Genomic DNA, 57,671 nt, shown 5'->3' with positions numbered 1-57,671 from the left:
GGATGCATCGGGCGCGGTGTCCCGGTGGTGGTGAACGCAACCTGGGTGTCACGGATGGACGACCAGCGCTCGGTGAGGTCCTGCAGGGCTTCCGGCAACGGGGCCTTGTCCAGTGCTTGCGGTGTCAACGCCTGCACCGACCGGCGGGCCTCCGCCAAGTTCTCCCGAGCCAGGGCCGCTGCCGTGTCGAGATGCCGCCGCCAGCGGACGGGGTCGTCGGCGGCCTGCTCGGCCGCCTGCAGCTGCGTGATGATCCCGGTGAAACCCTGCGCGAGGGTGTCGTGGATCTCGCTGGCCAGCCGCTGCCGCTCGTCCAGCATGCCGGCTTCGCGTGCTTGCACCAGCAACTGGGCGTGCAGTCCTGCGTTCTCCTCCAGTGCGCGTTCCAGCTTCGCATTGGCCTCTTCGAGTTCGACCAAGGCCTCTTTGCGCTTCCGGTTGTGGACTTGCGTGATGTACGCGATGTAGGTGAACGCCCCGGCCACGGTGGCGTTCACGGCGACGAGCATCAGCCACGTCGCCGCCGCGCGCGGTGTGGTGGGCAGCTGGCCACCGCTCTGCGTGATCGCCATCAGCACCGCCGTGGCGATCTGACCGGCAAATCGCCACGGCCCGCGCAGGCACTCGAACGAGTGGACGAAGCCGACCCATGCGTAGATGCCGAACCACGGTGCCTCCAGCACCAGCGTGGCGGTCATCGCGAGGAAGCCGACGAAATAGACGGCCATCAGGCCGGGCCGTTCGTCCCGCCAGCGCGGGTGCGCGGTGAGGAACCACCACGTCCACCCCGCCGCCACCGCGCTGACCGACAACACCAGCCACAGCCGCTGTGGGTAGCCGGACTGAATCAGCGAGATGGTCACCGACGCAGCCAGCATCACGTAGGGCAGCGCCGCGAACAGTCGTGATTCGCGGCGCTCCCACGCGTCGAAGCCCGCTTCCCGGTCGACGGCGGCGACCGGGAAGCGGGGCGAGCTGGTACGCACGCTTGCCTACTCCCAGGAGAACAGCCGAGCCGCAGCGATTCCCGTCACCACGATCCAAGCGAGCATGACACCGATGTGCAACAACTGCGGCGAGCCGCCCGCCGCGGTGTCGGTCAGCGCCTGCACGCCGGCACCGAGCGGAGTGTAGTCACTGATCTGCCGCAGCGTGTCCGGCATCGCCGCCCGCGGCAGCCACAACCCCGCGAAGAACAGGATCGGGAAGAACAGCACCTGCCCGGCCGCCGCAGCCGCCTTGGCGGTACGCACCACGGCGGCGATGAACAGCCCGAGCGAGAGCATGGCGACCAGGCTGAGCAGATAGACCAGCGCGTAGCCAGGCAGCTGCTGCGGCAGGTCGACGTCGAAGGCCAGCTTGCCGATCGCCAGCAGGACCGCGGTGACGCCGAGCGCCGTCACGACGAACACGATCAGGTTCGCCACCAGCATCATGGCGGGGGAGACCGGCGTGGTCGATATGCGACGCAGGATGCCGCGTTCCCGGTAGCTCGCCAGCTGGTTCGGCAGCCCGGACAGCGCGAACATCGCGATGGCCATCGCGACCAGGATCGGCACGTACAGATCGATGGTCCGCACCCCGGTGTCCGGGTTCGGCTCGCGGAACGGCGGGATCGCGCCGAGCACGATCAGCAGCAGCGGCGGGAACAGAATGATGAAGAACACCGCGGCCGGATCGCGCAGCAGCAGCTTCGCCTCGGTCTTGGTGAGTTTCGCCAACGCCGTCGTCACGTCAGTTTCCTCCCTGTTCTGCGGCTTCCAGGCCGCGGCCGGTCAGCGCGAGGAACGCGTCGTCCAGCGTCGACTGCTCCAACCGAAGTTCGGATGCCACGATGTGCTTGCGAGCCAGCAGTGACGTCACCGCATGCAGCGCGTTGCCGTCGCCGGTGACCACCAGGTGCGAGCCCGACTTGGTGACCGAGTGCACCTCGGGCAGCGCGAGCAGCTCGTCCTCGGCGATCGGCTCGGAGGGCCGGAACCGGATGCGCTGCTCGTCGTCGACCTTGGCCACCAGGCCGGAGGGCGAGTCCAGCGCTACCACGCGGCCGCGGTCGATCAGCGCGAGCCGGTCACACAGCCGTTCCGCTTCCTCCATGAAGTGGGTGACCAGCAGGATGGTCACGCCACGGTCGCGGACGTCCTCGATCAGATCCCACGTGTCCCGCCTTGCCTGCGGGTCCAGGCCCGTGGTCAGCTCGTCGAGCACCGCGATCTCCGGATTGCCGACCAGCGCCAGCGCGATCGACAACCGCTGTTTCTGGCCCCCGGACAGCTTGCGGAACGGGGTGTCCCGCTTGTCGGCGATGCCCAGCGTCTCCAACAGCTGCTCCGGATCGGCCGGGTCGGGGTAGAACGAGGCGAACAACTCCATCGCCTCACCCACCCGCAACTTGTCCGGCAGCTGGCTCTCCTGCAGCTGAGCGCCGAGCTTGCGTGTCACACCCGCGCGATCGGTACGCGGGTCCATTCCGAGCACCGACACCTTCCCCCGGTCAGGCACCCGCAAGCCTTCGATGCACTCGACGGTGGTCGTCTTGCCCGCGCCGTTGGGGCCGAGGATGCCGAAGATCTCGCCCTTCTCGACGGAGAACGACACGTCGTCGACCGCTACTTTGTCGCCGTAGCGTTTGTGCAACCCCTGTACTTCGACTACCGGCATATCCCGCCTTCCCCTCGTCCTACACCTTCAGCGTCGAACATGACGGGGGTCGGGCGAATCCGCAGCCCGGTCAGATCGGTATCGACCGATCGGTTGATGTCAAGATCAACCGATCTTGTGGAACGGGGTCAGCTGTGCCTGCGCCAGCTCAGTGTGATCTGTCGAGTGGCGAGCCATCTGTGCAGGTCGTGCCCGTGCGCGGCGAGGGCCGATGCGGCTGACGTCGCCGTGTGGATGGCGTGGACCGCGTCCTGTTCAGGGATCAGCCCTTGAGTGGTCGCGGCGATCAACTCGTCGGCGTCGACCAACTCGACGTCCTTGCCGGAACGCAACACCAGGTCCAAATAGAGATCACGGGTCGTCCACGTGTCACCGTCGACGTCGATCTGCACGACGTCGAGATAGAAGTCCTGGTCGCGCTCGTGGCCCGGGGTGAAGTGGAAGTCGCTGATGCGCAGTCCGACGTCGGGCAGCAGCCAGGATTCCAGGTAGGCGAAGTTCTTCCGGCCCGGTGTCGGCCGTGCCATGTACAGCCCGAACGGCTCGACGCGGTACTCGTCGACCGCCCGCACGATGCCCTTGTTGTCGGTGTTGGTCATGGCGGCCACGTCGAACCGCTCGACTTTCGGCGGGTGCACGGAATTCATCCTGCCCCAGGCGGCCCGACATTGTCGGTGGCTGCACCTACTCTGGATACGTGGCATTCGCAACCGAACGACCCGTTCTCGCACACTCGGAATACCGCCCGGTCTCGGACATCCCGCGCAAGGGCGGCAAGTTCCAGGTGGTCAGCGAGTATCAGCCGTCCGGCGACCAGCCCGAGGCGATCGACGAGCTGGAGCGCAGGCTGAAGCGCGGCGAGAAGGACGTCGTGCTGCTGGGCGCGACCGGTACCGGTAAGTCGGCGACCACCGCGTGGCTGATCGAACGGATGCAGCGGCCGACGCTGGTGATGGCGCCGAACAAGACGCTGGCCGCCCAGTTGGCCAACGAGCTGCGCGAGCTGTTCCCGCACAACGCGGTCGAGTACTTCGTCAGCTACTACGACTACTACCAGCCCGAGGCGTACGTCCCGCAGACCGACACCTACATCGAGAAGGACTCGTCGATCAACGACGACGTCGAGCGGCTGCGCCACTCGGCGACCATGAGCCTGCTGTCCCGGCGCGACGTGATCGTGGTCGCGTCCGTGTCCTGCATCTACGGCCTGGGCACGCCGCAGTCGTACCTGGACCGGTCCATGCTGTTGCGGGTCGGCGACGAGATCGACCGGGACGATCTGCTCCGCGCGCTGGTGGATGTGCAGTACACCCGCAACGACCTGGCGTTCCAGCGCGGCACGTTCCGCGTCCGGGGTGACACGCTCGAGGTCATCCCGGCCTACGAGGAGCTGGCCGTGCGGGTGGAGATGTTCGGCGACGAGATCGACAAGCTGTATTACCTGCACCCGTTGACCGGCGAGATCGTCAGCGAGGTCGACGAGCTGCGCATCTTCCCGGCCACGCACTACGTCACCGGCGCCGATCGGATGGAGCGCGCGGTGCGCGACATCGAGCGCGAGCTGGAGGAACGTGTCGCGGAGCTGGAGTCGCAGAACAAGCTGCTGGAGGCGCAGCGGCTGCGCATGCGCACGCAGTACGACATCGAGATGATGCGCCAGGTCGGGTTCTGCTCCGGCATCGAGAACTACTCGCGGCATCTCGACGGGCGGCCGCCGGGGTCGGCGCCCGCCACGCTGCTGGACTACTTCCCGGAGGACTTCCTGCTGGTCATCGACGAGTCGCACGTGACGGTGCCGCAGATCGGCGGCATGTACGAGGGCGACGCGTCGCGTAAGCGCATGCTGGTCGAGCACGGTTTCCGGCTGCCGAGCGCGCTGGACAACCGGCCGCTGACCTGGGAGGAGTTCACCGACCGGATCGGGCAGACGGTGTACCTGTCGGCGACGCCGGGCCCGTACGAGCTCGGCCAGACCGGTGGCGAGTTCGTCGAGCAGGTCATCCGGCCGACCGGTCTGGTCGACCCCGAGGTGATCGTCAAACCCACCAAGGGCCAGATCGACGACCTGGTGCACGAGATCCGGGTGCGCGCCGAGCGGGACGAGCGCGTGCTGGTCACCACGCTGACCAAGAAGATGGCCGAGGACCTCACCGACTACCTGCTGGAACTCGGCATCCGGGTGCGCTACCTGCACTCCGAGGTGGACACGTTGCGCCGGGTCGAGCTGCTGCGGCAGTTGCGGTCGGGCGACTACGACGTGCTGGTCGGCATCAACTTGCTGCGTGAGGGGCTCGACCTGCCGGAAGTGTCGCTGGTGTCGATCCTGGACGCGGACAAGGAAGGCTTCCTGCGCAGCGGCACGTCGCTGATCCAGACCATCGGCCGGGCGGCGCGGAACGTGTCGGGACAGGTGCACATGTACGCCGACACCATCACCGACTCGATGCAGTACGCCATCGACGAGACGAACCGGCGGCGCGAGAAGCAGATCGCCTACAACAAGGAGCACGGCATCGATCCGCAGCCGCTGCGCAAGAAGATCGCCGACATCCTGGACCGGGTCTACACCGAGGCGGAGGATTCCGAGCAGGTGCAGGTCGGTGGGTCGGGCCGCAACGCGTCGCGCGGCAAGAAGCCGGAGCAGGGCGACCGGGTGCGGAGCTCCGGTGTGCTGGTCGACCGCGACGTGAAGGGCATGGCACGCGCCGAGCTGGCCGATCTGATCGCGCAGATGACCGAGCAGATGATGCAGGCGGCGCGGGACCTGCAGTTCGAGCTGGCCGCCCGGCTGCGGGACGAGATCGCGGAGCTGAAGAAGGAGCTCCGCGGAATGGATGCTGCCGGGGTGCAGTGACGCGCCGAGGGCACGGCGTGGTGGGGGGGGCGGCGTGGTCGGGGGCACGACGTGGCCGGGGGCACGGCGTGCCCAGGGGGTGCCGCGCGGTCGGGGGCACGGCGTGGTCGGGGGTGCGGGCAGTTCGGGTGGCGAGCGTCGGCCGCGGCTGGGCGCCCGCGTTGCCGGAGCTGGGTGCCGTCCTAGGCGCAGCGAGACCCTGGGTTCGCTGCTGTCACAGCAGGGCGCCAGTGCCCGGTCTCAAGCGTGGGTGGCACGCTCGCTCCGGCCCCGGTCGTGCGCTCGTTCCGGTGCCAGGCGAGGTGGCGCGCCCACTCCGGAGTCGGCGAGGGTGCCGTCGTTTCGGGCCTTCACACGGCTGCGCGCGCGTCCCGGCTTCAGCTCGTGATGTCCTTGCGCGCGAAGTGCCGCCCGGCCAGCAGGCAGAACACCGTCCCGTAGCACACTGCGCTGAGCGCACCGTTGGCGATGTTCGTCCAGTTGATCTCCGCGGCCATCAGGTCGGTCCACGCGTACGCGTAGTGCGTCGGCAGGAAGTTGCGCAGGTCCTCCAGCGCGGTGATCTGGTCCAGCATCAGCGACACGATGGAGGCCACCAGCGCACCTCCGACGGCCCCGAGCGGAGCGTCCGTACTCACGCTCAGCAGCAGCGCAAGCCCGCCGATCCACACCAGGTGCACGACGATGTAGCCGATGCTCATGACCAGCGAGACGACGGCTGCCCAAAACGGCGCGGCCTCACCGGTCGGCGCTATCGCGTCGCCGGCGCCGTAGAAGATCACCCCGACGATCAGCGCCATCAGCGGGAGCACCGTGATGGTCATGACCGACAGCGCGGCGGCGACCAGCGCCTTCTGCCGCAGTAGACGCTGCCGAGGCACCGGGATGGCCAGCAGGTACTTCAACGACGACCACGACGCCTCGGACGCGATCATGTCGCCGAAGTAGAGCGCCACGATCAGCGGCAGCAGGAATCCGCCCGCCACGATCAGGTTCACCACGACGAAGTTCGGCGCGCTGACCGTGGCCAGGTCGATGAACCCGCCCTGCCGGGCGTTCGCGTTCGCCGTGCCGATCTCGAACGCGACGACGAGCACGATCGGCAGCAGCGCGACCAGCCCCAGCAGCAGCTGGGTGCGGCGACGGCTCAATTGCCGCCGCATTTCCACCCCGAACCGCAGTGTCCGGCGCGGGTCGTAGCCCTCCACGCCACCGGCGGCGGTGATGCCGGTCGACTCCTTCTCGGCGGCCGACGTCAGGTCGTCCAGCGCCGCCGGGTCGGTGTGCACACCGGACACCTCGTTCCGCTCGTGCTCGCTCATTCGTGCGGCTCCTCTCCGACGAGCTGCAGGAAGGCGTCCTCGAGCCGCCGCCGCGGGCCGGCCTGCTCGACCGCCACGCCCGCACCGACCAGTGCCGCGACCGCGTCGCTGCGCGCCATCCCGTCCAGGTTGGCGTGCACGACCCGGCCGTTGGTCTCCACGGCCGTCACGCCGTCGACCGCACGCAGCGCCTGCGCCGCGTCTTCCGGCTTGTCCACGACGAAGGTGGCTTCACCACCTGCCGCGACGATCTCGCCGACCTCGCCCTCGGCGACCAACGCGCCGCGGTGCATGACCACCACGTGGGTCGAGGTCTGCTCGACCTCGGCGAGCAGGTGGCTGGACACCAGCACCGTTCGCCCGGTGGCGGCGTAGCGCTTGAGCACCTCGCGCATCTGATGGATCTGCGGCGGGTCCAGCCCGTTCATCGGCTCGTCGAGCACGAGCAGCTCCGGCAGCCCCAGCATGGCCTGGGCGATGGCCAGCCGCTGGCGCATGCCCTGGCTGTACGTGCGCACTTTGCGGTCCACCGCGGACCCGAGCCCGGCGATCTCCAGCGCTTCCTCGAAGTGCGCCTTCTCCCGCGGCCTGCCGGTGGAGTCCCAGTACAGCTGAAGGTTCTCCCGCCCGGACAGATGCGGCAGGAAACCCGAGCCCTCGACGAACGAGCCGATCCGGGACAACACCGGCGCGCCGGGATACACCCGATGCCCGAACACCCTGATCTGGCCGGACGTCGGGGTGATCAGGCCCATCAGCATGCGCAGCGTGGTCGTCTTCCCGGCGCCGTTCGGCCCGAGCAGACCCAGCACCTGGCCCTTCTGCACCGTGAAGGACAGGTTGTCGACGGCGGTCAGCCCGCCGGGGTAGGTCTTCGTCAGCCCCTCGATCACCAGCGGTGTGTCGGACAGTTCGTCGTCCACGCTGCGTGCTCGCCTGCGTCGAACCGCACCGACGGCCGCGACGCCGACACCGAACAGCAGCACCGCGGCGATCCCGAGCAGCTGGGTGACCGGCCATTCGCCGCCCGTCGCCGTCCCCCCGACCGTGGGCACGCTGATCGGGCCCACCAGCGAAACCCGGTAGGAGGCCGGTTCGGTCGCGTTGTGGTACGCCTGGTCGGTCGTCGTCACCACGACCTGGATGCGATGACCGGGGTCGACCGGCTTGACGATCCCCGGCAGGCTCACCGTGACCTCCACCGGCTCGCCGGTGCGCACGTTCGGGATCCGCACCGGCGCGACCGCGTTGCCGGGCAACGTACGGCGGTTCTCCGGGTCGACGGTGTAGAACTTCACGAACAGCACGGCGTCGGTCGTCTCGCCGCGCGCCCCGCCCGTGCCCGGCATCGGTGTGATGCGCAGCCGCACGGTGGCCGATCCGGTGGTGGTCAGCTGGGAGTCCAACGGAGCGGACGTGAACGCGGCCGCCTGCCCGGGCAGGTCGACGCCGAACAGGCTCGCGGCAACCGAGGTACGCCCGGCGATGGCGTTGATTCCCGGCACGCCGCTGACGGAGGCCGGGGTACCACCTGGCGGGTTCACGATGGTCTGCTGCCCGCCGCGCAGGGGCACGTCATGCCGCGTCACGTGCGCGTTGCCCAGCCCGGGGTAGCTCGTCGCCTCGACCGTGCGTACCGACGGCGTTCGTGACGCCTGGAACGACCCCTGGATGTCGTAGCGGAACGGCGGCAGCGGGTTCTTTTCCGGCGCGTTCGGCCCGCCGAGCTGGAAGGCCAGCCAGTCGCCGATCTTCGCGCGCAGCTGCGGCCCCGGACCGCCTCCGTCGTGCCCGCCCGCGTACCAGACGACCTGCACGTCGGCTCCGGCCGCGGCGATCTGCTTGGCGTTGGCGTCCGCCTGCTCCAGCCCGAACAGCGTGTCCCGCTCGCCTTGCACCAGCAGTGTCGGTGCGGTGATGTTCTTGGTCACCGACTTCGGCGAGACACGCGCCAGCAGCTCGCGGGTCTGTTTGCTGGGTCGGCCGTCCTGTGCCATGTCGGCGTACGCCTGGCAGACCTTCTCGGTGAAGCGACCGCACGGGCCGACGGATGCGCCGTCGCCCTGCTGACCGGGCAGGCCGGCGCGCGGTGAGGCGATGCCGCCGCCGAGCGAGCCATTGGACAGGGCACTCGCCGCTCCGGCACCCTGTCCGCCCGGCGCATCGTCGGGATCGGCACCGGCTTCCGGTGCGTCGACCGGTGGGCCGGCGCCCTCGCCCCGGTCGGGACTGCCGATGCCACCGAGGAACAGGTTGCCTGCCCACGCTTCCTTGAAGACGCCGTCGGCCGCACCGATGGACTCGGCGGGCGAGGTCGGCGCGAACGTCCCGGTCGTACCGGTGTTGGGGATGAGGGCCTGTTCGAGGTCGTTGTAGGTCATCACCGGGACGATCGCGTCGACGCGGTCATCGGTCCCGGCAAGCAGCAATGCCAGCGAGCCCGCATACGAGGCGCCGACCACCGCCACGTTCGGATCGCCGTCGGCGTCCTTGGCCACCGTCGACTGTGCGGCGAGGTAGTCGAGCAGCTTGCCAGCGTCGGCGACCTCGGCGTCCGGGTCGTTCAGCCCGATCTTCCCGGTGCTGCGCCCATGGCCGCGCGCGGAGTAGGCCAGCACGACGAAGCCGCGCTCGGCGAGCTCCTGGGCATCCCGCGTGGCACTCTGCTTGCTGCCACCGAAACCGTGCGGCAGCAGCACCGCGGGAGCCGGCGTCTCGCGCGCGGTCTCCGGGATGTACAGCGTCGTGTCGATCCGCTCCCGCTGCGGCGAGCCGGGAGCGCGCGGCACCTGGATGAATCGTTCGGCGGTGGCGACGTCCGGCGGCTGCGGGCGCACGGCATACGCGATCCCGCCCGCTGCCGCCACGACCGCGGCAACGAGGGCGATGACGACGACGAGCCTGGGCAGGCGGCGCTGGGGGAGGCGCAGGATGCGCATGTGCCCGACCGTAGCGGGCGGTAGCTGAGAAGCCTTAAGGGTCCGGCGAACCGCAGCCGAACCGTTGCGATGCGTCCGGTGCCGTGCCCGGCGGGCACGAAGGAACCGTTTGCGAGCTGGGCAAACAGCGCTCAGATGATCACCAAGGTGTCAAACAGCGTGACGACGGGTACTTTCACTGGCGTGAACGCCCGACATCGGCCAAGATGGTCCGGAACGTGGAGGGGAGTATTCCCTCGCGGCGGAGTCGTCAGCACGGCGGTCGCGGCACTTGATGCCGACGGCACCCGGCTCCGTCGGCCGGCCAGACCGGTGGAAGAGACCTCCGGGAACTCATCTGCCCCGGAGGTATACGTTTGATGTCCGTACCCGTCTGGCTGTGGCTGGCCACCCTCGGCGGTCTGCTCGTCCTCATCCTGATCGACCTGGTCATCGTCGACCGCAAACCGCATGAGGTGACGACCGGAGAAGCGGCCCGATGGGTCACGTTCTACATCAGCTGCGCGGTGCTGTTCGGCATCGGTGTCTGGGTGTGGGGCGGCCACGACCCCGGGGTCGAGTTCTTCTCCGGCTACATCACCGAGTACTCGCTCAGCGTCGACAACCTGTTCATCTTCATGCTGATCATGGGCTCCTTCAAGGTGCCCGCGATCCACCAGCACCGAGTGCTGCTGATCGGAATCCTGCTTGCGCTGGTCATGCGGGGTGTCTTCATCGCCATCGGCGCGGCGCTCATCGAGCGATTCGTCTGGGTGTTCTTCCTGTTCGGCGCCGTGCTGGTGTGGACGGCGATCTCCATGCTGCGCGGTCAGGAGCAGGAGGAGTACCACGAGAACGCGCTGCTGCGCCGCACCCGCAAGATCTTCCCGGTGACCGACGACTACGTCGGGCACAAGATGTTCGTCAAGCGCGACGGCAAGCGCTGGATCACCCCGATGTTGATGGTGATCATCGCCATCGGCAGCGCGGACCTGCTGTTCGCGGTGGACTCCATCCCGGCGATCTTCGGCATCACGCAGGAGGCCTACCTGGTCTTCACCGCCAACGCGTTCGCGTTGATGGGCCTGCGGCAGCTGTACTTCCTGATCGGCGGGCTGGTCGAGCGGCTGGCCTACCTGAACTACGGCCTTGCGGCCATCCTGTTGTTCATCGGGGCCAAGCTGTTCCTGCACGCCGCGCACGAGTACGGCTGGGTGCCGGACGCGTTCGAGATCAACAACTGGATCTCGCTCGGCGTGATCGTCACGGTGCTGGTGCTCACCACGGTGTTCAGCCTGCTGAAGAGCCGGAAGGACCAGCGGGCTGCGGAAGCAGGCGAGCTGCCGGCGACGGATTCTCAGCCGACCAACACGTAGTTCAGCTCGGCGCACACCCGGGCCAGCGGCAAGTCCAGGCCCGGGTGGTTCAGCGGGAGCAGCACGTCCGGGCTCGGCGGCAACGCGTCGCCACCCGGTGGCTCCCACAGCGCGATGGCCGGGTCACCGGAGTCCATCGACGAGCGATACCAGACGCCGTCCAGCTCAGGGTGCGCCTGGCGGATCACCCGGGTCCACCGCTGGGTCATCCGCTTCGGCCCGGAGGAGATCTCTTGCGACGCACCTGCGCGGGTCGGCCACAACCCGGTGAGATCCAGCAGCCGCAGCGTCCGGGCAGGACGTAACACCACCAGATGCGGTGAGCGTGTCGTCCGGTCGACGGTCGACGTCGTCTGGAAGACCTCGGCGAGGCTGGTCCGCACCGACAGCGCGAAGTAGAGCACGCCGGGCTGTGTCTGGTCGACAGGCGCGTCGTCGTCCTGCGGGTCGAAGCGACCGTGGGGGAGCGGTCCGGCATAGCGGAACTGGTTCCACTTCTGCGGGTGGTTGCCCAGGGCGGTGAAGATCCGGACCAGACGGGTCGCCGGGTGCACCGCGACGATGTCCTCCGACGGTCGCAGCGCGCGTGCCAGCTCGTCGGCCGACGGCGGCGAGGGAAGCCGTGCCATCAAGCGGTTCCTCAGCCGGCTTACGCCGCCGTGCCCAGCGCCGCGATCAGCTCTGCGACGCGGAGCGGGTCGCCGTGTGCCAGCAGCCAATCGCGCGGCGTGACCGGTTTGCCGTGCAACTCCAGGTCGGACTGCGGTGTGGTCATGAACGCCGCGACGACGAGCTGTGGCTGATCGTCCGGGACATTGCGCAGGACGATCTCCAGGCCGGGCAGCGTGCCCCGCTCGGTGAACTGCCACGCGGGCAGCCGCCAGCCGCGTTCCTTCCAGCCGAGCAGCTTGCCTTCCTTCAACCGGTGCCGGATGCGGCTGGTGTCGACCCCGAGCCGCTGCGCCGCCTCGGCGACCGAGTACGACGTCTCGGCGAAAGCCGTGGCGGTGGCGACCGAGCGTGCACGCGGGTCCGACTCGCCCTCCTGCGCGTCACGCAGGTCCAGACCGACGTCGGTGAGAACGCGTTGTTGTTCCTCGCTGAAGTAGTCGCTCGGCGTACTGTGCGGCGGCGCGATCCGCCGGGCCGCATCGGCGACCAACCGGAGGAATTCCCGGGCGTCGACCCGCAGGCCCGCCTCGGCAAGAACGCTGTCCAAGCCCGTCGCCGTGGTCATACACCCAAGATAGCACGAACGTGCGCTTTCGTGCGCCTTCTTGTCAGGGAGGCACGATTGGTGGCTGGTCACGACCCCGGAATCCGTTAGCGTTGGCGCACGACACGGCGCTGTGTTCACCCAAGTGGAGTACGACGGCTGGGCCTGGTGCGGTGGTGTGTCCCGCCGGTACTCCTTGACAAGAAGGCCGGGCAACCGGTTATCAGGGCACGAACGGCCGTCGCGGTTCGCTCCGCGGGGGGGTCAGGAGGAAACGACATGGCAAAAGGCAAGCGCAGGGCGGTCAGGGCGGCAGCCATCGCCGCGATCGCCTGTGCGGCAGGGCTCGGTGCCAGCGCGACGGCTGGGGCTACCGGCGAGCAGGCAGGCAACGGGCCGGTCCAGCCGTACATCGTGGGCGGCGAAGAGGCCGACATCGAGGACTACCCGTTCACGGTGCGGCTGACCACGCCGGACGGCTTCGGGTTCTGCGGTGGCACGCTGGCGGCTCCGGACAAGGTCGTCACCGCGGCGCACTGCGTCGACGGCGCCGGGCCGGACGACCAGAAGGTGGTGTCCGGTCGCACGATCATGAGCTCGGACGAAGGCGCCGTCTCCGACGTGACCGACGTCTGGGTGCACCCGTCGTACGGCACGGACGGCAGCAACTACGACGTCGCCGTCCTGACGCTGGCGGAACCGGTGGATCAGACGCCTGCGGAGCTGGCCACCGCTGACGACGCGGCGTACGAGGCGGGCACCACGGTGACGACGCTGGGTTGGGGCAACACCACCGAGGGCGGCCAGCAGTCCGACCACCTGATGAAGGTGGACGTGCCGATCACCTCGGACGAGGAGTGCGACGCGGCGTACGGTTCGTCGTACACCCCGGACGGCATGGTCTGCGCCGGCTTCCCGGACGGCGGCAAGGACGCCTGCCAGGGCGACTCCGGCGGGCCGCTGGTCGCGGGCAACAAGCTGGTCGGTGTGGTCTCGTGGGGCGAAGGATGCGCTCGGCCCGGCAAGCCGGGTGTCTACTCCCGCGTGGGCACCTTCTACGACGAGCTGCAGGAGCAGATCGGCGGAACCTCTTAAAGAAAGCTGAATCGACGAGCGAAGGGGCGGGCCTGAGCGGCCCGCCCCTTCGTCGTGCTCCCGGTCAGTCGTCGTCCCGGTCGTTGTCGTCGTCATCCTGGTCGTCATCGTGGTCGTTGTCGTGGTCATCGTGGCGATCGTCGTCGCCGTGCCGGTCGTCGCGGTCGTCGTACTCGTCCTGGAATCGGTCGTCACGGTCGTCGAACCTGTCATCACGGTCGTCCCGTTCGACGCGGGTCACCGTGCCGGTGGAGGCGTCGACGCGCACTTCGATCTCCCGTCCGCTCTTGACCACCTCGACCTCCCACTCGCTGCGCCCGTGTTCGAACTCTCGCTCGATGTCGACCGCTCGACCGCCGCCGACGTGCCGGACGGCGACCGCGGCCGCCTCGTCGGCGGACAATGCCTGGTCGCTCCAGCCGGCCGAGGATTGCTGCGTGGGGGAGTGGTTCGGAGTGGCCGGGTCGGTCTCCTGAGCCGTCCGGCCGGTCCGCTCGGATGTCCGGCTGGTTTGCTGTGCCGCGGGCTGAGCGGAGGTCGTGCCACCTTCGTTCATCTCGGCGATCAGAACACCGCCGGTCACCAGTGCGGCCGCCGCGGCCAGTCCTGCCAGGGTCGTGGTCGCTTTCATGGCCGTCCTTTCGTCGCTTCGTGCTGTCCCGATCGACGATCCCGCTCGGCGAGCTAGCGGTGCGCTGCGTGACGGTTAAGGCGGGGCAAAAACACCATTCGTGGCCATGTGCCGCAAATCGTCTGCGTGCCCGGGCAAAAGTCACGGTCCGTGCGGGCCAACCGTTGATCTTCACGTGCTGTCCCCGGATCGCGAGTTGGCAGCGTGGTGTCGAACCCCTGCTGTTACGTCCGAACGCACCAGAGGAGTCGGCTCCGGTGGGTGACGGTCCGTGGCCGTGCCGCCGAGCCACGGAGGAGAGTGCATGACAAGGTCACGCATCGCGGTCAAGGCAGTGACGGTCGCGGCCATCGCGTGCGCGGCGGCCCTCGGTACCGGCTCGACGGCGACTGCCGCCGAAGGCCCAGTTCATCCGTTCATCGTCGGCGGGGAAGAGACCGACATCGAGGACTATCCGTTCACGGTGCGGCTGATCACGCCGGAGGGGCGCGGGTTCTGCGGTGGCACGCTGGCGGCTCCGGACAAGGTCGTCACCGCCGCGCACTGCGTCGAGGGAAACGCGCCGGGGGAGCAGAAAGTGGTGTCCGGTCGCACGGTGATGAGCTCCGACGACGGCACCGTTTCGGACGTGACGAACGTGTGGGTGCATCCGTCGTACGGGTCGGACGCGTTCAACTACGACGTCGCCGTGTTGACGCTGGCGGCACCGGTGGATCAGGCGCCCGCGGAACTGGCGACCCCCGATGACACTGCGTACGAGCCTGGCACCGTCGCAACGACGCTGGGCTGGGGTGCCACCTCCGAGGGTGGCCAGCAGTCCGACCAGCTGATGAAGGTGGACGTCCCGGTGAACTCCGACGAGGACTGCCGGGCTGCCTACGGCCAGTTCTTCGTGCCCGACGGCATGGTGTGCGCCGGTTATCCCGAGGGCGGGAAGGATGCCTGCCAGGGTGACTCCGGCGGACCGCTGGTGGTCGGTACCACGCTGATCGGCGTGGTGTCGTTCGGAGCCGGTTGTGCGCAGCCGGGGTATCCGGGCGTCTACGCCGAAGTGGGCGGCTTCTACCCCGAGCTGCAGGAGCAGATCGGCGGCAACACGCCCTGAAGCCTGTTCGCGCCAAGGGGCGGGTCGCACAGCGGCCCGCCCCTTGGCGGTTTTGTCGGTCAGTCGTCGCGTTCGACGCGCAACACCGTGCCGTTCGCGGCGTCGACATCCACGTCGTATTCGTAGCCCTTGTGGTACACCTCCACGCCCCGAACGGCCCGGCCGTGCTCGAACTCCCGCTCGAGATCGACGATCTCCCGGCGCGACCTGGTGATTCGCTACGTCACGGTTAACGCAACCCCAAGATCATGAACGGCATCGGCGGAGCGCGCGTGAGGGTTCTGCAGGGCTCTGGCCACGGCTTTCAGGGCACTCCGGCGAGCTCCATGCGCACGCTGAGACCGCCGCTCGGCGAGCGGCCGAGGGTCAGGCTGCCGCCGCCGCGTCGGGCGGTGCGTCTGGCGATGTCCAGGCCGAGACCGCTCGAGCCACTGGCGGATGCCCCGCGATGGGCCAGACTGCTCTCCGGCAGACCGGGGCCGTCGTCCTCCACCCACAGGACCGCGCCGCCTCCCGGCCGGGCTTCGAGCCGCACGCTGAAGTCCGTTCCGTCCGGAGTGTGGGCGAAGACGTTGCCGAGCAGTGCGTCGAGGCTGGCCGCCAGATCGCCGCGACTGGGCTGCACCTGCAACGGTCCGGGCGCGATCTCGCAGCGCGGGGTACGTCCGGTGTCCTCGGCCAGTGCGGCCCAGAATTCCACCCGCTCGCGGACCACCTCGGCGGCGTCGCACCCGGCGGTCGGCTCGGTGCTGCGGCGCCGCGCCTGAGCGATCACCTGCGTCACCGCGCGCTGCACCGCGTCGACACCGTCGCTGATGCGTTCGGCTTCTTCCGGGTTCGTGAGCGCTTCCGCCTCCAGGCGCAATGCGGTGAGGGGCGTGCGGACACGGTGCGACAGGTCGGCGACGGTTTCCCGTTCCTCGGAGAGCAGTTCGTCGATACGGCTGCCGAGGTGATTGAGTGAACGCGCGACGACGCCGATCTCCGCAGGCGACTCGGGATCGGCCCGCGCGGACAGATCGCCGCTGGACAGCCGGTGGGAGACATCGGCGAGTGCAATGGTCGAGCGGACCAGCCGCCGCGCCATCCGGTCGGCCACCAGCAAGCTGACCACCAGCAGCGTGACGCCCAGCCCGGTGAGCAGCAGCCACGCGCGGTCGACACCTGCCCGGAGCTGATCGTCCGGCACGAACGCGCGGATCACCGCGTTGCGGCCGGAACCTTCACGGACGGCGAAGACGATTTCGCGCCCGCCCGAGACGTCGGCCGACGCGCTGGTGCCCCGGCTTGCCAGTCGAACCAGCGGACTGCGCGGAGCGGCATGACCGAGGCGGGTGCCGTCGCCGAGGAACACGGTCAGGTCGTGCTCGGAGGCTTGGTCGGCCTGCGTCACGGTGACCTCGAGCGAGTCGCGGTCGGTCGTCGCGATCAGCGAACTGAGCGCCTGGGCCTGTGTGGTGGCCGCCTGCACGGCGCGGTCGGCGGCCACATCGCGGACCAGAATGGCCAACGGCACCAGGAAGGCCACCAGCACCAACGATGTGGTGGCGCCGACCAGCAGCAGTACGCGGCGACGCATCAGCTCTCCGGCGCCGCGATCCGCACGCCGACGCCGCGGACCGAGTGCACGTAGCGGGGTTCGTGCGCCGTTTCACCGAGCTTGCGACGTAACCACGACAGGTGGACATCGACGGTTTTGTCCGCTCCGCCGTAGGGAAGCTGCCACACCTCGGCCAGTAGTTCTCGTTTGCTGACGACCTCGCCCGCTCGCGCGGCCAGGTAGTGCAGGAGGGCGAATTCGCGCGGAGTCAGCTCCAAGTTGCGCCCCTCCAGCGTGGCCTGGCGGGCGCGCGGGTCGACGCGAAGGTCGCCGACTTCGATGACCTCGTCGGCCTTGCGCTCACCACCACGCCGCAGCACCGCGCGGATCCGAGCGTCCAATTGCGCTGCGCTGAACGGCTTGACGACGTAGTCGTCCGCGCCGGCGTCGAGCAGAGCGACGATCTCCGACTCGTCGTCGCGCGCGGTGGCCACGACGACGGGGACCTTGCTGGCGCCCCGGAGCATCCGCAGGACCGTTCGGCCGTCGACGTCCGGCAAACCCAGGTCCAGGACCACCAGATCGGGTTGCGAGCTCACCGCCTGCTCCAGACCGGCCATGCCGGTACCCGCCGACGCGACGGCGTGCCCGCGATCGGACAAGCCGCGGATCAGCGCAGCGCGAATCGCGGCGTCGTCTTCGATGAGCAGCACGTGGGGCACATGGTCAAACTTAGGCCACCCGCGGCCTGATCAGGGCGTCGACAACCGTTCGATGGGGTTGCCATAGCGCAGCCTTAACCCGGGCGGCGTGCCGGAGCGGCGACGGACCTTGGCGCGGCGCCGTGCCCGAGGTGGCGGGAGACGCCCCTTGGTTCGGCGCCTCAGGTGGCGGGAGACTCCCTTGACCCACCCCGCGGTGGGGGAGAGGTGCGGGAGGAGGGCGGCACCACCCTCGTGCTCAGTCACAGCTTCGACGACCGTCCGGGTGCCGCGAGCTTCACCACCGGCTGGGAGCAGTGCCTCGCCGGGCTTGCCGAGTCGCTCGACGGGCGCGCGCCGACCCCGCCGGAGGACCGCGGCGAGGCTCGGCACGAGGAGCTCGTCGAGTTGTTCGGTCTCGACCGGCCGACGATCAGCACGACCGGTACCGGCTGGCGGCTTCGCTTCGAGCGTCAGCTGATCTGCACCGCCGAGGCCGCGTGGGACCTTGCCGTCGGCCCGTCCGCACTGGCCGTCGGCGAAAAGTTCCGCTCGCCGGTTGCTCCCGAGGTCATGTTCGGCACCGTCGCCGAGGTCGAACCGCCTCGGGCCCTCGCGCTGACGACGGCGCCTGGCCGGCCGGGCGATGCCGTGCGCTTGACGCTCGGCGAGGGCACTGGTCACGGTGCCCGGTTGATGCTCGAGGTCAGCGGCACCGATCCGGATGAGCGGGACGACGCCGTCCCGGCGTGGGGTGCGGACGTCCTGGCCCGCATCGTGCGTGAGGTGGCGCGACTGGCCGGAGTGCGCTGACCACCGCCGTCCGGGGCCGCAGTCCTCCTGCGTCGCTGCGCGAGGGCGGGAGGCGGCCTGCGGATCGACCGTCAGGCGGTGAGATGCGCGCCGCCGTCCACCTCGACGATCGTCCCGGTCATGCTGGGGTTGGTGGCCAGCAGCACGATCGCCTGTGCGACGTCGTCCGCGGTGGCGATCCTGCGGGTCGGCAGGCCGGCGGCGACCGAATCGAACAGGGCGCGCCGGTCGGCGTCAGGCAGCATGTTCCACCACGGGGTGTCCACGTAGCCGGGTGAGACGGCGTTGACCCGGATTAGCGCCAGCTCCGCGGCCAGCGGTGCGACAAGTCCTTCCACGGCGGCGTTGAGCGAACCGATGCCCGCGGTCCCCGGCATCCCGGTTCGAGCGGTGACGGCGCCGACCAGGGTGATCGAGCCGTGCCCGCTGAGGTGCTTCACGGCGCTTTTGACGGCGGTGACGGTAGGCCAGAACTTCTCCTCGAACGCGGTGCGCAGCACGTCGATGTCGAGGTCGACAAACGTGCCGGCTCCGGTGTTCCCGCTGAGCGTGACGACCAGCCGGTCCACCGTTTCCAGCTCATTCAAGAGCGACACGAGCGCAGGCGCGTCGGCGGCGTCGAGCCGATGGGGCACCAGGCCCGGCTGCTCGTCGACGGCGGCCTGAAGCCGGGCGGCGTCGCGACCGGCGATGTGGACCGTGTCGCCCGCCGCGTGCAGCCGGGCGGCGGTGGCCAGGCCGATACCGGAGCTGCCACCGATCACGAGGGCAGTGATCACGATCAGACTCTCCATTCACGAGACGCTACGGTTCGAAATTACGGTAGCATTTTTACGAACCGCTGCGTCTCGTATTTGCTACAGTGGCGCCATGACAGAGCCGCACGCGCCACGCCGGGGTCGCAAGCGCAGCGAGCAGTCACGCCTGGCGATCCTCACCGCCACCTTCGAGCTCACCCGTGACGAGGGCTACCGCGCGCTCACCGTCGAAGGCATCGCTGCGCGTGCTGGGGTCGGCAAGCAGACGGTGTACCGGTGGTGGCCCACGAAGGCCGACGTGCTGCTCGAGGCGCTCGCGACGAAAGCGGAGCTGCACGTGTCCGTCGCCGACCGCGGGTCCTTCCGGGCGGACCTGGAGCAGTTCCTCCGCGACTCGTTCGCCTTGCTCGGCGTGCCGGGGGTGGCTCAGGCGCTGCGCAGCCTGATGGCCGAGGCGCAGGTCGACTCCCAGTTCGCGAGCCGGTTCCGGGAGGGCTTCCTGGACCGGCGACGTGCCGCCCTCGCCGAGCTGCTGCAGCGTGCCCGGCGCAGGGGAGACGCGCCGCCTGTCGCCGACGAGCTGGTGGCCGACGTGGTCTTCGGGGTGATCTGGTACCGGGTGCTCGCCACCAACCGGCCCTGGGGTGAGGCGGACCTCGTCGCGCTCCGGGACCTGCTCACCTCCACGTTCACCAACCCCGACCCGTCCAGCCGCATCGGGAGCACTCATGTCTGAGCCGACCAGCGACCGCGTTGTCGTCCTCACCGGGGCCACCGACGGGCTGGGCCGAGCGCTCGCGCTCCGCCTCGCCGCAGACCCGGGTACCCGTCTCGTCCTGCACGGCCGCAGCGAACGCCGTCTCGACGTCCTGCGCGCGGAGCTGGCCGCCCAGCCCGCTGCGATCGACACCGTCCGCGCCGACCTCGGCGAGCTGGCGCAGGTGCGCCGCCTGGCCGACGATGTCGCCGCCCTCACCGATCACGTCACCGTGCTCGTCAACAACGCCGGCGTCGGCGCGGGCGAGCCGGACGGCACCGGGCGTCACCTCACCGTGGACGGCAACGAGCTGCGGTTCGCGGTCAACTATCTCGCCCCGTTCGTGCTCACGCAGCGACTGTTGCCGCTGCTGGACGCCGGGGCTCCGGCACGGGTCGTCCACGTGGCATCCATCGGTCAGAGCCCCATCGACCTCGCCGACCCGACCCTCGCACACGGGTACGACGGGTGGCGCGCCTATGGGCAGTCGAAGCTCGCGCTCATCACCTACGGCCTGGCGCTCGCGAAGCGGCTCGACCCGGCACGGATCACCGTCAACAGCCTCCACCCGGCCACCTACATGCCGACCAAGATGGTGCTGCAGTCGGTCGGCCACAGCATCGACTCCCTCGACGTCGGCGTGGACGCCACGCTTCGTCTCATCCTGGACCCCGCCCTCGCCGGTGTGACGGGACGCTTCTACAACCGGGCCGTCGAGGCGCAGGCGCACCCCGACGCTTATCGGGAGGACGTCCAGCAGGCGCTGTGGGAGCTCAGCGTGCGTCTCACGGGCGAAGGGTGACGACGGCGCCCGCTCAGTCTGCCGGGGTCGTTGTAGTGGCGGCGAGCCGACGGTCGAGCAGGACGAAGACGACGGCGGTCAGCACGGTGAGCACCGCCAAGCCGACCCGGTCTGCGAGCGTGCGCTCGACGAACGCCGTGATGGCCAGCCCGGCGACGCCGTGCCCGACGAGCGCTCCACCGGCGACGGCCAGCGTGTGCCGAGGTGTCCACCCGGTGGAGCTCCCGGCGCTGCGCAGCATCAGTACGGCGCCCACGGTCAGCAGGACAACTGCTGCCATGGGGATGGCGACGGTGTCGCCCCGGGTGAACGCCGGCTGCTCGGCGCCGAACATCGGATGGCTCAGCGCCAGGAAGGCGAGCACTGCCACGAACGAGCCGAGATACCACCACGCGGGACGCGCCACCGGGCGAGTGGTGGGTCTCCCACCGGTCCGCGGCAGCAGCCGCAACGCCACCACACCCAGCACCAGCACAGCGACGACCACGGCCAGGACGAACGGCAGCGGGGCCTGATAGCCGGGGTCCTGCGCGACCGGGACGGTGAACCGCAGCACCGCAACGCCGAGGGCGGTCACCGTCGCGGTCAGGACCAGGCCGCCGGTGCGCAGGTACGGCCGTCGTCCGTGGGAAGAGAACGACAGCTCGGTCAGCGCGATCGGGATCGCCACCGAGAACACCGTGTGATAGATCGCGGTGGCCTCCCAGTACGCGAGGTTCACACCGCCCACACGCATTCCCCACTCGGCCGCATCGTAGAGCCGTGGACTGGTGAGCGCCTGCAGCCCGATCCCGTCCTCGAGCATCCCGTACGCGATCCCGAGCAGCAGAATGCTCGGCCATCCGCGCCCGCGCGGCGCACCAGCTCGCGGATCAGCAGCACACCGGCGCCGTAGATCGGTACCCACAGCAGGACCAGGTATGCCATCCGCAACGGGGTGGATCCGAACGTCAGCTCGGCGGCCAGCGGCGTGATCACGACGAGGGACCACGCCGCTTTGCGGTTGCCGGTGGTCGTGCGCTCGGCTCGGTCGACGGACATCATCATGTGTCCCCGCCCTTCGTGGTCGCGGCCCGGAACAGCCGCAGCAGCTCGCCGGTGTAGTGGTCGAGGTCGAGCGCGGGGTCCCGGTGCCAGGCGTCGAGCAGACCGTTGAGCGCGTGGCGGACGGTGCGGGCCATGACGGTGGCGTCGAAGGAGCCGAGCTCGCCGGCCTCCTGCCCTGCGCGAAGGACGGTGGCGAGCGCGTCGATCTCGCGATCCTCCCGGGCTCGAACCGGTTGCCAGTCGGCGGCGCGGGTGCCGTGCACGATCTCCTCGAGCGCGCGGATGTAGTCGGGATGCTCCCGATAGAAGGCGACGCTGCCGGTGATGAACGCCGCCAGCCGTTCCGGCGCGGTGCCCGCCCGGTCGATGCTCGGCCGGACCGCCGCGTAGCCGGCCGCGTAGATGTGATCGAGGACGGCCTCGATCAGTGCCTCGCGGCTGCGGAAGTGGTAGTGGATCAGCGGTCGGCTGATCCCGATCCGCTGGGCGATGCGGCCCACCGACGCGGCGGCGTAGCCGAGCTCCGCCAGCGTGGTGACGGCGGCTCCGACGATCTGCGCTCGGCGCGCCTGCTCGACGAACGTGGACTTCACAGCAGGAAACTAACAGGGTTGTCAGTTGTCTGACAACTATGTCAGCGTAGGGCGGAGGAGGGATGGACATGACCACCACCGAGGGCTGGCACCTGCCGGATCGGGTCCGACTCACCGACGGCGAGGTCGCCGCCGGGGTCGTCGGCGACGGCCCGCCCGTGGTGCTCACGCACGGCACCCCTGCCTGGTCGTTCCTGTGGCGCTCGGTCGTGCCTGCGCTGGCCGCGACGCACCGGGTCCACGTGTGGGACCTGCTCGGATTCGGGGATTCGAGCGCCGATCCCGGGGTCCGGCCGACGATCGCCCGGCAGGCTCGCGCGCTGGCCGAGCTCGTGGAGCACTGGGGGGTGACCGATGCGGTGCTGGTGGGGCACGACATCGGCGGCGGGATCACCGCGCGGGCGCACTTGGTCGAGGGGGTGCCTGCGCGAGCGCTGGTGCTCATGGACGCGGCGGTGATCGGGCCGTGGAACACGCCGTTCACCGAGCACCAGCAGCGCTATCCCGAGGCATACCGCACCATGCCGAACGACGCCTTCACCGACCTGATCGCCACGCGGCTGCGCACCGCGACGCACAACCCCATGTCGCCCGAGGTGCTCGCGGGCTACCTGCGACCGTGGGCCGGCGCCGGCGGGCAGCAGCGGTGGGTCGACCAGGTGGAGGCGGTGCAGCACACGGACACGGCCGAGGCGGTGTCCCGGCTGGCGAGCGTCGCCGTTCCGACCCTGGTGCTGTGGGGCGAGGAGGACCGCTGGCTGCCGCCGACGGTGGCGGACCGGCTCGCCGCCGCGATTCCCGGCGCGCGCCGGCACCGCATCGCAGGGGGTGGACATTTTCTGGCTGAGGACCGGCCGCACGAGGTGGCGCAGGCGATCGCGGCGTTCGCCGACGGGCTGCCGACCCGGTGACGCCGACGCGACGGCGTGCCCACTCGGGTGGGCAGCGGATCAGCGCTGCCCGGACGGCGAGGTCGTGCGCGACGAGCCCCGCCTGGCCGTACCCGGGGCTTCCGCGCGTCGACGACGGCGTCGACAACCGTGTGATGGGACTGTCATAGCGCGGCCTTAACCCGGCTGCGCCATGCTGGAAGAGTGGCGGAGAAGAAGACGCGGATCGTCGGCGTGGTCCTGGCCTGGCTGCTCGCCGCAGGCGCGGCCACGCTGATCGGTGTGGTGGCCGTCGGGGCCATCGGCAGCGGGATCGTCGCTTCGCCGCAGCAGCCGCTGTCGGCGGAAGAGGTCGACCAGCGCCTGGCCGCGCCACCGCCGTCGGACGTTCCGCCCGCAGGGGAGCCGACCCGCACCACCCGGCCGTCATCACCTCCGCCGTCGAAGAAGCCGGCGACGAAGTCGTTCACCAGCCGCGGCGGCAACGTGGTCGTGCGGTGCTCGCCGTTCGAGCTGGTGCAGACGGTGCCCGCGCAAGGGTTCGAACTGGACGACGTCGACGAGCGCAGCGACGGGGGAGCGCGGGTTCGCTTCGAGTCGGACGAGCTGCGGGTGGAGATGCACCTCAGCTGCCGGGACGGCGAGCCCGTCAGCAGCACGAAAACCGAAGCCGAGGACGACGACGACGACTAGCGGCCGCCTGCGCTCACCAGCCGCGCTCCCACCACTCCTTCAGCTTCGGCCGCTCCGCGCCGAGCGTGGAGTCGTCGCCGTGCCCCGGGTAGAACCACGTCTCGTCGGGCAACACGTTGAACACCCGCTCCTCGACGTCGGTCATCAACTGCTTGAAGTTCTCCGGACTCGTCGTCTTGCCGACACCGCCGGGGAACAGCGAGTCACCGGTGAACAGGTGCGGGTGCCCCTCCGGGTCGCGGTACAGCAGAGCGATCGAACCCGGCGTGTGGCCACGCAGGTGAATGACCTCGAGCTCGCACGAGCCGACCGAGATCTTGTCGCCGTGCTCGAGCAGGAAGTCCGGCGGGACGGGTAGCGGGTCGGCGTCGAGCGGGTGGGCTGCGGTGTTCGCGCCGTTGGCCCCGGCGACTGCGCCGAGCGCCTGCCAGTGGTCCTGATGCTGGTGGGTGGTCACCACGGTGCGCAGCGTGGGACGTTCCCGGTCGTAGCCGATCAGGTCGGAGATCCGATCCGGGTCGTTCGCCGCGTCGATCAGCAGCGCCTCACCGCTGTCCCGGTCGACCAACAAATAGGTGTTGTTGTCCATCGGGCCGACCGACAGCTTGGTGATGGTGAGCGCGGCAAGCGTGCGCCGCTGGGCATCCCCGCCAGGCTCGACGTGCCCGGTGTAGTCCTCACTGATCCGCATGCGTGCAGGTTATGACGTGTGGCACACCGGGCTCCACCCCGCCCGTGGTCAGGGTGATCACACCCCCTACCGTGGCGACCCCATGACCACCCGCCGCAGGCTCGACTGGGACCTGATCCGCGTTGTCGCGGTGTTCGCGGTCCTGCTCGGCCACGTCACGGACCTCGGGCCGGTCCTGCACCCCGAACTGGGCGGATACCCCTTCGTCGTCGCTCCGCAGTTCGGCGCCGCCGCGCTGATGATCGTCTCCGCCTACTTCGCGTGCGAAACCATCCGGCGGGGCAACCCGGGCCGTTGGCTGCGCAACCGGCTCGCCAGGCTCCTCCCGGCCTATCTGACCGCGGTGGTGGTGATCTACGCGATCGGCTCGTAAGCCATCCCGCGGTTCAACGCCGACCCGGATCGCTGGAACTGGCGGGAGTGGACGTTCGGCGACCTGGTGGCGAACTTGACCATGACGCAGGGATGGCATCCCCATCCGGTGTATCTCGACAACGCCCACTGGACGCTCCCGGTGCAGGTCACCGCGTTCGTCGCCGCGGCGGTGTGGTGGTTCCGACGCGGGGGCGCAGGCGTCCGCGGTCTTGCCCTCGGACTGGTGGTGGCACCGGTCACGGTGCTGCCGCTGCGGCTGCTGCCCGATTCGCTGACCGGAATCCTGGCCGTGTTCTACACCGGCACCGGCCTGGGCCGGGTGGCGCTGTTCGGCCTCGGCATCGCCTTGTGGCTGTGGGGCCGTGGACGGCTACCCGGCTCGACGTTGACGGTTCTGGCGGCGCTGGCCGTCGGGCAGTACGCGTACACCGTCGACCGCAAGATCGAGTCCGGCCTGGCCCTGGCCGTGATGGTGGGCGCGATCGCGTTGGCCGCGCGCTGCCCGCGCTGGGACGAACGGGTGCCGGATGCGGTGCGGCGGCCGATCACCTGGCTGGCAGGCATCAGCTACGGCGTCTACCTGCTGCACCAGCAACTCGGCTTCATCCTCGCCAGGGTCCTGGTCGACAACGGGATCTCCGGGACGGGCCGGCTGGTGGTGGTGATGCTCGCCGCAGTGGCCGCAGGCTGGGCACTCACCGTGCTGGTCGAGCGGCCCGCGCACCGGTTGTTGACCCAGGTCCGCGACCGCCCCAGCCGGAGATTGTCGGTGGCCGCGCCTAGCATGGGAAAGGTCGGCTAGGTCCGACCGTTGTCGCTGCATATATCCAGCTAGGGAAGGGGCCACCCGGGTGTCCGATCGTCTCGTCGTCCGAGGTGCGCGCGAACACAACCTGAAGAGTGTCGATCTCGACTTGCCGCGCAACAGCATGGTGGTCTTCACCGGGCTGTCCGGGTCGGGCAAGTCGTCACTGGCGTTCGACACGATCTTCGCCGAGGGGCAGCGGCGCTACGTCGAGTCGCTGTCGGCGTATGCGCGCCAGTTCCTCGGGCAGATGGACAAGCCGGACGTCGATTTCATCGAGGGTCTCTCGCCCGCGGTGTCCATCGACCAGAAGTCCACGTCACGCAACCCGCGATCCACGGTCGGCACGATCACCGAGGTGTACGACTACCTGCGCCTGCTGTACGCGCGGGCGGGCAAGCCGCACTGCCCCCAGTGTGGTGAGCCGATCGCCAAGCAGACGCCGCAGCAGATCGTCGACCAGGTGCTCGCGATGGAAGAGGGCATCCGGTTCCAGGTGCTCGCCCCGATCGTGCGCGGCCGCAAGGGCGAATACGTCGACCTGTTCGCGAACTTGCAACAGCAGGGCTACGCGCGCGTGCGGGTGGACGGCCAGGTGTATCCGCTCACCGATCCGCCGAAGTTGAAGAAGCAGGAGAAGCACGACATCGCGGCGGTGATCGACCGGCTGACGGTCAAGGCGTCCGCCAAGCAGCGCCTCACCGATTCGATCGAGACGGCGCTGCGGCTGGCCGACGGGCTGGTGGAGCTGGAGTTCGTCGACCTTCCGGAGCACGACCCGGGCCGCGTGCGCGGATTCTCCGAGAACCTCGCCTGCCCGAACGGTCACGCCCTCGCGGTGGAGGATTTCGAGCCGCGGTCGTTCTCGTTCAACTCGCCCTACGGTGCCTGCCCGGAGTGCACCGGCATCGGCGTCCGCAAGGAGGTCGATCCGGAACTGGTCGTGCCGGACGACGAGTTGTCGCTGGCCGAGGGCGCCATCGCGCCGTGGGCGGTGGGGCAGACATCGGAGTACTTCCAGCGCTTGCTGACCGCGCTGGCGGAGACGATCGGCTTCCGGATGGACACCCCGTGGCGTGACCTGCCGGCCAAGGCGCAGAAGGCGGTCCTGCACGGCACGAGCGAGCAGGTGCACGTCCGCTACCGCAACCGGTACGGCCGTGAGCGCGCGTACTACGCCAACTTCGAGGGCGTCATCCCGTTCCTGGAGCGTCGCAGGGAGCAGACTGAGTCCGAGTACATGCGGGAGAGGTACGAGGGCTACATGCGTGAGGTGCCGTGCCCGGCCTGTCAGGGCACCCGCCTCAAGCCCGAGATCCTGGCCGTGACGTTGGAGCACGAGACGCAGGGCCCGCGGTCGATCGCCGAGGTCACGGCGCTGTCGGTGGCCGAGGCGACGGAGTTCCTCGACGGCCTGCGGCTGGACGAGCGTCAGACGATGATCGCCGGAGCGGTCCTCAAGGAGATCCAGGCACGGCTGCGCTTCCTGCTCGACGTCGGCCTGGACTACCTCTCGTTGGACCGCGCCGCGGGCACGCTGTCCGGTGGCGAGGCGCAGCGTATCCGGCTGGCCACGCAGATCGGCTCCGGCCTGGTCGGCGTGCTGTACGTGCTGGACGAGCCGTCCATCGGCCTGCACCAGCGGGACAACCACCGGCTGATCGAGACGCTGTCCCGGCTGCGCTCGCTGGGCAACACGCTCATCGTGGTCGAGCACGACGAGGACACCATCCGCGCGGCCGACTGGGTGGTGGACATCGGTCCGGGCGCGGGTGAGCACGGCGGGCAGATCGTGCACAGCGGACCGTACGAGGAGCTGTTGTCCAACCCCCGTTCGCTGACCGGTGACTACCTCGCGGGCCGCAAGGAGATCCCGCTGCCGGTGTCCCGGCGGCCGGTGTCGAAGAAGAACAGGCTCACCGTGGTGGGTGCCCGCGAGCACAACCTGCGCGGCATCGACGTGTCGTTCCCGCTGGGCTGCATGATCTCCGTGACGGGCGTGTCCGGCTCGGGCAAGTCGACGCTGGTCAACGACATCCTGGCCACCGTGCTGGCGAACAAGCTCAACGGTGCGCGCCAGGTGCCGGGCAGGCACACGCGGGTGCGCGGTTTGGACCTGGTCGACAAGCTGGTGCGGGTGGACCAGTCGCCGATCGGCCGCACGCCGCGGTCCAACCCGGCGACCTACACCGGGGTGTGGGACCACATCCGCAAGCTGTTCGCCGCGACCACGGAGGCGAAGGTTCGCGGCTACCAGCCGGGGCGGTTCTCGTTCAACGTCAAGGGCGGCCGGTGTGAGGCGTGTGCCGGTGACGGCACGATCAAGATCGAGATGAACTTCCTGCCGGACGTCTACGTGCCGTGCGAAGTGTGCAAGGGCGCCCGGTACAACCGCGAGACCCTCGAGGTGCATTACAAGGGCAAGACGGTCGCCGAAGTGCTGGACATGCCCATCGAGGAGGCGGCGGAGTTCTTCGAGCCCATCAAAGCCATCCACCGGCATCTGAAGACGCTGGTGGACGTCGGCCTCGGCTACGTGCGGCTGGGACAGCCCGCTCCGACGCTGTCCGGGGGTGAGGCGCAGCGGGTGAAGCTGGCCTCCGAGCTGCAGAAACGCTCGACCGGGCGCACGGTCTACATCCTGGACGAGCCGACCACCGGCCTGCACTTCGAGGACATTCGCAAGCTGCTGGCCGTGATGCACGGGCTGGTCGACAAGGGCAACACGGTGATCGTCATCGAGCACAACCTGGACGTCATCAAGACCTCCGACTGGATCATCGACATGGGTCCGGAGGGCGGCTCGGGTGGCGGGATGGTCATCGCCGAGGGCACGCCGGAGGACGTCGCAGCCAACGACGCCAGCTATACGGGTCAGTTCCTCAAGCCGATCCTCGGCTGAGCAGGGGAGCGGCGTCGCCGCGGTGGGCGCTCATCGCCGCGCGTGATGGCGCCGCGTCGAAGCGGGCCTGCCCGCCACGCGCCGGGGCTGTTTGCCCGGGACACCCGGGTGGCGAGCTGCCCGTTCCTGGATGTTCCCGTCAGGAGCCACCAAGCCGCTGGCGCCGGCACCCGCACGGCGAGCCTGCTGGCGCGCCGCGCCGCATACTGAGCCCATGGGCCTGCACCAGTACTGGTTCCGCACGCTGTGGCACCTGGCCGCGCCCGCGGAGGAGGTCTTCCGCGAGGTGACCGACGTGACCGGCTACCCGCGCTGGTGGCCCGATGTCCGCTCGGTGCTGCGGATCGACGACGACACCGCGGAACTGGTGTGCCAGGCGCTGCTGCCGTACCGCATCGTGGTGCGGATGCGCCGCGTCGAGCAGGATCCCGCCGCCGGCCGGCTGCACGTGCGGCTGACCGGAGACCTCGACGGCTCACTGCGTGGGGTGGTGCGCGAAGCGGGCGGCGGCACCAAGCTCGAGATCACGCAGGACGTCGTCGCCCGTAAACGGCTGCTGCGCTGGGCCGCACCGGTCGCTCGTCCCGCGTTCCGGCTCAACCACGCCGTCATGATGATGCGCGGGCAACGCGGCCTACGCGCCCACCTCGGCGCGTGAGGTCGACGAGCCTTCGGTGCGTGAACCCGGTGGCCTACGCGGCCGCCCCGGCCGCCGAGAACCCCGGTGCCGAGGCAGCGACCTCGGCCACCGGGTGGCCTCACCGCAGTGTGTGGTGCGCGAAGAACCGCAGGATGATCGGCGTGGCGTCGAACACCGACGGCTCGGCGGAGTCCGGGTTCGGCCGCGTGCTCGGCCAGTCGTGTCCAAGGCTCGCGATGGCGTAGTGCACGACCTGGCCGCGCCGGTCGCAGCCGACCCATCGGCTGCGTTCGACACCCTCGCCCAGGTCCTGTACGACGGGCCGCACGCGGCACCCGTTCCGCTCGGCCCACGCTGCCAGCCACTGCGGGATCGGCGGCAGACCCTTGGTCGAGTCCCCTTCGTACGGGATGGTCTTGTCCGCCTTGCCGTGGATCTCCAGCACCGGAGCCGGACGGTTCGGTCGACATTCGCCGCCCTGCGGGTAGAAGGCCCCGGCGACCGGCGCGAAGGCAGCGATGCGATCCGGCATCCGGCAGGCCAGCACCCCGACGAACCCGCCGCCGTTGGACTTACCGGTGGCGTAGATCCGCGATCGATCCACGCACAGGGTCCTCTCCACCTCGTCCAACAGGTCCGCGACGAACCGAACGTCGTCGACCTCGGGGGAGTAGGGCGCACCCTGCCAGGACGGCTCGCCGTCGTTCCCGATCAGTCCCTGCGGGTACACCGCCACGACACCGCGGCCGGAAAGCTCCGACAGTTCCTCCTGGTATTCGGCCGTGCGGGTCCGGCCGTGGAACGACAGCACCACGGAATGCGGTCGCGTCGGCCGGTACTGCTTCGGCACGTGCAGCCGATAGCTCCGGGTGCCTCCCGCGGACTCGATGGTCCGCTCGACCGTGATTCCTGGCGCCTGCACGGGCTTGCCGCATCCCGGCGAGCCGTGAGACACCGCGCCGCGTACCTCGGAAGGGGTGGCGGCCGCGGCGGCCGGCGCCGCGGCCGCGGTGGTGACGACGACCGCCGCCACCACCGCGGCGCACAGACACCCTGATCACGTCGTCACCTTCTCGCGTTCCTGCTCCGCGGCCGCGCCGGCGTGATGATCGTCGACCATGGTCTGCTCGTCGAACGGCAGCTCACCGGAGAGCACCAGCCGCGCCTGCTGACGGTCGAGCTCGCCGGTCCATTGGCCGATGAGCACCGTCGCCACTGCGTTGCCGGCGAAGTTGGTCAGCGCGCGAGCCTCGCTCATGAACCGGTCGATGCCGACGATGAAGCCGACACCGTCGACCAGCTCCGGACGGTGCGTCTGCAGACCACCGGCCAGCGTGGCGAGCCCGGCACCCGTGACACCTGCGGCGCCCTTCGACGCGATGATCATGAACAGCAGCAGACCGATCTGCTCGCCGACGCCGAGCGGGCTGCCCTGGGCGGTGGCGATGAAGAGCGTGGCCATGGTCAGGTAGATGGCCGTGCCGTCCAGGTTGAACGAATAGCCCGTGGGCACGGTGATGCCGACGACGGGCTTGCCCACGCCCATGTGCTCCATCTTCGCGATCAGTCGCGGTAGCGCGGACTCGCTCGAGGACGTGGACAGGATGAGCAGGAACTCCCGCGCGAGGTACCGCAACAGCTGCAGCAGGTTGACCCGAGCACCGAACCACAACACGGCCCCGAGCACCACGAACACGAACAGCACGCAGGTGGCGTAGAACCCGAGCATGATGACCGCGAGGCTCTTCAGCGCCTCCCAACCGGTGTCGCCGACGACGGCGGCGATGGCACCGAACGCGCCGATGGGAGCCGCCCACATGATCATCGCCAGGATGCGGAACACCAATCGTTGAATGTGCTCGATCCCGCGCAGGATCGGCTCCCCGGCGCGGCCGAGCTTCTGCAGTGCGAAGCCGGCGAGGATGGCCACCAGCAGCGTCTGCAGCACCGAGCCGGCGGTGAACGCCGACACCAGCGTGTCCGGGATGATGCCGAGCAGGAATTCCTCGGTGGACTCGCCTCCCTCGGCCGACTCCTGCGCCTTGGCCACGGCCTCCGGGTCGAGCCGCATGCCCTCACCCGGGTGCAGCACGTTGCCGACGATCAGGCCGATGGCCAGCGCGACGGTGGACATGATCAGGAAGTAGGTCACCGCAAGCGCGCCGACCTTACCGACCTTGGCCGCTTGGGCGACGGAGCCGATCCCGAGCACGATCGTGCAGAAGATGATCGGGCTGATCATCATCTTGATCAGCTTCACGAACCCTTCGCCGAGCGGCTTGAGGTGCTCGGAGGAAAAGTCGGGGAAGGCGAAACCCACGATGATGCCCAGCACCACGGCGCCGATCACCGCAAGGTAGAGGTAATGCACCCGGTCCCGCCGGGGCGGTGCTTCGGCGGCGGTAGGCTCCTTCGCCATCACTGCCTCCTGGATCGTCGGATATGCGTCGGCAGAACTATCCGGGTGTCTGTGATGACGGTCACGGTTATGTTCATTCCGTTCACCGACGGGTAACGGGGAGGCAACTATGCCCGACCAGGCGAAGCGGCCTCGCAGGCCGTGGAGCGTGGCGCGCCAGCTGCTGGTCCTGTTGCTGGTGATGGTTGCCGTGCTGGTCGGGGCAGGGGTGGCGCTGGCCTACCTGGAGGCCTCCCGCGCGACCGAGGATTCTGCTCGGGAGGAATCCACGTCGGTGGCCATCGCGGTGGCGCAGTCGCCCGACGTCGCCGAGGCGTTCCGCTCGGAGAACCCCTCGGCCCGGTTGCAGCCGCTCGCCGAGAAGGTCCGGGCGAACACCGGGGTCGACTTCATCACCATCATGGCTCCGGACGGCACCCGCTATTCGCACCCGAATCCGAAGCAGATCGGCGGCAAATTCCTGGGGAATCGCGGCCCGGCCCTGCGCGGGCAGGTCTTCACCGAGACCTACACCGGCACGCTCGGCCCGTCGATCCGTGCCGTCGTCCCGGTCTACGACCGCGCCGAGATCGTGGGGCTGGTCAGCGTCGGTATCACGCTCGAGGCGATCACGGCCGAGCTGAACGAACGACTGTGGCCGTTGGCGCTGACGGCCGCGGCGGTGCTGGCCGTCGGCGTCATCGGAGCGTGGTTGCTCAGCTCGCGGCTGAGGAAACAAACGCACGGCTTCGGGCCTGCTGAGCTGGCGCGGATGTTCTCCTACTACGAGGCGATCCTGCACGCGGTCCGGGAAGGCCTGATCCTGGTGGACGCCGACGGCCGGGTCGGCTTGTGCAACGACGGGGCGCGGACGCTGCTCGGCCTGTCCACAACTCCGCCGGAAGGCACTCCGGTGGCCGAGCTCGGGCTGCCCGAGACGCTGGCCGACGCGCTGACCTCGTCCGAGCCTCGCTCGGACGAGATCCACGTGACCGACGACCGCGTCCTGGTGGTCAGCACGTCCCCGGTGTACAGCGGCAACCGCGCGATGGGCAATGTCGTCACCTTGCGCGACCACACCGAGCTGGAGGAGTTGACCGGTGAGCTCAACACGGTTCGCGGGTTCGCCGAGTCACTGCGTTCCCAGGCGCACGAAGCGGCGAACCGGCTGCACACCGTGGTGTCCCTGGTGGAACTCGGCCGTATCGAGGAGGCCGTCAAGTTCGCCACCGCCGAATTGGAAATCGCCCAGCAGCTCACCGACCGCGTGGTGGGGGCTGTCGCCGAGCCGGTGTTGGCCGCCCTGCTGCTCGGCAAACTGGCCGAGGCCAACGAACGCGGAGTCGATCTGGTGCTCGAGGAGGACGCCGCGGTGGACGACGCACTGATCGGGGAGCAGGCGATCACACCCCGCGATGTGGTGACAGTGCTGGGTAACCTCATCGACAACGCTGTGGAGGCGGCCGTGCAGGGCGGCAGGCCAAGGCCGCAAGTCCGCGTCGATCTGCGTGGCGAGGGCGGTGAATTGTTCATGCGTGTGTCCGACAACGGCGCGGGCGTACCGGACACCGACATGGTGTTCCGGCGTGGCTGGTCGACCAAGTCGACACCCGGCCATGGGCTCGGCCTTGCCCTGGTCGGCCAGGTGGTACGCCGTTACCGGGGGTCGGTGGACGTGCGGAATGCCGACGGCGGCGGGGCAGTGTTCACCGTACGGCTGCCCGTGGGGGTGCGCGCGTGAGCGAGAGATCCGACATCGTCGTGCTCGTCGTCGAGGACGAACCGATCGCAGCGCAGGCTCACCGCGAATTCGTCGAGCGCGTCCCGGGCTTCACGGTGGCCGGGGTCGTGCATTCCGGCGCGGAGGCTTCGCGGTTCCTGCAGTCCGAACGCGTCGACCTGTTGCTGCTCGACTTCTACCTGCCGGACACCCATGGCCTGACGCTCTGCCGCGGACTGCGTGCCGCCGGCAACCCGGTCGACGTCATCGCCGTGACGTCCGCCCGCGACCTGGACGTGGTGAAGGCTGCGGTCTCGGTCGGCATCGTGCAGTACCTGATCAAGCCGTTCACGTTCGCCACGTTGCGGGACAAGCTCACCGCCTACGCCCGCTACCGGCAGACGTCCGGCGAAGCCGACCAGTCGGTGGTGGACCGCATGCTCGGCACGTTACGCACCGTGGACCACGCAGCACTGCCCAAGGGCATGAGCGGTGAGACGCTGGAAGCGATCACCAATGCGCTGCGCGAAGCATCCGAGGAGTTGTCGGCGGCCGAAGTCGGTGAGCGCACCGGGGTTTCCCGTGTGACCGCCCGCCGCTACCTGGAGTACCTGGCCGACAACGGGCTGGCCGAGAGGAGGCCGCATTACGGCCACGTCGGCCGACCCGAGCTGCGCTACCGCTCGGTGGTGAAGCAGGCATGATCGATTTCTCCCAGCTGCCGGTTCCCGTCGTGCAAGCCCCCATGGCGGGTGGAGTGTCCCGTCCCGCACTGGTGCAGGCAGTGGCGGAGGCAGGCGGCCTGGGCTTCCTCGCCGGCGGCTACCTGCGGGCCGAAGCGCTGCGTGATCAGATCGACGCAGTACGGGGGAGGGTCGACGGCCCGTTCGGCGTGAACCTGTTCGTCCCGGAGCCGCCGCGCACCGAGGTGGACCTCCGGGCGTACCGGCAACGTCTCCAGCCGGTGGCCGAGCGCTACGGGGTGACCGTCCCGGAGCCGAACTGGGCGGACGACGACTTCTTCGGCGAGAAGGTCGAGATGTTGCTCGAGGAGCGGATCCCCGCGGTGTCGTTCACGTTCGGCATGCCCGAGCCGAAGGTGATCGAAGCGTTTCGCGCCGGCGGCAGCACCGTCATCGTCACGGTCACGACGGCCGAGGAGGCGCGAGCCGCTGTGAACGCCGGGGCAGACGCGCTGTGTGTGCAAGGGCCGGAAGCGGGCGGACATCGCAGTACGCACCGGATGACCGACGAACCCGGCCGTACCTCGCTCGTCGAGCTGCTGCGCGACATCCGTGTCGGAATACCGGTCATCGCCGCAGGAGGGATGACCACCGGCGCCGACATCGCAGCGGCCCTGGCCGCGGGTGCCACAGCCGTGCAGCTCGGCACCGCCTTTCTCCGCAGCGACGAATCCGGCGCGAAGCAGCCGCACAAGGACGCGTTGGCCGACCCGCGCTTCACCGACACCGCGGTCACCCGTGCGTTCACCGGCCGACCGGCCCGCGCGCTGCGCACCACGTTCGTCGAGTCCTTCGACGACGCAGCGCCCGCGGTCTACCCGCAGCTGCATCAGCTGACCGCGCCGATTCGTGCCGCGGCAGCAGCAGCGGGGGAGGCCGACAACCTCGCGCTGTGGGCGGGTACCGGATACCGGCACGTCCGCACCGGGCCGGCGGCGGACATCGTCGAGGAACTCTGGCGGCAGGCGGTCCGGCTGCGTTAGTGGACCGGCCCGGTGTACTTCTCGCCAGGACCCTGGCCTGGTGGGTCCGGCACCGGGGAGGCCTCGCGGAACGCGCGCTGCACCGACTGCAATCCGTCGCGCAGCGGCGCGGCATGCGCGCCCAGGTACTCCGCGGAGGCCGTCACGAGCCCGGCCAGGGCGGTGATCAGCCTGCGGGCCTCGTCCAAATCCCGTCGCGGACTGGTGTCCGGGTCCTCGTCGGCCAGGCCGAGGCGCTCCGCGGACGCGGACAGCAGCATCACCGCGGCCCTGCTGATCACCTCGACGCTGGGCACCTCCGCCAGCTCTCGCTGCGGCAGGTCGGAATAGTCCACACCCCTGCCCGCGTTCGAACTATCATCAGCCACGTCTGGTACCCTGCCATGAGCCACTCACACTCGGTTTGCCGGGTGTGAGCAAGTGGAGCCCCGCTCCCACCCGAGTCGCCGCCTCGAGGCGGCCGGGTCCGGTCTCGCCGATGACAGCATCGGCGAAGCGTCCGCACCGCGGGCGCGATCGGAATTGCGGGCCCCACGTGCCAATGGCAGGNGGGGCCCGACGCTTTTCGGCGTTGAGGGGCCCCGTACAACACAACAGGAAAAGAACCGATCCAAGGAGGCCCCATCAGCTCCGACACGCGCATCAACGAGCGCATCCGCGTGCCCGAAGTTCGGCTCGTCGGTCCGAACGGCGAGCAGGTTGGCATCGTCCGCATCGAAGACGCACTGCGACTGGCTCAGGAGGCCGATCTCGACCTGGTCGAGGTCGCCCCGCAGGCACGCCCCCCGGTGGCGAAGCTCATGGACTTCGGCAAGTTCAAGTACGAAGCTGCCCAGAAGGCCCGTGAGTCCCGCCGGAACCAGCAGCAGACGGTGATCAAGGAGCAGAAGCTCCGGCCGAAGATCGACGCCCACGACTACGAGACGAAGAAGGGCCACGTGGCCCGCTTCCTCAAGGGCGGCAACAAGGTCAAGGTCACCATCATGTTCCGCGGCCGCGAACAGTCCCGCCCCGAGCTGGGGTTCCGGTTGCTGCAGCGGCTGGCCGACGACGTCGCCGACCTCGGTGTGGTCGAGTCGGCCCCGAAGCAGGACGGCCGCAACATGGTGATGGTGCTGGCGCCCATCAAGCAGCAGAAGGGCAAAAAGGCCAAGGACGCCGAGTCCACCAAGAAATCTGCCCGGTAGGGCAGTGACCAGGGCGGAACCGAACACCGTCGCCGGTGTGACGGTGTCGGTCTGCCATGAGTAAGGAAGAGATTTCATGCCGAAGCAGAAGACGCACAGCGGTACCGCCAAGCGGATCAAGGTCACCGGCAGTGGCCGGCTGCGTCGTCAACGGGCCGGCCGCAGGCACCTGATGGAGCGGAAGTCGAGCCGCGTGACGCGCCGTCTGGAAGGCACCGGCGACGTCGCCAAGGCCGACGTGAAGACCGTCCGGAAGCTGCTCGGCCGCTGAGGCTGCCGACCAACCGACCCCGACCCACCCCGGGGCGATGATCCGCCCCCGAGATTCGACAGGATGGACCCATGGCACGCGTCAAGCGGGCAGTGAACGCCCAGAAGAAGCGTCGCGCGATTCTTGAGCAGGCAAAGGGCTACCGCGGGCAGCGCTCCCGGCTGTACCGCAAGGCCAAGGAGCAGTCGCTGCATTCGCTCAACTACGCCTACCGGGACCGCCGGGCGCGTAAGGGCGACTTCCGGCAGCTCTGGATCACCCGGATCAACGCCGCGGCTCGCGCCAACGGCATGACCTACAACCGATTCATCCAGGGCCTGAAGGCCGCCGAGGTGGAGGTCGACCGCAAGATTTTGGCGGAGCTGGCGGTCAACGACGCCACCGCGTTCACCGCGTTGGTCGAGCTGGCCAAGCAGAACGTGCCCGCCCAGGACGTGAAGAAGTCGGCCTGATCGCCGGAGAGATCTTCACGCATCGGACCCCACGGGTGGCAGCCGCCCGGAAGTTGACCGCTCGCTCAGCGCGGTCGGCGACCGGGCGGTTCCTCGTGGAGGGGGCGCAGGCGGTCCGGGAAGCGTTCGCGTACGCCGCGAACAGCGTGCACGAGCTGTTCGTCACCGAGCAGACGGCGAGTCGGCACGCGGACCTTTTGCAGCAGGCCGAGGCCGCGGGCACCAGGGTCTCGACGGTGACGCCACGAGCGGCGGAGATGCTGTCGGAGACCAAGACACCGCAAGGCCTGGTCGCCGTCTGCGACACGGTGGATGTTCCGATCGCCGAGGCCCTTTCCGGCCGGCCGCGCCTGGTCGTGGTGCTGTTCGAGGTGTCCGATCCGGGCAACGCGGGCACGGTGGTGCGGGTCGCGGACGCAGCGGGCGCCGATGCGGTTGTCTTCGCCGGTGACGCCGTCGATCCGCACAACGGCAAGTGCGTGCGGGCCTCGACGGGCAGTCTCTTCCACCTTCCGGTGGCTCGGGCACGCGATGCCGCCGAGGTGTTCGACGCTTGCCGCTCCGCCGGGCTCCGCGTCGTCGCCGCTGACGGCGCCGCCGAGCACAAGCTCGACGACGTCGCGGTGGAGGAGGCGCTGACCGGCCCGACGGCGTGGGTGTTCGGCAACGAGGCGCACGGCCTGCCTGCCGAGCTCACGCGGGCCGCGGACACCGCGGTGGCGGTGCCGATCCACGGCGCCGCGGAGAGCCTGAACCTGGCGACGGCCGCGGCCGTGTGCCTGTACGCGACGGCACGCATCCAACGCATAACCTGCAGGGACGACGAACCGAGAAGAACGAGCTAGCGGGGGAGGCAGGGGCCGGTCCTGCTCCGTTGCAGGCCATGCGGCACGATCCAGATGCACGCAACGTGGTCTTGAAAGCCGGCCGAGGAGACATGAACGCAACACCACCAGCCGAACTCGCGCAGTCCGCACTGGACGAAGCCGTTCAGTCCGCGCGGGAGGCCTTCGCCGCCGCGGCGGACCTGGAAGCACTCGCCGCGGTCAAGCCCGCGCACCTGGGCGACGGGTCGCCGGTGCTGCGCGCCCGCCGCAAGATCGGCTCGCTGGACGGGAAGGACCGGGCGGCCGCGGGCAAGCGCGTCAACGAGGCGCGGCAAGCCATCCAGACCGCCTACGACGAACGGCTCGCGCAGCTGCGTGCGGAGCGGGACGAACGTGTCCTCCGCCAGGAGACGGTGGACGTCTCGCTGCCGTGGGACCGGATCCCGCGCGGCGCCCGTCACCCGGTGATCACGATGGCCGAGCGCATCGCCGATGTCTTCGTCGCCATGGGCTACGAAGTCGCCGACGGCCCCGAGCTCGAGGCCGAGTGGTTCAACTTCGACGCGTTGAACTTCGGCAAGGACCACCCGGCACGACTGATGGCGGACACGTTCTACGTCGCGCCGGAGAACTCGCGGCTGGTGCTGCGCACGCACACCTCGCCGGTGCAGGCTCGTACGCTGTTGCACCGCGATCTGCCGGTGTACATCGTCTGCCCGGGCCGCTGCTACCGCACCGACGAGCCCGACCCGACGCACCTGCCGGTGTTCCACCAGGTCGAGGGCCTGGCGGTGGACAAGGGCCTGACGATGGCCGACCTCNAGGGCACGCTGGACGCGTTCGCCCGCGGCGTGTTCGGCGAGAAGGCGCGCACCCGGCTGCGCCCGCACTTCTTCCCGTTCACCGAGCCGTCGGCGGAGGTCGACGTGTGGTTCGAGGAGAAGAAGGGCGGCCCCGGCTGGGTCGAGTGGGGCGGTTGCGGCATGGTCAACCCGAACGTGCTGCGCGCGTGCGGGGTGGACCCGGAGGTGTACAGCGGATTCGCCTTCGGCATGGGCCTGGAGCGCACGCTGCAGTTCCGCAACGGCATTCCCGACATGCGTGACATGGTCGAGGGCGACGTGCGGTTCACGTTGCCGTTCGGGATGGAGGCCTGCTGATGAAGGTTCCCTACAGCTGGCTGACCGAGCACTTGGCGCTGGAGGAAGGCCTCGGCGTCGACGAGCTGGTCGACGCGTTGATCCGGGTCGGGATCGAGGTCGAGGACGTGCACCGGCTGGAGCCCGTGCACGGGCCGCTGGTGATCGGCCGGGTCGAGCAGATCATCGAGCTGACCGAGTTCAAGAAGCCGATCAGGTACTGCCGGGTGGACGTGGGCGACACGGTGGCGCCCGACGAGGACGCCACCCGCGGCATCATCTGCGGCGCGACGAACTTCTCCGAGGGCGACCTGGTCGTGGTGGCGCTGCCCGGTGCGGTGCTGCCCGGCAACTTCGCCATCAGCGCGCGCAAGACCTACGGCCACCTCAGCGAGGGCATGATCTGTTCGGCCCGCGAGCTGGGCATCGGTGACGACCACACCGGGATCCTGGTGCTGCCGCGCAACTCCGCGACGCCGGGTGAGGACGCCCGCGAGGGGCTCGGGCTGGACGACGCCGTGCTCGATCTGACCCCGACACCGGACCGCGGCTACGCGCTGTCGATCCGCGGCATGGCCCGCGAGCTGGCGTGCGCGTTGGACCTGCCGTTCGCCGACCCCGGCCTGCGCGAGGTGCCGGAGACCGAGGGCGACGCGTGGCCGGTGCGGATCGAGGACCCGGCCGGGTGCAAGCGGTTCGTCGTGCGTCGGGTGAGCGGGCTGGACCCGAAGGCGCCCACGCCGTGGTGGATGCAGCGACGACTGATGTTGTCCGGCATCCGGTCCATCTCGCTCGCGGTCGACGTCACCAACTACGTGATGCTCGAGCTCGGGCAGCCGCTGCACGCCTTCGACGCCGACAGTGTCAAGGGCGAGCTGGTGGTGCGCAGGGCCAAGGAGGGCGAGAAGCTCACCACGCTGGACGACGTGGAGCGGACGCTCGACCCGGAGGACATCGTCATCTGCGACGAGACCGGCGTGATCTCGCTCGCCGGGACCATGGGTGGGGCGACGACGGAGATCACCGCCGAGTCCACCGACGTGCTGCTCGAGGGCGCGTTCTGGGATCCGGCGTCGATCAGCCGCACGTCGCGTCGGCACCACCTGTTCTCCGAGGCGGCCAAGCGGTTCGAGCGGCACACCGACCCGGCCGTGGCGCCGGTGGCGGTCGAGCTGGCCGCGACGCTGCTGCGGGACTACGGCGGCGGCACGATCGAGCCGGGGCGTACCGACGAGGGCGGGGTCGAGCCGTTGCCGCCGGTGACGATGCCGATCTCGCTGCCGGACCAGGTGGCCGGTGTGTCGTACGAGCGTGGGGTGACCGCGCGGCGGCTGACCCAGATCGGCTGCAAGGTCTCGATCGACACCGCCCCCGACGGCACCGGTCTGGTGGTGGCCGAGCCGCCGACCTGGCGTCCGGACCTGAAGCAGCCTGCCGACCTGGTGGAAGAAGTGCTGCGACTGGAGGGTTACGACACCATCCCGTCGACCCTGCCCGCCGCTCCGGCAGGAAGTGGTCTCACCGCCGAGCAGCGGCGTAAGCGTTCGGTGGCGCGTGCGCTGGCGGAGGCCGGGTACGTGGAGGTCGTCCCGGCGCCGTTCGTGTCCGCGGAGGTGTGGGACAAGATGGGCCTGCCGTCCGACGATGTCCGACGGCAGACGGTGTCGGTGCTCAACGCACTGGACGCGGAGAGCTCGGAGCTGACCACGACGCTGCTTCCCGGCCTGCTGGACGCGCTGTTGCGCAACGAATCGCGCGGCTTGCGGGACATCGCGCTGTTCCACATCGGCCAGGTCTTCCTGCCGCAGAAGGGCGCGCCGCAGGTGCCGGACCCGACGGTTGCCGAGCGTCCCTCGGACGAGGAGATCGCCACCCTGGAGGCCGCCGTGCCGAAGCAACCGGTGCACGTGGCCGTGGTGCTGAGCGGTCACCGTGAGCGTGCCGGCTGGTGGGGTCCGGGCCGTCAGGCGAGTTGGGCGGACGCCATCGAGACGGCGCGCGTCGTGGCCGACATCTCCGGTGTGGAGCTCACCGTGGAAGCGGCCGACCATGCGCCGTGGCACCCGGGCCGGTGCGCACGGCTGCTGGTGGGCGACTGGCCCGTCGGGTACGCGGGCGAGCTGCATCCCAAGGTCGTCGAGGCGATGGGCCTGCCGAAGCGGACCGCGGCGATGGAGCTGGATCTGGACGCGATCCCGGTGGTGGAGAAGCGGCCCGCGCCTGCGATGTCGCCGTATCCGCCGGTGTTGATGGACGTCGCGCTCGTGGTCGATGCCGCGGTGCCTGCCGCGTCGGTTGCGAAGGCGCTGCGTTCGGGCGGCGGCGACCGGTTGGAGGATGTGTCGCTGTTCGACGTCTACACCGGCGAGCAGATCGGTGAGGGTAAGCAGTCGCTGGCGTTCAAGCTGCGGTTCCGGGACCCGGAGCGCACGCTGTCCAGCGAGGAGGCGGTCGAGCTGCGCGATGCGGCGGTGGCTGCTGCCGCGGAGCAGGTCGGGGCGAGTTTGCGGGCATGAGGTAGCGGCGGTGCTTCGCCTGGCTCCGCCACCACTTTTCCGCCTGCACTCACGTCGTGGGGGCGGTCGGCCGTCGCGCGTCTTGCGCGCCGTCAACCGGCCCGTTGATTGACACGGCCCGGCGGTCGCCACTGGTCGTCGTGGGCCGCGTCAGCCGCGCACCGGGTCTCCGGCCGTCACAGGCTTGCCCGCGGTCCATCCCTGCGGCTTCACCCGCCGGACTCCACGGCCCAGCGGTCCGTGACGCGAGTGGCGCCGAAGGTGTCGCAGTACCGGATTTTGCGGCGTGAATGGCGACGTAGGTGTCGTCATTCGCGCCGAGCCGGGTTTTCTGGCTGGATCCGGACTTAACGTCTGGGCCATGACGACGATCGAAGAACACCGGACTCAGTTCCGCAGGGACGACCACGACTATCGCCTGGAAGTGATCGCGCAGGAGGATGCTGCGGCAGCCGAGCGGCAGGTGACCGTCCGGCTGAACGTGTCGGGGCCGGACGGTCGGGCCGTCGCGACGGGGCAGGTCGAGGCTGCCTCGAGCGTGCTGGCGGCGGTGGCCGAGGCCCTGGCCGACGAATTGCTCGCCGCGGCAGGGCAGCCGCGGCGGTATCGCCATCGGCGGCGCGAACAGCCGAGCAACACCGGGCGACCGTGGACGGCCGCGCTGGACGCGGAGTTGGAGAAGCGGTGGATAGCGGGGGAGGACCTGCGCGACATCGCGGAGTCGTTCGGCCGTACCCAGAGCGCCATCCTGCGCAGGCTGCCCCTGATCGGCTGCGACCCGTACACCCCGGGCGCGTATCTGCCACCCCCGCCCAGCCAGCGCGACGACGAGGCCTTGGCGAGCTAGCCGCACGCGTGCACGCTGCAGACCGCCGGGTCAGAGGTGTTTGAGAGCTTCACGTCGAGACAGCGGCGAAAGGTCCGGGTGGGCGTCGACGAAGGCGCGCACCCATCCGGGTTCGGTCTTCGCGTAGTCGCGCAACGCCCAGCCGATGCCCTTGCGCAGGAAGAAGTCCTTGTCGTGCAGCGTGGCGGCGATGACGTCGGCCAGCAGGTCGGGGTCCGTTTGGTCCTTGGCGGTGACTTGGCAGATCACCGCCGCGCGGCGCAACCAGAGGTCGTCGTGCCGAGCCCATGAGCGCATCAGCGGCGTCAACTCGTCACGGTAGTTGCGCAAAATCGGCCCGACGCGCCGGATGGCCAGTTCGTCGACGAAGTCCCACCACGCGCCGGTGACGATCAGCTCCTGGTAGAGCGGCACCGTGTCGGGGTCCTGCCACGCGCGGGCCATCCGATGGCCGGTCAGCTCGATGGCCAGGTAGCGCTCCTCGCGGTAGGTCGCCTCGTGCCAGAGCCGACGGACCGTGTCCTGCCACGTCGCCCGGTCGGTGATGACGTGCTCGGCGAACAGCCGGCGGGCGAGCTGTGCGCGGGCGGGCTTGGGCACACCGCGAAACGGCATGTCCGACTTCATGTAGCGCTGCATCTCCGGGGCCTTGGCCGGATCGGCAAGGTCGGCGAGGCCGTTGCGAACGGCCCGAATGAGCTCGTGTGTCACGGCTGTGACGGTAACGCCCGAGACCGACGACACGCGAAATCCCGACGACCGTCGGATGGCGTGCGGTGAATGATTCACCGAGTATTGTCGCTTGGTCATCGAGCGGCCCGGGGGATCGGGTGAATTAGTCGACAGAGGGACAATGATGAAGAAGATCATTGCTGCGGTAGCGGCTGCCGGAGTGGCGACGGGCGTCGCGCTGCTGGCGCCGACCGCGGGGGCGACACCACAGGCAACACCGAGTTACCAACCACCACCCGTCGAGTGGGGCGAGTGCGAGGACGAACGCCTGGCCGAGGCGGGCGCGGAATGCGGATTCGTCGAGGTTCCGCTGAACTACGCGAAGCCGGACGGCAAGAAGATCAAGCTCGCGGTCTCCCGCATCAAGCACACGTCATCGGAAGCCGACTACCAAGGCCCGATGCTGGTCAACCCGGGTGGCCCGGGCGGCTCGGGGCTGCGTCTGGCCATTCTCGGTGAGTACGTGCCGAACGGTGTCGGCGGTCAGTTCGACTGGATCGGCTTCGACCCGCGCGGTGTCGGTTCCAGCGAGCCCGCGCTGAGCTGCAAGCCGGACCACTTCGGGTACAACCGGCCGGAGTACGTGCCGACGACCAAGGAGCTGGAGCGCACGTGGCTGCGGCGGTCGGCGGAGTACGCGCACGCTTGCGCGGAGTCGGACGCCAAAGAGCTCCTGCCGCACCTGAAGACCCGTGACGTGGTCAAGGACATGGAGTCCATCCGCAAGGCACTGGGCGTGGAGAAGATCAACTACTACGGGTTCTCCTACGGCACCTACCTCGGGCAGGTCTACGCCACCCAGTACCCGTCGCGCATCCACCGCGCGGTGTTCGACGGCGTGGTGAACCCGTCGACGGTGTGGTACGAGGCGAACCTGAACCAGGACATCCACTTCGATCGGGTCATCAAGATCTACTTCGACTGGATCGCCCGGTACGACGACGTCTACCGCCTCGGGGACAAGGCGATCGAGGTCGAGCAGGAGTTCTACAAGCAGAAGAAGCTGCTGGACCGCAAGCCGGCGGGCGGCAAGATCGGCTCGTCCGAGCTGACCGACCTCTTCCTCCCCGCCGGCTACGGCCAGTACCAGTGGGACGCGATCGCGAAGGCCTTCTCCGCCTGGGTGCACGACAAGGACTGGAAGGGTCTGAAGGAGCTGTACGACGCCGGCAGCGAGATGGGCGACGACAACGGCTTCGCCGTCTACATCGGCGTGGAGTGCACCGACACGCAGTGGCCGACCAGCTGGAAGAAGTGGAGTGAGGACAACTGGCGCATCCACGAGTGGGCGCCGTTCGAGACCTGGGCCAATGCGTGGTACAACGCGCCGTGCCTGTACTGGCCGGCCAAGGCGGGCACCGCGCCGAAGGTCGACGGCAGCAAAGCTCCGCCGATCCTGCTGATCAGTGAGGAAGAGGACGCCGCGACGCCGTTCTCCGGTGCGCTCGAGGTGCGCAAGCGCTTCCCGAAGTCCAGCCTGATCAGCCTGCCCGGCGGCACCACGCACTCCGGCTCGCTGGGCGGCAACGCGTGCGTCGACGACCAGATCGCCGACTACCTGGCGACCGGCAAGCTGCCGGAACGTAAGAACGGCAACGACTCCGACGCGCAGTGCACGCCGCTGCCGAAGCCGGTTCCGGAAGGCGCGAAGCAGTTGCGTGCGGTCAAGTCGGCCAAGCAGCCCGCGGTGCTGGAAGAGGCACTGCGGCCGGCCCGGCACGGCTGACCTCGCGGTTCGTCTGCGGTGAGCGCCCCGGTAGGCCAACGCCACCGGGGCGCTCCCGTGTGTGGGCACGCCGGGCGGTGGACCTGTTTGCGGCGTCGTCCAAGTGTGCGCCCGCGAGCGCTCTCCGTCGCGCGCCCGCGATCACACCCGGTTCGCATGGCTCAGTTGTGCTCCGATCACACTCGGTTCGCATGGCTCGGTTGTGCTCCGCGAGCACACGTCGGTCGCGTAGCGCGGCTGTGCTTCGGGAGCACACGTCGGTCGCGTAGCGCGGCTGTGCTTCGGGAGCACACCTCCGCTCGTGTGGCGCGGCTGTGCGCTCGCGTATCCCGTTCGCCGAAGTCCTCCGCATCGGCGGCACCCATCCGGATCGAACGAAGCTGTCGGGCGTTGGCGCGACCCTGGAACCCGCCGGTGGCGTCGTGTCCGTCGTGTTGTGTCATTTCCACGCTCGGCCTGGCAAATTCGTCGATCCGATGCTGCAAACGGCCCGCCGTTACCGAGGCCCTCACGGCAGCTCTCGTCGCGCCGCCGGAGTCCTGACACCCACGGTGGTCGGTTCATCCCGGTGACTTATGCCAACCTGGATTGAGTGAATTTTCAGGGCCATGCATACTTATTCACATGGTTTCGGTAGCAGTGGCGGGCGCGAGTGGGTACGCCGGTGGCGAGCTTCTCCGGCTCCTTCTCGGGCACCCGTCCGTCGACATCGGCGCGCTGACCGCCGGAGGTAACGCCGGCACAGCGCTGGGCCAGCACCACCCGCACCTGGTTCCGCTCGCGGACCGAGTGCTGGAAGACACCACGCCAGAGGTGTTGTCCGGGCACGACGTGGTGTTTCTGGCGCTGCCGCACGGGCACTCGGCTGAGCTCGCCGCCCAGCTCCCCGAGGACGTGCTGGTCATCGACCTCGGTGCGGATCACCGGCTGCGCGACGCCGAGGACTGGACGAAGTTCTACGGCAGCGAACACTCCGGCACGTGGCCGTACGGTCTGCCGGAGCTCCCGCTCGCCGACGGCACGCGCCAGCGCGACCAGCTGTCGGGTGCCCGACGAATCGCCGTCCCGGGTTGCTTCCCGACCGGAGGATCTCTCGCCCTTGCCCCCGCCCTGATCGCCGGTCTCGTCGAGCCGGACGTCACCGTCGTGTCCGTGACGGGCACCTCGGGCGCGGGAAAGTCGCTGAAGCCGCACCTGCTCGGAGCCGAGGTCATGGGCTCCGCGTCGGCGTACGGCGTCGGCGGCGTTCACCGCCACACCCCCGAATTCCGGCAGAACCTCGCTGCAGCCGCGGGATCGCCGGTCACCGTGTCCTTCACTCCGGTGCTGGCTCCGATGCCGCGCGGAATCCTGACGACCGCGAGCGCACCGCTGATCGACGACATCGACGCCACGGCCGCCCGCGCGGTCTACGACAAGACGTACGGCGACGAGCCGTTCGTGCACGTCCTGCCGGAGGGCTCCTGGCCCACCACGAAAGCCACCCTCGGCTCGAACAACCTCGCTCTGCAGGTCGCGGTCGACACCGACGCCCGCCGGCTCGTCGTCATCGCCGCGATCGACAACCTGACCAAAGGCACCGCGGGTGCCGCCGTGCAGTGCCTCAACCTGGCCCTCGGCCTGCCGGAGACCTCGGGCCTGCCAACCACAGGAGTCGCACCATGACCACCAACGCCGTGCCGGACCGGGCCCAGGGCGTGGTCGCCGCGCAAGGCTTTCGGGCAGCCGGCGTCGCCGCGGGCATCAAGAAATCCGGCGCCAAGGACCTGACCCTGGTCGTCAACGACGGCCCCTCTCGCATCGCAGCGGGCGTGTTCACCCGCAACACGGTGAAAGCCGCGCCGGTGCTGTGGTCGCAGCAGGTGCTCACCGCCGGCAAGCTCACCGCCGTGGTGCTGAACTCCGGCGGCGCCAACGCGTGCACCGGCCCGGAAGGCTTCCAGGACACGCACGCCACCGCCGAGCACGTTGCCGAGGTGCTCGGCACGGGCGCCATCGAGGTCGCGGTCTGCTCCACCGGTTTGATCGGCGAACGCCTGCCGATGCAGGCCGTGTTGGCCGGTGTGGACACCGCGGCACAGCAGCTCGGCGCCACCCCGCAGCACGGGCTGGACGCGGCGACCGCTGTCATGACCACGGACACCGTGCCGAAGCAGTGCGCGTTGACCGTGGGGGAGTGGAGCATCGGCGGCTTCGCCAAGGGCGCGGGCATGTGCGCGCCGAACATGGCCACCATGCTGTCGGTCGTCACCACCGACGCGGTCCTGCCCAGCTCGGCCGACGCCCAGGCCGCACTGCGCGCGGCCGTCGACGAGACCTTCAACCGGCTCGACGTCGACGGTGGGACGTCCACCAACGACACCGTGCTGCTGCTCAGCTCCGGCGCCAGCGGTGTGCAGCCCGACCTGGAGACGTTCACCCAAGCGCTCACCACCGTGTGCCGTGACCTGGTCGCCCAGCTCCAGGCGGACGCCGAAGGCGTGACCAAGCACGTGACGATCACCGTCGCCGGCGCCGCCACGAACGCCGATGCCGAAGTGGCCGCCCGGGCTGTGGCCAGGGACAACCTCTGCAAGACGGCGTTTTTCGGCTCGGACCCGAACTGGGGCCGCATCGCGATGGCCGTCGGCAACGCCGCCGAGTTCGATCCGCAGCGGCTGGACATCACGATCAACGGCGTCCAGGTCTGCGTCGGCGGTGGTGCAGGCGAGGACCGGTCCAAGGCCGACCTCTCCGGCAAGGAGATCACCGTCGAGATCCACCTGCACGCGGGCGAAGGCAGCGCGACCGTGCTGACCACCGACCTGTCGCACGACTACGTCGAAGAGAACAGCGCGTACTCCTCATGACCGTCGACGAATCCCCCGAACACACCATCCCCGCCGACGCGCGGCTGGCCACCGCGGCCGAAAAAGCAGGCGTACTCATCGAGGCGTTGCCGTGGCTGCAGCGCTTCCACGGCGCGACCGTCGTGATCAAGTACGGCGGCAACGCGATGATCGACGACGAGCTGAAGGCCGCGTTCGCGCAGGACATGGTGTTCCTGCGACTGGCGGGGCTGAAGCCGGTCGTCGTCCACGGCGGCGGCCCGCAGATCTCCGCGATGCTCGACCGGCTCGGCATCGACGGCGAGTTCCGCGGCGGCCTGCGAGTCACCACACCCGAGACGATGGACGTCGTCCGCATGGTGCTCACCGGCCAGGTCAGCCGGGAACTCGTCGGCCTGATCAACGCGCACGGCCCGTACGCGGTCGGGATCTCGGGCGAGGACGCGCGCCTGTTCACCGCGACCCGCAAAGAAGCCACGATCGACGGCGAAGTGGTCGACCTCGGCCTGGTCGGTGAGGTCACCAGCGTCAACCCGGACGCGGTGCTGGACATCGTCAACGCAGGCCGGATCCCCGTGGTCTCCACCGTGGCACCGGACGCCGACGGCGTGGTGCACAACGTCAATGCCGACACCGCGGCGGGCGCCCTGGCAGCGGCTCTCGGCGCGGAGAAGCTCGTCGTGCTCACCGACGTGGAAGGCCTCTACGCCGCCTGGCCGGACCGGTCGTCGTTGATCGACAAGATCCAGGTCGACCGGCTGGAGAAGATGCTCCCGACGCTGTCCAGCGGCATGATTCCCAAGATGGAGGCCTGCGTGCGGGCCATTCGCGGTGGCGTGCGCTCGGCGCACGTGATCGACGGGCGGATCGCTCACTCGGTGCTGCTCGAGGTCTTCACCTCCAGCGGCATCGGCACCATGGTGCTGCCGTCCGACAAGGAGGCCGACAATGCCTGACCCGACGCCTCACCCGGTTCAGCCCTCGGGCTCGAACCAGCTGGCCCGGCAGCGCTGGCAGTCCGCCGTGATGAACAACTACGGCACGCCCGAACTCGAACTGGTTCGCGGCGACGGCGCCGTGGTGTGGGACGCCGACGGTCGGTCGTACGTCGATCTCGTCGGCGGCATCGCGGTGAACGCGCTCGGCCACGCCCACCCGGCCGTCGTGCAGGCGGTCAGCGAGCAGGTCGCCACCCTGGGCCACACGTCCAACCTCTACATCAACCCCGTGGCCGTCGAGCTGGCCGAGCAGTTGCTGCGGGTGGCCGAGCTGCCCACCGGCAAGGTGCTGTTCTGCAACTCGGGGGCCGAAGCCGTCGAGGCGGCGTTGAAACTCACCAGGCTGACGGGCCGCACGCGCGTCGTGGCCTGCGAGAACGCGTTCCACGGCCGCACGATGGGCGCCTTGACGCTGACCGGCCAGCCGCCGAAGCGGACCCCGTTCGAGCCGCTGCTCCCCGAGGTGCAACATGTGCCGTACGGCGACGCGGCCGCGTTGGAAGCCGCCGTGGACGGGGAAACCGCCGCCGTGTTCCTCGAACCGATCCTGGGTGAGGGCGGCGTCGTCGTCCCGCCGGAGGGATACCTTCGGGCCGCGCGCGAGATCACCCGGCGGCACGGCGCACTGCTCGTGCTGGACGAGGTGCAGACCGGGATCGGCCGCGTCGGCTCGTGGTTCGCCTTCCACCAGGCCGGGGTCGTGCCGGACGTCATCACGTTGGCCAAAGGCCTGGGTGGCGGTCTGCCGTTGGCCGCGGTGATCGGTGTCGGACAAGCCGGTGACCTGCTCCAGCCCGGACAGCACGGCACCACGTTCGGCGGCAATCCGATCGCCTGTGCCGCCGGCCTCGCCGTCCTGCGGACCATCCGGTCCGACGGGCTGCTGGAACATGTCGGTCGCCTCGGCAAGACACTGCTGGCCGGCTTGGAGTCTCTCGACCACCCGCTCGTCACGCAGGTTCGCGGTGCGGGCCTGCTCATCGGCATCGAGCTGGCCGAGCCGACGGCCGGTGCAGTCGCCAAAGCGGCTCAGGAGGCGGGCTTTCTGGTGAACCCGGTCCGCCCGGACACGGTGCGGCTCGCCCCGCCGCTGATCCTGAGCGAGCACCAGGCCGAGGCGTTCCTGGCCGCGGTCCCGGCGGCCCTCGATGCGGGAGCGGCCACATGACGAGCACCAGGTCGAGCAGGCGAGCGTGGTGGGGGGAGCGACGATGACCCACTCGGCAGCAACGACCCGCGTGGCCCGCCAGGCGCGCATCGTCGAGCTGGTCTCCACCAAGGCGATCCGGAGCCAGACCGAGCTCGCACGCATGCTGGCCGCGGAGGGTATCGAGGTCACCCAAGCGACGCTGTCGCGCGACCTCGACGAGCTGGGTGCGGTCAAGCTGCGCGGCGCGGACGGGGGCGTGCCGGTCTACGTCATCCCGGAGGACGGCAGCCCGGTCCGTGGTGTGCAGGGCGGCACCTCCCGGCTGTCCCGGCTGCTCAGCGAGTTGCTGGTGTCGGCGGACAGCTCGGCCAACATCACGGTCCTGCGCACGCCGCCTGGTGCGGCGCAGTTCCTGGCCAGCGCGATCGACCGCTCGGCACTGCACGAGGTGGTGGGCACCATCGCCGGCGACGACACCGTCCTGGTGATCGCCAGGGAACCGGTCACCGGGGCGCAGCTGGCGCAGCGGTTCACCGACATGGCCGACGGGCACCGCCACGAAGACCGCCACGAAGACCGCCACGAAGACGCTGACAAAGAAGGAAGAGAAGATTGAGCAAAGTTCTTACGTCGCTGCCCAAGGGGGAGCGGGTCGGCATCGCGTTCTCCGGCGGCCTGGACACCTCGGTCGCCGTCGCGTGGATGCGTAGCAAGGGCGCGATTCCGTGCACCTACACCGCGAACCTCGGACAGTACGACGAGTCCGACATCGATTCCGTACCCGGCCGGGCCAAGGAGTACGGCGCCGAGATCGCCCGTGCGCTGGACTGCCGCAGGCAGCTGGTCGAGGAGGGCATCGCCGCGCTGACCTGCGGAGCTTTCCACATCCGCTCCGCCGGACGGGTCTATTTCAACACCACGCCGCTCGGGCGCGCGGTCACCGGCACGATGCTGGTGCGCGCGATGCACTCCGACGGGGTGGACATCTGGGGTGACGGGTCGACGTTCAAGGGCAACGACATCGAGCGCTTCTACCGTTACGGGCTGCTGGCCAACCCGGAGTTGCGGATCTACAAGCCGTGGCTGGACCCGGAGTTCGTCGCCGAGCTCGGCGGGCGCAAGGAGATGAGCGAGTGGCTCACCGCCAACGGTCTGCCGTACCGGGACCCGGCGGAGAAGGCCTACTCGACCGACGCCAACATCTGGGGCGCCACCCACGAAGCCAAGACGCTCGAGCACCTGGACGTCTCGCTGGAAACCGTCGAACCGATCATGGGCGTGCGGTTCTGGGACCCCGAGGTGGAGATCGAGCCGGAGGACGTGACGGTCCGCTTCGAGGCAGGCCGCCCGGTCGCCATCAACGGTGTGACCTACGACGACCCGGTCGAGCTGGTGCTGGAGGCCAACGCGATCGGCGGCAGGCACGGGCTGGGCATGTCCGACCAGATCGAGAACCGGATCATCGAGGCCAAGTCGCGTGGCATCTACGAAGCCCCCGGCATGGCGCTGTTGTGGATCACCTACGAGCGGTTGCTCAACGCGATCCACAACGAGGACACCATCGCCAACTACCACTCCGAGGGCCGCAAGCTCGGCAGGCTGCTCTACGAGGGCCGGTGGCTCGACCCGCAGGCGCTGATGCTGCGCGAGGCCATCCAGCGCTGGATCGCCTCGCTGGTCAGCGGCGAGGTCACCGTGCGGCTGCGGCGCGGCGAGGACTACACGATCGTCGACACCCAGGGCGAGAACTTCTCCTACCACCCGGAGAAGCTGTCCATGGAGAAGGTGTCCAACGCCGCTTTCGGTCCCACCGACCGGATCGGTCAGTTGACCATGCGCAACCTGGACATCGCCGACTCGCGTGACAAGCTGGAGTTCTACGCCATGCAACCGCTCGACCAGGGGCAGGTGCTGGTGGAGAACGGCACCCTGTTCGGGGAGCTGCCCGCCGGTGGCGCGGACCGGATCACTGCGAACCCGACGGTGACCGGCGACGACCAGGCCGCGCTGGACGAGGCCGCGATGGAGTACGGGACCGACTGATGACAGACAACCAGCAGCCGACGTCGTTGTGGGGCGGCCGGTTCGCCAGCGGCCCGGCGGAAGCCATGGCCGCGCTGAGTGCCTCGACGCATTTCGACTGGCGGCTCGCGCCGTACGACATCGCCGGGTCGCGCGCGCACGCCCGCGTCCTGCACAAGGCGGGCCTGCTGAGCGCCGACGAGCTCGCAGCCATGCTGCGGGCCCTCGACCAGCTGGCCGACGACGTCGAGTCCGGTGCGTTCAAGCCCGAGCCGTCGGACGAAGACGTGCATACCGCGCTGGAACGTGGCCTGCTGGAGCGGGCGGGAGCTGAGCTCGGCGGGAAGCTGCGTGCCGGCCGTTCCCGCAACGACCAGGTCGCCACGTTGTTCCGCATGTACCTGCGCGACGCGGCCCGGCGGGCCGCCAGCGGCGTCTTGGACATCGTGCAGGCGCTCGTCGACCAGGCTCGTCGTCATCCGGACGCCGTCCTGCCCGGCCGTACACACCTGCAGCACGCACAGCCGATCCTGCTCGCGCACCATCTGCTGGCCCACGCCCAGGCACTGCTGCGGGACGTCTCGCGGATCCAGGATTGGGACGACCGTGCGGCCGAGTCGCCGTACGGCTCCGGCGCGCTGGCCGGTTCCTCGCTCGGCCTGGATCCCGAAGCGGTTGCGAGCGAGCTGGGTTTCCCGGCCGCGTCGCAGAACTCCATCGACGGCACGGCGTCGCGGGACTTCGCCGCCGAGTTCGCGTTCGTGCTGGCCATGCTCGGCGTGCACCTGTCCCGTATCGCCGAGGAAGTGATCATCTGGAACACCGCGGAGTTCGGCTACGTCACGCTGGACGACGCGTGGGCCACTGGCTCGTCGATCATGCCGCAGAAGAAGAACCCGGATGTCGCGGAGCTGACCCGCGGCAAAGCGGGCAGGCTGATCGGCAACCTCACCGGCTTGCTGGCGACCCTCAAGGCGCAGCCGCTGGCCTACAACCGCGATCTGCAGGAGGACAAGGAGCCGCTGTTCGACTCGATCGAGCAGCTCGAGCTGCTGTATCCGGCGATCGCCGGGATGATCAGCACGCTGACCTTCCACACCGATCGGATGGCCGAACTCGCGCCCGCCGGGTTCACGTTGGCCACCGATGTCGCCGAGTGGCTGGTCCGCCAGGGTGTGCCGTTCCGCGTGGCGCACGAAGCCGCGGGCGAATGTGTGCGCGTGGCCGAAAGCAGGGGAGTCGGGCTCGAGGATTTGACCGACACCGAGCTCGCCGCGGTGCACCCGGCACTGACGCCCAAGGTGCGCGAAGTGCTCACGGTGGAAGGCTCGATCGCCAGCCGTGACGCTCTGGGCGGTACGGCGCCTGCCCGCGTGGCCGAACAGCTCACCGTCGTGGCTGCCCGGGTCGCGGAAGCGCGCGCCTGGGTCACCGGCTGACGCCGACTCTGCTGCGTCCCGCCGAGCGCAGAGCAGCAGAGTTGCACAATATCTATGCAAAGGAAGTGTGCATAGATATTGTGTACGCATGCGAGATGTGGAGCCCACCGAGTCGCACGTCGTTCTCACGCCGGAGGCCCTGCGCGTGCTGGCGCATCCGCTGCGGGCCCGGCTGCTCAGCGCGTTGCGACGGGACGGGCCCGCCACGGCTACGGAGCTCGCGTCGGCCCTGCACACGAACACCGGTGCGACCAGCTATCACCTGCGCAAACTCGCTGACGTCGGGCTGGTCACCGAAATCGGGGGCCAACCGGGACGCCAACGACGGTGGCGGGCCGCGCAGGAGTCGCACGGGTGGTCGGACGCCGATATTCCGGACGACCCGGACGCTGCGGCTGCGGCAGGCTGGCTGCGCAGGCACTACTGGCAGGAGGAAGCACACCGGGTCGCGCAGTGGGAGGAGTACCGGCCGCAGTGGCCGCCGGAGTGGCGGGAGGCCGCCGGACTGTCGGACGCGTTGCTGGAACTCGACGCGGACGAGTTGCGCGAGCTCATGGCGGAGCTGCACGAAGTGCTGCGACGCTATCGGAACAGACCGGGACGCGGGGACGCCGCGCGACGGGTAACGGTCTACCTGCATGCGATGCCCACTGATCCCACGACGCCACCGTCGGGCGCGGCACCGCAGTGATCACCGCTGGTCAGGCGCGCCGCCGCTATCTGTGGCTGCTGGGGTTGCGCTGGTTCCCGGTAGGCCTGACGCTTCCCGTCGGCGTGCTGCTGCCGCTGGATCGCGGGGACTTTCACTGGTCGATGTGGGAGTGGCCGCGTCGCTGCAGGACCTCGTCGTGCTGGCGCTCGAATTGCCGACCGGCGGGCTCGCGGATGCATAGGGGCGCCGACCGGTCCTGCTGCTCGCGGGCGCATTCGCCGTCGTGTCATCGACGCTGATGCTGTTCGCGTACTCGTTCGCGGCGCTGGCGTGCGCCTACGCGCTTCAGGGCGCGTTCCGGGCGCTGGACAGCGGACCCCTCGAAGCGTGGTTCGTCGACCGCATCCTGGCTGCCGACCCGAAAGTCCGGTTGGACTCGGCACTCAGCGGCGGCTCGGCGATGCTCAGCGTCGGCATCGCCGCGGGAGCGTTGACCGCCGCGGGCCTCGCGGCGTTGCCGGTCACTGGGATCGAACCGCTTGCACTGCCGGTGCTGGTGGCGGTGCTGGTGGCGGCCGCGGGCCTGGTAGCGGTGGCGGTGCTGGTCGTCGAACCGGAGCAGGGCAGGGGAACGGTCGGTGAGTCGCTCCGCGACGTGCCACGGTTCATCGCCGACGGTGTCAGGCTGATCCGCGGATCGAAGGTGCTGGCGGCACTCGTCGCTGTCGAACTGTTCTGGGGTTTCGGTGGTGTCACGTTCGAGAACCTGATGCCGGTGCGACTGGCCGAGCTTGTCGGTGGCGAGCGACCGGCGGCCGTGCTGATGGGACCCGTGACGACCGGTGGCTGGGTGGCATCCGCGGTCGGTGCGGCGGTGATCCCGTTGCTCAGCAAACGCATCGGGGTCGCGTGGTCGGCATTGCTGCTGCGCGTACTGCAGGGCGCCGCCGTGATCGGTATGGGACTGCTCGCGGGTGTCGCCGGTCTGCTGACCGGGTTCCTGGCCACGTATCTGGTGCACGGGGCCGCGAACCCACTGCACATGACGTTGTTGCACCGCGAAGTCGAATCCCGGCACCGGGCCACCGTGGTCTCGATCAACTCGATGGCCGCTCAGCCCGCGGGGAGCCTGGGGCTCGTCGTTCTGACATCGGTCGCTGCCGGGTCGTCCGTCGGACTGGCCATCGTCATCGGTGGGGTGGCGCTGGCCCTCGCCGCGCCGCTGTACCTGCCCGCGCTGCGGGCCGAACGGTCTCGCCGGCGCGCGGGGGAGCGGTTCGAACCGGCTGCGGCCGGGCCGTAAGCTGCCGCTCGTGACCAGGCTGCTGACCCGCGAAGAGCTGGCCGTGGACCCGGTCGATGCCGCTCACCTGCTGCTCGGCTGTTCGATCGAGGCCCACGGGGTACGCGCCCGGATCGTGGAAGTGGAGGCCTACCGCGGCGCGGACGACCCTGCCTCCCATTCGTACCGAGGGCGCACCGCACGCAACGAGGTGATGTGGGGGCCGGCGGGCAGGCTGTACGTGTACTTCATCTACGGCATGCACTTCTGCGCCAACGTGGTCAGCATGACCGATGGCGAGGCCGGTGCGGTCCTGCTCCGTGCTGCCGAGATCGTCGATGGCGTCGAGCTGGCCGCGCAGCGTCGCCCCGCCGCGCGGAAGCCGTCGGACCTGGCGCGCGGGCCTGCGCGGTTGTGCACGGCGCTCGGGATCACCCGCGAGCACAATGGTGTCGACGTCACCGAACCGTCGTCGCCGATCAGGTTGTGGGCGGCGCCGGAGCCGTGCCGGAAGGTGAATTCGGGTCCTCGCGTCGGCGTCGCCGCAGCGCACGACACGCCGTGGCGGTTCTGGGTCGATTCCCCGGCGGTCAGTCCCTACCGCCGAGGCGGCAAGCGCAGTAAGGAAAGATGAACGCCGTGAGTGAGCAGATTCTCGACGAGCTGTCCTGGCGCGGGCTGATCGCGCAGTCCACCGACCTGGAGGCGCTGGGCAAGGACCTGGCCGCCGGCCCGCTCACGCTGTATTGCGGGTTCGACCCGACCGCGGAAAGCCTGCACGCGGGGAATCTGCTGCAACTGCTGACGCTGGCCAGGTTCCAGCGTGCGGGCCACCGCCCCGTCGTGCTCGCCGGGGGAGCGACCGGCCAGATCGGGGACCCGCGCGACGTGGGCGAGCGGAGCCTGGTGAGCCCGGACGTCGTCGCGGCACGGCTGGAGAAGATCCGCGCGCAGCTGGAAAAGTTCGTCACGTTCGACGACACCCCGACCGGTGCGATCGCCGAGAACAACCTGAACTGGTTCGAAGGCTTCGGCGCGTTGGAGTTCCTCCGTGAGGTGGGCAAGCACTTCTCGGTGAACACCATGCTGGCCCGCGAGACGATCAAGCGCAGGCTGGCCACGGACGGCATCTCCTACACCGAGTTCAGCTACCTGTTACTGCAGTCCTACGACTACCTGCAGCTCTACCGCCGGTACGGCACCAAGCTGCAGATCGGTGGGTCGGACCAGTGGGGCAACATCGTCGGCGGAGTGGACTACATCCGCCGCGTCGACGGCGCCACCGTGCACGCCTTGACCACGCCGCTGGTGACCGATTCGGAAGGCCGCAAGTTCGGCAAGTCGACCGGTGGGGGTTCGCTGTGGCTCGACCCGGAGATGACGTCGCCGTACGCGTGGTACCAGTACTTCGTCAACGTGGCCGACGCCGATGTGATCCGGTACTTGAAGCTGTTCACCTTCCTGTCGCAAGAGGAGATCGCCGAGCTCGAGCGGCAGACCGAGGAGCAGCCGTTCCGCCGGGCCGCGCAGCGCCGGTTGGCCGAGGAGCTGACCACCCTGGTGCACGGTGCTGATCAGACAGCCCAGGTCGTCGCGGCAAGCCAGGCCTTGTTCGGCAAGGGTGAGTTCAGCGCACTGGACGAGCCGACCCTGGAATCGGTGATGGCGGAGGTGCCGACGGGTGAAGTGGCACTGTCCGACGAGCCGACGATCGTGGACTTGCTCGTGGCCGCGGGCCTGAGCGAGTCGAAGGGCGCTGCGCGTCGCACGGTCCGTGAGGGCGGGGCGTACGTGAACAACACCAAGATCTCCGACGAGGAGTGGCGCCCCGAGCCTGCGGATGCTCTGCACGGCAAGTGGCTGATCGTCCGGCGGGGTAAGCGGAACGTCGCGGGGGTGCGCTTGTTGGTGTGACGGCAGGCCGTCCCCGAGCGGAGGCGCTCCGATGGGCTTCGCAGGTCCCGAACGCGTTGCGGCGTGCTCGGCGGCCGGGTGCGGGCCCGCGGGGCGCCTCTTCGCTTGAAAACGGCCTCTGACCTGCGTAAACGATCTTAAGGGACCCCCCGTTTTTGGGGGTCTGGAGCTCGTGTAAAGTTCTCTCACGTCGGAGCGAGCCGGACCGAAACGGACCGGGAAGCACCGGCGGGGGCAAGGCTCCCGGCCCCAACAGGGAGCAAAACCCGAAGCTTCCAACCCGCAAGGGTTGATGCGACGTGTTGTTTGAGAACTCAACAGTGTGTTTGTGAGCTTAGCCAGTTGATTTTTTGGAACCCTGTTTGGGTTTCTTTGAGTTTGCGGCCGGCATACATTTGTTTGTGTGTTGGTTGTTTTTGTCAGGATTCATTGTTGGAGAGTTTGATCCTGGCTCAGGACGAACGCTGGCGGCGTGCTTAACACATGCAAGTCGAACGCTGAAGCCTGGTCTTTGACTGGGTGGAGGAGTGGCGAACGGGTGAGTAACACGTGGGTAACCTGTCCCGTACTGTGGGATAAGCCCTGGAAACGGGGTCTAATACCGCATAGGACACTTCATCGCATGGTGGGGTGTGGAAAGGTTTTTCCGGTATGGGGTGG

General features: G+C 69.3%; 51 protein-coding genes, 1 rRNA gene and 2 pseudogenes (1 of these 54 running past the window's edge). 35 read left to right on the top strand and 19 right to left on the bottom strand.

Annotated features, from left to right (window positions below; all coding sequences use genetic code 11):
• From YWM_RS23710 to YWM_RS0114130, 4 genes are all read right to left on the bottom strand, one after another.
• A protein-coding gene (locus YWM_RS23710; RefSeq protein WP_245566043.1) for a sensor histidine kinase crosses the window boundary here: on the bottom strand, positions 1-986 show its 5' portion. It extends 376 nt beyond the left edge of the window; 986 of the gene's 1,362 nt are visible here — the first part of the coding sequence; it begins with the start codon at positions 984-986; its stop codon lies beyond the left edge, outside the window.
• Positions 987-992: 6 nt separating this feature from the next.
• Positions 993-1,733, bottom strand: a complete 741-nt coding sequence (locus YWM_RS0114140; protein ID WP_028851278.1) for an ABC transporter permease — start codon at positions 1,731-1,733, stop codon at positions 993-995.
• A 1-nt stretch (position 1,734) separates the two neighbouring features.
• A complete protein-coding gene (locus YWM_RS0114135; RefSeq protein ID WP_028851277.1) occupies positions 1,735-2,661 on the bottom strand; it encodes an ABC transporter ATP-binding protein in 927 nt (308 codons plus the stop codon).
• Between the two features lie 128 nt (positions 2,662-2,789).
• Positions 2,790-3,308, bottom strand: a complete 519-nt coding sequence (locus tag YWM_RS0114130; protein WP_028851276.1) for a ribonuclease FAU-1 family protein — start codon at positions 3,306-3,308, stop codon at positions 2,790-2,792.
• 50 nt (positions 3,309-3,358) lie between these two features.
• Between YWM_RS0114130 and uvrB the strand changes: the two genes are divergently transcribed.
• Positions 3,359-5,515, top strand: coding sequence for an excinuclease ABC subunit UvrB (gene uvrB / locus YWM_RS0114125; RefSeq protein ID WP_028851275.1), 2,157 nt, complete (start codon positions 3,359-3,361; stop codon positions 5,513-5,515).
• 377 nt (positions 5,516-5,892) lie between these two features.
• Here the strand turns inward: uvrB and YWM_RS0114120 are convergent, their stop codons facing one another.
• Positions 5,893-6,837 (bottom strand): ABC transporter permease, encoded by a 945-nt coding sequence (locus YWM_RS0114120; RefSeq protein ID WP_028851274.1) that lies wholly within the window; start codon positions 6,835-6,837, stop codon positions 5,893-5,895.
• A complete protein-coding gene (locus YWM_RS0114115; RefSeq protein WP_043661119.1) occupies positions 6,834-9,776 on the bottom strand; it encodes an alpha/beta fold hydrolase in 2,943 nt (980 codons plus the stop codon). Before YWM_RS0114115 ends, YWM_RS0114120 begins: the two co-directional genes overlap by 4 nt.
• 359 nt (positions 9,777-10,135) lie before the next feature.
• On the opposite strand from YWM_RS0114115, the gene YWM_RS0114110 reads away from it, so the two are divergent.
• On the top strand, positions 10,136-11,131 hold the full coding sequence (locus tag YWM_RS0114110) for a TerC family protein (protein ID WP_028851272.1): 996 nt from the start codon (positions 10,136-10,138) through the stop codon (positions 11,129-11,131).
• On the opposite strand, the gene YWM_RS0114105 is transcribed toward YWM_RS0114110, so the two are convergent.
• A complete protein-coding gene (locus YWM_RS0114105) occupies positions 11,113-11,760 on the bottom strand; it encodes an RES family NAD+ phosphorylase (protein WP_028851271.1) in 648 nt (215 codons plus the stop codon). The genes YWM_RS0114110 and YWM_RS0114105 overlap by 19 nt on opposite strands.
• Positions 11,761-11,780: 20 nt before the next feature.
• On the bottom strand, positions 11,781-12,368 hold the full coding sequence (locus tag YWM_RS0114100; RefSeq protein ID WP_028851270.1) for a hypothetical protein: 588 nt from the start codon (positions 12,366-12,368) through the stop codon (positions 11,781-11,783).
• Positions 12,369-12,626: 258 nt separating this feature from the next.
• Here YWM_RS0114100 and YWM_RS0114095 point away from each other — a divergent pair, with 258 nt between their 5' ends.
• Positions 12,627-13,442: a serine protease gene (locus YWM_RS0114095; protein ID WP_028851269.1), complete on the top strand. Its 816-nt coding sequence runs from the start codon at positions 12,627-12,629 to the stop codon at positions 13,440-13,442.
• A 64-nt stretch (positions 13,443-13,506) separates the two neighbouring features.
• Here the strand turns inward: YWM_RS0114095 and YWM_RS25275 are convergent, their stop codons facing one another.
• Complete coding sequence (locus YWM_RS25275) at positions 13,507-14,073, bottom strand: PepSY domain-containing protein (protein WP_052344899.1); 567 nt, start codon at positions 14,071-14,073, stop codon at positions 13,507-13,509.
• A 304-nt stretch (positions 14,074-14,377) separates the two neighbouring features.
• On the opposite strand from YWM_RS25275, the gene YWM_RS23700 reads away from it, so the two are divergent.
• Positions 14,378-15,178: a S1 family peptidase gene (locus YWM_RS23700; protein WP_043661117.1), complete on the top strand. Its 801-nt coding sequence runs from the start codon at positions 14,378-14,380 to the stop codon at positions 15,176-15,178.
• A 304-nt stretch (positions 15,179-15,482) separates the two neighbouring features.
• Here YWM_RS23700 and YWM_RS0114075 read toward each other — a convergent pair whose 3' ends face one another.
• Both YWM_RS0114075 and YWM_RS0114070 read right to left on the bottom strand, forming a co-directional pair.
• The gene (locus YWM_RS0114075; RefSeq protein WP_028851268.1) at positions 15,483-16,757 is read right to left on the bottom strand and encodes a sensor histidine kinase; all 1,275 of its coding nucleotides are present in this window, start codon (positions 16,755-16,757) and stop codon (positions 15,483-15,485) included.
• Positions 16,757-17,440, bottom strand: coding sequence for a response regulator transcription factor (locus tag YWM_RS0114070; RefSeq protein ID WP_028851267.1), 684 nt, complete (start codon positions 17,438-17,440; stop codon positions 16,757-16,759). The genes YWM_RS0114075 and YWM_RS0114070 overlap by 1 nt, the downstream gene beginning before the upstream one ends.
• 207 nt (positions 17,441-17,647) lie before the next feature.
• Between YWM_RS0114070 and YWM_RS23695 the strand changes: the two genes are divergently transcribed.
• A complete protein-coding gene (locus YWM_RS23695) occupies positions 17,648-18,232 on the top strand; it encodes an SRPBCC family protein (RefSeq protein ID WP_052344898.1) in 585 nt (194 codons plus the stop codon).
• A 71-nt stretch (positions 18,233-18,303) separates the two neighbouring features.
• Here the strand turns inward: YWM_RS23695 and YWM_RS0114060 are convergent, their stop codons facing one another.
• Positions 18,304-19,026, bottom strand: a complete 723-nt coding sequence (locus YWM_RS0114060; RefSeq protein WP_043661115.1) for an SDR family oxidoreductase — start codon at positions 19,024-19,026, stop codon at positions 18,304-18,306.
• 76 nt (positions 19,027-19,102) lie between these two features.
• On the opposite strand from YWM_RS0114060, the gene YWM_RS0114055 reads away from it, so the two are divergent.
• Entirely contained in the window at positions 19,103-19,726 is a 624-nt protein-coding gene (locus YWM_RS0114055; RefSeq protein ID WP_028851265.1) for a TetR/AcrR family transcriptional regulator, read from the top strand.
• Positions 19,719-20,549 (top strand): SDR family NAD(P)-dependent oxidoreductase, encoded by an 831-nt coding sequence (locus YWM_RS0114050; RefSeq protein ID WP_028851264.1) that lies wholly within the window; start codon positions 19,719-19,721, stop codon positions 20,547-20,549. The genes YWM_RS0114055 and YWM_RS0114050 overlap by 8 nt, the downstream gene beginning before the upstream one ends.
• Positions 20,550-20,562: 13 nt before the next feature.
• Here the strand turns inward: YWM_RS0114050 and YWM_RS23690 are convergent, their stop codons facing one another.
• A complete protein-coding gene (locus tag YWM_RS23690; RefSeq protein ID WP_156914783.1) occupies positions 20,563-21,354 on the bottom strand; it encodes a hypothetical protein in 792 nt (263 codons plus the stop codon).
• Positions 21,355-21,592: 238 nt separating this feature from the next.
• Entirely contained in the window at positions 21,593-22,189 is a 597-nt protein-coding gene (locus YWM_RS23685; protein WP_043661113.1) for a TetR/AcrR family transcriptional regulator, read from the bottom strand.
• 68 nt (positions 22,190-22,257) lie between these two features.
• On the opposite strand from YWM_RS23685, the gene YWM_RS0114035 reads away from it, so the two are divergent.
• Both YWM_RS0114035 and YWM_RS0114030 read left to right on the top strand, forming a co-directional pair.
• A complete protein-coding gene (locus YWM_RS0114035; RefSeq protein ID WP_028851263.1) occupies positions 22,258-23,100 on the top strand; it encodes an alpha/beta fold hydrolase in 843 nt (280 codons plus the stop codon).
• 183 nt (positions 23,101-23,283) lie between these two features.
• Positions 23,284-23,772: a hypothetical protein gene (locus YWM_RS0114030; protein ID WP_028851262.1), complete on the top strand. Its 489-nt coding sequence runs from the start codon at positions 23,284-23,286 to the stop codon at positions 23,770-23,772.
• A gap of 13 nt (positions 23,773-23,785) precedes the next feature.
• On the opposite strand, the gene YWM_RS0114025 is transcribed toward YWM_RS0114030, so the two are convergent.
• Positions 23,786-24,463 (bottom strand): MBL fold metallo-hydrolase, encoded by a 678-nt coding sequence (locus YWM_RS0114025; protein WP_028851261.1) that lies wholly within the window; start codon positions 24,461-24,463, stop codon positions 23,786-23,788.
• Here YWM_RS0114025 and YWM_RS23680 point away from each other — a divergent pair.
• From YWM_RS23680 to YWM_RS0114010, 3 genes and pseudogenes are all read left to right on the top strand, one after another.
• Positions 24,462-25,640: pseudogene (locus YWM_RS23680) on the top strand (acyltransferase family protein). The gene YWM_RS0114025 and the pseudogene YWM_RS23680 sit on opposite strands and share 2 nt — an antisense overlap.
• 49 nt (positions 25,641-25,689) lie before the next feature.
• Positions 25,690-28,545, top strand: coding sequence for an excinuclease ABC subunit UvrA (gene uvrA / locus YWM_RS0114015; protein WP_028851260.1), 2,856 nt, complete (start codon positions 25,690-25,692; stop codon positions 28,543-28,545).
• 214 nt (positions 28,546-28,759) lie between these two features.
• On the top strand, positions 28,760-29,203 hold the full coding sequence (locus tag YWM_RS0114010; RefSeq protein WP_028851259.1) for an SRPBCC family protein: 444 nt from the start codon (positions 28,760-28,762) through the stop codon (positions 29,201-29,203).
• Positions 29,204-29,303: 100 nt separating this feature from the next.
• Here YWM_RS0114010 and YWM_RS0114005 read toward each other — a convergent pair whose 3' ends face one another.
• The gene (locus tag YWM_RS0114005) at positions 29,304-30,221 is read right to left on the bottom strand and encodes a CE1 family esterase (protein ID WP_245566042.1); all 918 of its coding nucleotides are present in this window, start codon (positions 30,219-30,221) and stop codon (positions 29,304-29,306) included.
• Positions 30,222-30,242: 21 nt separating this feature from the next.
• Positions 30,243-31,604, bottom strand: a complete 1,362-nt coding sequence (locus YWM_RS23675; protein ID WP_156914780.1) for a cation:dicarboxylate symporter family transporter — start codon at positions 31,602-31,604, stop codon at positions 30,243-30,245.
• 109 nt (positions 31,605-31,713) lie between these two features.
• Between YWM_RS23675 and YWM_RS0113995 the strand changes: the two genes are divergently transcribed.
• Genes YWM_RS0113995 through YWM_RS0113985 form a run of 3 tightly spaced genes read left to right on the top strand, consistent with a single transcriptional unit; the run spans position 31,714 to position 35,029 of the window.
• Positions 31,714-33,324: a sensor histidine kinase gene (locus tag YWM_RS0113995; protein ID WP_028851257.1), complete on the top strand. Its 1,611-nt coding sequence runs from the start codon at positions 31,714-31,716 to the stop codon at positions 33,322-33,324.
• Positions 33,321-34,007, top strand: a complete 687-nt coding sequence (locus tag YWM_RS0113990; protein ID WP_028851256.1) for a response regulator — start codon at positions 33,321-33,323, stop codon at positions 34,005-34,007. Before YWM_RS0113995 ends, YWM_RS0113990 begins: the two co-directional genes overlap by 4 nt.
• Complete coding sequence (locus YWM_RS0113985; RefSeq protein ID WP_043661111.1) at positions 34,004-35,029, top strand: NAD(P)H-dependent flavin oxidoreductase; 1,026 nt, start codon at positions 34,004-34,006, stop codon at positions 35,027-35,029. Before YWM_RS0113990 ends, YWM_RS0113985 begins: the two co-directional genes overlap by 4 nt.
• On the opposite strand, the gene YWM_RS0113980 is transcribed toward YWM_RS0113985, so the two are convergent.
• On the bottom strand, positions 35,026-35,397 hold the full coding sequence (locus YWM_RS0113980) for a DUF1844 domain-containing protein (protein WP_028851254.1): 372 nt from the start codon (positions 35,395-35,397) through the stop codon (positions 35,026-35,028). The two genes, YWM_RS0113985 and YWM_RS0113980, sit on opposite strands and share 4 nt — an antisense overlap.
• Positions 35,398-35,637: 240 nt before the next feature.
• On the opposite strand from YWM_RS0113980, the gene infC reads away from it, so the two are divergent.
• The 7 genes from infC to YWM_RS0113945 all read left to right on the top strand — a co-directional run bounded on the left by infC (position 35,638) and on the right by YWM_RS0113945 (position 42,268).
• Positions 35,638-36,216 carry a translation initiation factor IF-3 gene (infC, locus tag YWM_RS23670; protein WP_052344893.1) on the top strand — a complete coding sequence of 193 codons (579 nt, stop codon included), beginning with the start codon at positions 35,638-35,640 and terminating at the stop codon, positions 36,214-36,216.
• Between the two features lie 76 nt (positions 36,217-36,292).
• Positions 36,293-36,487, top strand: coding sequence for a 50S ribosomal protein L35 (gene rpmI, locus YWM_RS0113970; protein WP_028851253.1), 195 nt, complete (start codon positions 36,293-36,295; stop codon positions 36,485-36,487).
• A gap of 71 nt (positions 36,488-36,558) precedes the next feature.
• The gene (gene rplT, locus YWM_RS0113965; protein ID WP_028851252.1) at positions 36,559-36,939 is read left to right on the top strand and encodes a 50S ribosomal protein L20; all 381 of its coding nucleotides are present in this window, start codon (positions 36,559-36,561) and stop codon (positions 36,937-36,939) included.
• An 11-nt stretch (positions 36,940-36,950) separates the two neighbouring features.
• Entirely contained in the window at positions 36,951-37,784 is an 834-nt protein-coding gene (locus YWM_RS0113960; RefSeq protein ID WP_052344892.1) for a TrmH family RNA methyltransferase, read from the top strand.
• Between the two features lie 92 nt (positions 37,785-37,876).
• Complete coding sequence (gene pheS, locus YWM_RS0113955; RefSeq protein WP_028851250.1) at positions 37,877-38,926, top strand: phenylalanine--tRNA ligase subunit alpha; 1,050 nt, start codon at positions 37,877-37,879, stop codon at positions 38,924-38,926.
• Complete coding sequence (gene pheT / locus YWM_RS0113950; RefSeq protein ID WP_028851249.1) at positions 38,926-41,421, top strand: phenylalanine--tRNA ligase subunit beta; 2,496 nt, start codon at positions 38,926-38,928, stop codon at positions 41,419-41,421. The genes pheS and pheT overlap by 1 nt, the downstream gene beginning before the upstream one ends.
• A gap of 361 nt (positions 41,422-41,782) precedes the next feature.
• Positions 41,783-42,268 carry a hypothetical protein gene (locus YWM_RS0113945; protein WP_028851248.1) on the top strand — a complete coding sequence of 162 codons (486 nt, stop codon included), beginning with the start codon at positions 41,783-41,785 and terminating at the stop codon, positions 42,266-42,268.
• Between the two features lie 30 nt (positions 42,269-42,298).
• Here YWM_RS0113945 and YWM_RS0113940 read toward each other — a convergent pair whose 3' ends face one another.
• Positions 42,299-42,979, bottom strand: coding sequence for a DNA alkylation repair protein (locus tag YWM_RS0113940; protein ID WP_028851247.1), 681 nt, complete (start codon positions 42,977-42,979; stop codon positions 42,299-42,301).
• 145 nt (positions 42,980-43,124) lie between these two features.
• On the opposite strand from YWM_RS0113940, the gene YWM_RS0113935 reads away from it, so the two are divergent.
• From YWM_RS0113935 to YWM_RS0113875, 13 genes and pseudogenes are all read left to right on the top strand, one after another.
• Complete coding sequence (locus tag YWM_RS0113935; protein ID WP_028851246.1) at positions 43,125-44,726, top strand: alpha/beta hydrolase; 1,602 nt, start codon at positions 43,125-43,127, stop codon at positions 44,724-44,726.
• A gap of 624 nt (positions 44,727-45,350) precedes the next feature.
• Positions 45,351-46,391: an N-acetyl-gamma-glutamyl-phosphate reductase gene (argC, locus tag YWM_RS0113930; RefSeq protein ID WP_043661105.1), complete on the top strand. Its 1,041-nt coding sequence runs from the start codon at positions 45,351-45,353 to the stop codon at positions 46,389-46,391.
• Complete coding sequence (gene argJ, locus YWM_RS0113925; RefSeq protein WP_043661103.1) at positions 46,388-47,575, top strand: bifunctional glutamate N-acetyltransferase/amino-acid acetyltransferase ArgJ; 1,188 nt, start codon at positions 46,388-46,390, stop codon at positions 47,573-47,575. Before argC ends, argJ begins: the two co-directional genes overlap by 4 nt.
• Entirely contained in the window at positions 47,572-48,510 is a 939-nt protein-coding gene (argB, locus tag YWM_RS0113920) for an acetylglutamate kinase (protein WP_028851243.1), read from the top strand. The genes argJ and argB overlap by 4 nt, the downstream gene beginning before the upstream one ends.
• Complete coding sequence (locus YWM_RS0113915) at positions 48,503-49,720, top strand: acetylornithine transaminase (protein WP_084612407.1); 1,218 nt, start codon at positions 48,503-48,505, stop codon at positions 49,718-49,720. Before argB ends, YWM_RS0113915 begins: the two co-directional genes overlap by 8 nt.
• A gap of 43 nt (positions 49,721-49,763) precedes the next feature.
• Positions 49,764-50,318 carry an arginine repressor gene (locus tag YWM_RS23665; protein ID WP_052344909.1) on the top strand — a complete coding sequence of 185 codons (555 nt, stop codon included), beginning with the start codon at positions 49,764-49,766 and terminating at the stop codon, positions 50,316-50,318.
• A complete protein-coding gene (gene argG / locus YWM_RS0113905; protein WP_028851241.1) occupies positions 50,315-51,745 on the top strand; it encodes an argininosuccinate synthase in 1,431 nt (476 codons plus the stop codon). The genes YWM_RS23665 and argG overlap by 4 nt, the downstream gene beginning before the upstream one ends.
• Positions 51,745-53,163 (top strand): argininosuccinate lyase, encoded by a 1,419-nt coding sequence (argH, locus tag YWM_RS0113900; RefSeq protein WP_028851240.1) that lies wholly within the window; start codon positions 51,745-51,747, stop codon positions 53,161-53,163. Before argG ends, argH begins: the two co-directional genes overlap by 1 nt.
• 88 nt (positions 53,164-53,251) lie before the next feature.
• Complete coding sequence (locus tag YWM_RS27070; RefSeq protein WP_043661101.1) at positions 53,252-53,854, top strand: winged helix-turn-helix domain-containing protein; 603 nt, start codon at positions 53,252-53,254, stop codon at positions 53,852-53,854.
• 214 nt (positions 53,855-54,068) lie between these two features.
• Positions 54,069-55,118: pseudogene (locus YWM_RS23655) on the top strand (MFS transporter); the annotation flags it as partial.
• A gap of 10 nt (positions 55,119-55,128) precedes the next feature.
• Entirely contained in the window at positions 55,129-55,731 is a 603-nt protein-coding gene (locus YWM_RS0113885) for a DNA-3-methyladenine glycosylase (protein ID WP_043661099.1), read from the top strand.
• 5 nt (positions 55,732-55,736) lie between these two features.
• Positions 55,737-57,011 (top strand): tyrosine--tRNA ligase, encoded by a 1,275-nt coding sequence (tyrS, locus tag YWM_RS0113880; protein WP_028851238.1) that lies wholly within the window; start codon positions 55,737-55,739, stop codon positions 57,009-57,011.
• A 429-nt stretch (positions 57,012-57,440) separates the two neighbouring features.
• Positions 57,441-57,671 (top strand): 16S ribosomal RNA (locus YWM_RS0113875); the annotation flags it as partial.

This window comes from Thermocrispum municipale DSM 44069 (genome assembly GCF_000427825.1).
In the GTDB taxonomy this organism is placed as follows: Bacteria; Actinomycetota; Actinomycetes; order Mycobacteriales; family Pseudonocardiaceae; genus Thermocrispum; species Thermocrispum municipale.
The sequence above is the reverse complement of the archived record's forward strand: the minus strand, read 5'-3'. Positions and strand labels throughout refer to the sequence as shown.

Excerpts from the sequence above, each read along its gene's own strand:
- YWM_RS0114135 (WP_028851277.1), bottom strand. The coding sequence starts at position 2,661 with ATGCCGGTAGTCGAAGTACAGGGGTTGCACAAACGCTACGGCGACAAA.
- YWM_RS0114130 (WP_028851276.1), bottom strand. The coding sequence starts at position 3,308 with ATGAATTCCGTGCACCCGCCGAAAGTCGAGCGGTTCGACGTGGCCGCC.
- YWM_RS0114120 (WP_028851274.1), bottom strand. The coding sequence starts at position 6,837 with ATGAGCGAGCACGAGCGGAACGAGGTGTCCGGTGTGCACACCGACCCG.
- YWM_RS0114115 (WP_043661119.1), bottom strand. The coding sequence starts at position 9,776 with ATGCGCATCCTGCGCCTCCCCCAGCGCCGCCTGCCCAGGCTCGTCGTC.
- YWM_RS0114110 (WP_028851272.1), top strand. The coding sequence starts at position 10,136 with ATGTCCGTACCCGTCTGGCTGTGGCTGGCCACCCTCGGCGGTCTGCTC.
- YWM_RS0114105 (WP_028851271.1), bottom strand. The coding sequence starts at position 11,760 with ATGGCACGGCTTCCCTCGCCGCCGTCGGCCGACGAGCTGGCACGCGCG.
- YWM_RS0114100 (WP_028851270.1), bottom strand. The coding sequence starts at position 12,368 with ATGACCACGGCGACGGGCTTGGACAGCGTTCTTGCCGAGGCGGGCCTG.
- YWM_RS0114095 (WP_028851269.1), top strand. The coding sequence starts at position 12,627 with ATGGCAAAAGGCAAGCGCAGGGCGGTCAGGGCGGCAGCCATCGCCGCG.
- YWM_RS25275 (WP_052344899.1), bottom strand. The coding sequence starts at position 14,073 with ATGAAAGCGACCACGACCCTGGCAGGACTGGCCGCGGCGGCCGCACTG.
- YWM_RS23700 (WP_043661117.1), top strand. The coding sequence starts at position 14,378 with ATGACAAGGTCACGCATCGCGGTCAAGGCAGTGACGGTCGCGGCCATC.
- YWM_RS0114075 (WP_028851268.1), bottom strand. The coding sequence starts at position 16,757 with ATGCGTCGCCGCGTACTGCTGCTGGTCGGCGCCACCACATCGTTGGTG.
- YWM_RS0114060 (WP_043661115.1), bottom strand. The coding sequence starts at position 19,026 with ATGGAGAGTCTGATCGTGATCACTGCCCTCGTGATCGGTGGCAGCTCC.
- YWM_RS0114055 (WP_028851265.1), top strand. The coding sequence starts at position 19,103 with ATGACAGAGCCGCACGCGCCACGCCGGGGTCGCAAGCGCAGCGAGCAG.
- YWM_RS0114050 (WP_028851264.1), top strand. The coding sequence starts at position 19,719 with ATGTCTGAGCCGACCAGCGACCGCGTTGTCGTCCTCACCGGGGCCACC.
- YWM_RS23690 (WP_156914783.1), bottom strand. The coding sequence starts at position 21,354 with ATGCTCGAGGACGGGATCGGGCTGCAGGCGCTCACCAGTCCACGGCTC.
- YWM_RS0114035 (WP_028851263.1), top strand. The coding sequence starts at position 22,258 with ATGACCACCACCGAGGGCTGGCACCTGCCGGATCGGGTCCGACTCACC.
- YWM_RS0114025 (WP_028851261.1), bottom strand. The coding sequence starts at position 24,463 with ATGCGGATCAGTGAGGACTACACCGGGCACGTCGAGCCTGGCGGGGAT.
- YWM_RS0114010 (WP_028851259.1), top strand. The coding sequence starts at position 28,760 with ATGGGCCTGCACCAGTACTGGTTCCGCACGCTGTGGCACCTGGCCGCG.
- YWM_RS23675 (WP_156914780.1), bottom strand. The coding sequence starts at position 31,604 with ATGGCGAAGGAGCCTACCGCCGCCGAAGCACCGCCCCGGCGGGACCGG.
- YWM_RS0113995 (WP_028851257.1), top strand. The coding sequence starts at position 31,714 with ATGCCCGACCAGGCGAAGCGGCCTCGCAGGCCGTGGAGCGTGGCGCGC.
- YWM_RS0113985 (WP_043661111.1), top strand. The coding sequence starts at position 34,004 with ATGATCGATTTCTCCCAGCTGCCGGTTCCCGTCGTGCAAGCCCCCATG.
- rpmI (WP_028851253.1), top strand. The coding sequence starts at position 36,293 with ATGCCGAAGCAGAAGACGCACAGCGGTACCGCCAAGCGGATCAAGGTC.
- rplT (WP_028851252.1), top strand. The coding sequence starts at position 36,559 with ATGGCACGCGTCAAGCGGGCAGTGAACGCCCAGAAGAAGCGTCGCGCG.
- pheT (WP_028851249.1), top strand. The coding sequence starts at position 38,926 with ATGAAGGTTCCCTACAGCTGGCTGACCGAGCACTTGGCGCTGGAGGAA.
- YWM_RS0113945 (WP_028851248.1), top strand. The coding sequence starts at position 41,783 with ATGACGACGATCGAAGAACACCGGACTCAGTTCCGCAGGGACGACCAC.
- YWM_RS0113935 (WP_028851246.1), top strand. The coding sequence starts at position 43,125 with ATGAAGAAGATCATTGCTGCGGTAGCGGCTGCCGGAGTGGCGACGGGC.
- argC (WP_043661105.1), top strand. The coding sequence starts at position 45,351 with ATGGTTTCGGTAGCAGTGGCGGGCGCGAGTGGGTACGCCGGTGGCGAG.
- argJ (WP_043661103.1), top strand. The coding sequence starts at position 46,388 with ATGACCACCAACGCCGTGCCGGACCGGGCCCAGGGCGTGGTCGCCGCG.
- argB (WP_028851243.1), top strand. The coding sequence starts at position 47,572 with ATGACCGTCGACGAATCCCCCGAACACACCATCCCCGCCGACGCGCGG.
- YWM_RS0113915 (WP_084612407.1), top strand. The coding sequence starts at position 48,503 with ATGCCTGACCCGACGCCTCACCCGGTTCAGCCCTCGGGCTCGAACCAG.
- YWM_RS23665 (WP_052344909.1), top strand. The coding sequence starts at position 49,764 with ATGACCCACTCGGCAGCAACGACCCGCGTGGCCCGCCAGGCGCGCATC.
- argH (WP_028851240.1), top strand. The coding sequence starts at position 51,745 with ATGACAGACAACCAGCAGCCGACGTCGTTGTGGGGCGGCCGGTTCGCC.
- YWM_RS27070 (WP_043661101.1), top strand. The coding sequence starts at position 53,252 with ATGCGAGATGTGGAGCCCACCGAGTCGCACGTCGTTCTCACGCCGGAG.